Raw genomic sequence first — 57,671 nt, 5'->3', positions numbered from 1 at the left:
CGTGCTTTAGCTCATCATATCAGTGATCTGATTTATGAAAAATTAACGGGTGTTAAAGGTGTTTTTTCGACACATATCGCTTATGTGTTAGTGACTCGTCAGGATAATCATCGTGTTTATAGTCTGCAAGTGGCTGATATGGATGGCCATAATGCCAAACCTTTATTAACCTCGACACAACCTATCATGTCTCCGGCTTGGTCGCATGATGGTAAACGTATTGCCTATGTTTCTTTCGAAAAAATCATGCCGCGAATTTATATTCAAACGATTGCTAACGGGCAGCGCCAATTAATCAGTGATTATCCGGGTATTAATGGTGCTCCCGCGTGGTCACCCGATGATAAACTCTTAGCTTTAGCCTTATCTAAAAATTCGGCTGCGCCAAAAATTTATTTAATGGATTTAGCCAATAAAGATTTACGTCAAGTGACCTTTGGATTTTCTATTGATACAGAACCGACTTGGTCAAAAGATGGTCGATCATTGCTGTTTACTTCAGATAGAGGAGGTGGACCACAAATTTATCAAATGAAACTAAGCAATAAGCGGTTACAACGTATTACATTTTATGGTAGTTATAATGCACGCGCATCTTTTTCTCCGGATGGAAAAATGATAGTGGTACTCAATCGCGAACAAGGAATGTATAATATAGCGGTGCAAGATTTAGACGACGATACTTTATTGAGCGTTACGCATTCAGGTTTTAATGCTTCACCCAGTTTTGCACCCAATGGACAAATGGTTTTATTTGAATCAAAACCCGGTGAACATGGCTTGTTAGGTATGGCTTCAGTCGATGGAAGAATTAATTGTCGTTTGCCAACACCTGAAGGTGATGTACAAGATCCAGTTTGGTCACCTTTTTTATCGAGTTAACTATTTTTGAGGTAGTTTATGTTAATAAAAAGATTGTTAAGAGTGAGTGTTATGGCTGCTGTGTTTTTCAGTTTAGGCGCTTGTTCCACTGCGGATAATAATGAATTAGGCGAAGCGAGTGCTATTCCGACACATGTCGATAACGCATTGACACACGGAGCCGGTGATATCGGTAGTTTTTACGGCGATGAAAGCACGCATCCACTGCAAGTGGGTGATCAAACCTATTACTTTGGTTTTGATAAAAGTCTCGTCCGTGAAGAAGATAAACCTTCTCTGCAAGTCCAAGCACATTACCTAATTAGCCATCCACAAGCTAAAATATTGATAGCGGGTAATACTGACGAAAGAGGTAGCCGTGAATATAATATCGGTTTGGGTCAACGCCGTGCCTTAAGTGTACAACAATTTTTAATTGCGAATGGCGTCAGTCGAAAGCAGATCCTAACCGTCAGTTATGGCGCAGAAAAGCCAGTGGCGTTTGGTCATAGTGAAGCAGATTATGCGAAAAATCGTCGTGTTGACTTACAGTATCAAACTCCGGTTATCACCGATAAGATGTAATACTAGGAATTAACTATGCGATCGAATTTACCTTTGAATAGAGCGTTTACCTTTGCTAAGAGAGACATCTTATTCGTTCAAAGGATAAATTCGAGGCTAGTTAAGTTGGTTAAGATTAGCTTATGTTGTGCGAGCTTATTAGTAAGTTCACTCGCTTATGCATTAGCACCGGTTGTTGATGCCTATGACGATGATGAGGATGCTCCGGCAACGACAACTTCTTCAAACCCAGCAAGTCCAGCGCATGAGTCAAGCAATTCAACTTCTAGCCCAGCACCATCGAGTGTCACATCCATTCCGAGTAATTCAGCCTCTTTTTCTTTAGAACAGCGGGTTACGATTTTAGAACGTCAAATCGCTAATCTCAATCCTCTGTTGGTACAAGTCGACGATTTACAACAACAATTACAAAATTTACAAGGTAAACTTGAATCACAACAACATGCTGTCAAAGTATTAGAGGAGCAAGTACGTAATCAATATTTAGCAATCGATAAGCGTTTTGGCCAGCGGACTAACAATAACACTGCTAATTCTGCCAAACCAGCCAATGTTCCTATGAACGTTAACAGTGCGATGAGTCCGCGTCCATTGGTAGATCTCAGTAGTAGCACGAAAAAAGAGGATTCAAATAATCGCAAGTCGCTGCTACCAAACTCGGCACCAACGGCGGCGGCAGAGCGTGCTTATCAAGCGGCTTTTCAATTACTAAAAACTAAACAATATAATGAAGCGATAGCCGCTTTTGAAGTTTTCAATAAAAAATTTCCGAATGATCTGAATGTTGCGAATGCAGATTATTTTTTAGGGCAGTTGTATTTATTACAGGGGCAAGCTGATCTAGCAATTAACTTTTTTAAACGTTTTATTACCCGTTATAGCCAAGATGCACGAGTACCCGATGCCATGTTGCAATGTGGTTTAGCGTATTTTGCCAAAGGTGATAAAAAAATGGCGATGGAATTGTTTGAAAAAATAATCCAACAATATCCTGATTCTAAAGCGGCACAAGCGGCTCAAGCCCGTTTACAACAATTTAAAGCCATGATTTCTGCAGCGGCAAATCCCGCTAAAAATAAGGTTTAAACTTCAGCAATGAGCGTGTATATAATAACCGTATGGATTTCGAATGGAACGGTAACACCGAATGAAATTCAGGTGCAAAGAGTTTATTTAAGCAATAATAATTAATCATAGAAAATTATCGTATGAGAATAGCATTGAGCATTTCTTATCAAGGTAGTGCTTACCATGGTTGGCAATCGCAAGCAGGATTGGCCTGTATACAAACTTGCTTAGAGCGGGCGATTAGCCAAGTTGCGGATCATCCGATAATCTTAACTTGTGCAGGTCGCACCGATAAGGGTGTACATGCCTTAGATCAAGTGGTGCATTTTGATACCGGCGTACAGCGGTCCCAACGGGCTTGGTTGTTAGGGTCTAATAGCCATTTACCGGCGGATATTCGCGTCAACTGGGTGCAAGCAGTGGAGAGTACTTTTCATGCTCGATTTTCCGCTGTAGCACGTCGTTATCGCTATATTATTTATAATCGACGTTTAAGTAATGCCTTATGGAACGCTTATACCAGCCATTTTTATTATCCTTTAAATGAAAGCGATATGCAGTCTGCTGCGCAGTATCTCCTGGGTGAGCATGATTTTAGTTCATTTCGTGCGGCAAGTTGCCAAGCGAACAATGCACGACGCGAGGTACAAGATATTCAAGTCAAGCGCGAAGGATGCTATGTGACTATTGATATTCAGGCGAATGCTTTTTTACATCATATGGTGCGCAATATCAGCGCGGTCTTAATGACGATAGGTGCGGGTAAAAAACCCATCGCATGGGCTAAAGAAGTTTTATTGGCGCAAGATCGTAAAGTAGCTGATGTGACCGCTTCACCGAATGGTCTATATTTATACCAAGTAATTTATCCAGAAAACTTTATGTTACCTCAATCAGAAAATAATTTTTTATTTTTTATTTAATAAATAGGTTGAGATAGTAACGAGTTCCTTCACAGATTAGAAAAAGAAGCTTAATAAAAATTAATTTAGAAAAAAATTTAATCTAAAATTTAGGAATATTGAAAAAAAAAACCGATTTAAAAAATTATCCACTTATTGAGTAAGATAGATGGCAATCCAGGAGCGCCAGTGATATATTACGTTTAGCCATTTTGCTTAAAGAACCTAGTTTTTACTTCGATCTGGATATCATGCCAAAAAAGACTCTACCAGATCGTATAAGCTGTAAAAAAGGAGTTTTATTTAATATCTTTATAGAAAATAGAAGAATCCTATTTCACTTTGATATTATAGCCGCAGCCTTATCATTTCAAAGAAAAATCAGCGGTTGATTATCTATTTGCGAGTCATTGTACAGGCCAGTTCTGCGATGGCACTCTTTCATTATTATAGTTTACCTAAAAATATTACTGTTGTAGACGATCTGACATTTCCCTATATATATTTATTCGAAGAGCTCCCTATACAGAAATTGGTGAAATATTTTCGATGGAGTGAAAAATATAAAGGCCTTAAAGAGAAAGTAGCTAATTTTAATAAAAAGTATTTTGAAATCTATGATCAAGTATCTCAAGGAAAAGAAATTGAAGGGAAAGAAATTGAACCGAATAGCCTAATTACTCGATTAAATAAATTTTGTACTGCTTCAGGTTTTTATTTTTTTCATCTGTTTTGAGCAACAATGATGTTTATGCATCAGCTAAACTTGAAAATGATAATTAAAAACAGCAAGCAGTGGCATTAAAGCAAGGTATGAATGATGGTTTTTCTATCCAATTTGGGGAAAATAATTTTTTTATCCTGCCTAAATTAAACTCAGAAGAAGTAAGCATTAAGTTGAAAAATTTTTTTAACTCAGTCTAACTAGCTCGGTGAGCTTGACAGATTTTAAACAAAAGTTTTTTTATATTTTTTATGAATAAGCCGCGATCTATTTATTTTTTATGTCAAGCATAGAATAAAATACTTGGTTTTACCGAAGCTCTATTGCATAATCCCTTTCAATTTTACTATTCCATCATGAAAGTGAGGTTATCTGTGTAATGAATGGGAATGTCCTTGAACTCAAAGGAGTCACTAAACGTTTTGATGGCGAAGACGTATTAGAAGATATTAACTTCGAGGTAAGGCATGGTGAATTTTTGACCTTACTTGGACCTAGTGGTTGTGGCAAGACGACTTTATTGCGTTTAATTTCAGGTTTTGAGCAACCCGATAGTGGAGTCATTCGCATTAACAGTGTTGATGTCAAAGGCTTGTCACCACAAGCACGTCATGTGAATACCGTTTTTCAAAGCTATGCTTTATTCCCGCATCTGAATGTCTTTGACAATATTGCTTTTGGTTTACGTTGTAAAGGGGGCTTGTCGAAAGCAGAGATTACACAGCAGGTTAATGATGCATTAAATATGGTGAAGTTGATGCATTTAAGTGAGCGTAAACCTTATCAATTAAGCGGTGGCCAGCAACAACGGGTGGCGATTGCCAGAGCCGTGGTGAATAAACCCAGCATCCTGTTATTGGATGAACCATTAAGTTCTTTAGATTATCGCTTACGTAAAACCATGCAGCTTGAATTAAAGCAGTTGCAAACCAAATTGGGTATTACGTTTATTTTTGTGACACATGATCAGGAAGAAGCTTTATCGATGTCAGATCGGGTTGTGGTGATGCATGAAGGACGTATTGAGCAAATCGGTACTCCGCGCGAAGTGTACGAAGAACCGCGTAGCTTACGGGTTGCGCGTTTCATAGGCGAAGTAAATATTTTCGAAACACAAATTATTTCTTCTGACGAACATGTGTTTCACGCGATGATTGAGGGTAAAGAGTTTACGTTAAAAAATCGGCGGCATTTTTCTAAGAATCAAAAGGTCTATATTTTAGTCAGGCCCGAAGATCTTGAAGTTTGGTCTCCAGTCGAGGTGACAGATACTTCGCAGATGTTTCCTGGAGTGGTTGAGCAAGTTATTTACAAAGGTTCTACTGTCGATCTGATGGTGCGTTTGGAAAGTCAAAATTTGTTGGCCGCTACGCAATTTTTCAATGAGGATGATGAAAAATTAGATTTCCATAGCGGGGAGTCTGTTTGGGTACATTGGATTCCAGGATGGGAGGTTATTTTGCCCGATGAAAGTTGATCGCCTCTTTAAAGGAAGCACCATCAGTATCGTTTGGCTGTGGCTATCTGTATTTGCTTTATTACCGACGCTATTGGTACTGATAATAAGTTTGCTAGAAAATGATCCGGTCAATCTTATCCGTTGGAAATTTTCACTAGAAAATTACCAAGCCTTATTAAATCCTATTTATTTTAAAATATTTTGGCATTCTTTTTGTATGGCTGGACTGTGTAGTTTAATTTGTTTAGTACTGAGTTATCCTTTTGCTTATTTATTGGCGCGACTCGATTCTAAATATAAGAGTTTATTATTATTTTTAGTGATTATCCCTTTCTGGACCAGTTCATTGATTCGTACTTATGCGATCATCTCTATACTGAAAGCGAAAGGTTTATTAAATACACTGTTATTATCACTCGGTATTATTCACCACCCGTTAACCATTTTGTATACCAGTACCGCAGTCATTATTGGTTTAGTCTATAGTTTACTTCCTTTCATGATTTTACCTTTATACGCCAATATTGAGAAATTAGAGACGCAATTTATTGATGCGGCGCGCGATTTAGGTGCGAATAGCTTAACTATTTTAATACGCGTTATTTTACCGTTAACACTGCCTGGTATTATGGGCGGAATCATTTTGGTCTTCTTGCCAGCGATGAGTATGTTTTATATTCCGGATATTTTGGGCGGTGCTAAATCACTGTTGGTTGGAAATCTCATTCAAAATGAATTTTTAGCGGCACATAACTGGCCTTTGGGTTCAGCGGTGAGTATGGTACTGACTCTAGCAATGGGAATATTGCTGTTACTGTATCGACGTGCCAATAAAATAGGACAATATCACGATGAACCGATTGGCGAGATTTAGCTATTTGGCAGTGATCTACTGCTTTTTTTACTTTCCAATTATTTTATTAATTATTTATTCGTTTAATAATTCAACGTACTCATTGCTTTGGCATGGCTTTACTTTAGATTGGTATAAACAATTAGGTGATGATAGCAATTTGGCCATTGTCGCCTTGCATTCACTCGAAGTGGGTGTATTAGCGGCCAGTTTTGCGACGTTAATAGGGACTATTGCAGCGACTTGTCTGTATCGTTATCGGTTTTTTGGTAAACATTTACTCCATGGTTTATTGTTTGTATTGATAGTCTCGCCTGATATTGTCATGGGAATTTCATTACTTATCTTATTTTTTTTACTGAATATGCGTTTAGGTTTTTGGTCATTATTATTATCACATATTACTTTTTGTATTCCTTTTGTGGCGGTCACGGTTTATAGTCGATTGACTGGTTTGGATAAAAATATTTTTGAAGCAGCGCGTGATTTAGGCGCAAATGACTTTATGAGTTTTCGTCGCATTATTATTCCTATGTTATGGCCCGCTATTTTAGCGGGCTGGCTATTAAGTTTTACTTTGTCACTCGATGATGTAATCATTAGCTTTTTTGTTACCGGCCCTGATTTTCAAATTTTGCCGTTGTATATTTACTCATTGGTTCGCATCGGATTAAAGCCGGAATTGAATGCGCTCTGTTCGGTGATGTTTGCTATTACGCTATTTATCGTCGTTGCCTTCCAATGGGTATTACCTAAAAAGGTTAAAAAATAATCATGCGTTTAGTTTGTTTTTTTATCCTATTATGGGTTATTTTCACTCGATCAGCGTATGCAGAACAAAATATTGTTAATATTTACAATTGGTCGAGCTATATTTCCAACGATGTATTAAAAGAGTTCACACAAGAAACTGGGATTAAAGTTAATTATGCGACTTATGATAGTAATGAGACCTTATATGCGAAACTGAAAGCCAATCCGCATACTGGCTATGATGTGATTGTACCATCGACTTATTTTATCGATCGTATGCGTCAACAAGGCATGTTGCAAGCACTGGATAAATCTCGTTTACCGAATTTCAAAAATCTTAATCCTGCGTTACTTAACAAATCTTATGATCCAGGTAATCATTATAGTATTCCGTATTTTTGGTCCACAACTGGTATTGTTGTTAATAGTAAGAACCATCCCGTGCAGCAATTACAAGCTTGGGTAGATTTTTGGAACCCACGCTATCGTAACCAATTACTCCTATTAGATGATGTCCATGAAGTCTTCTCTATGGCATTGATGGTATTAGGTTATTCACCGAATGACACCAATCCTGAACATATCCGCTTGGCCTATATTAGATTAAAGGAGTTAATGCCAAATGTACGTTTGTTTAATAATGATGGGGTAAAATCACTTTTCATTGATGAAGATTTAAGTGTCGGTATGGCTTGGAATGGTGATATCTATCAAGCCGCACAAGAAAATCCCGCATTACGTTTTATTTACCCTAAAGAAGGTTTTGTGATCTCTATCGATAGCATGGCCATACCGATAGGGGCATCACATGTGAATAATGCCTACACTTTTATCAATTTTATACTCAGACCGGATATTGCCAAAAAAATAAGTTTAGCGACGGGCTTTGCGACACCTAATCTTACTGCCTATAAACTGATGCCAAAAGCCATTTTGAATAATTCCATGATCTATCCCGATAAAAAAACGTTACAACGCAGTTTCGTTCAAGTTGATGTGGGAGCCGCTGAAAGTATTTACCAACATTATTGGGAATTATTGAAAATTGGTGGTTAATTTAGGCACGTGCAGATAGCTATCGCTTTCGCTGAAGGCGCGAATGATCACGTTGAAGTAGAATGGGTATATACTAATCAGAGTTGAGAAAAAAGTTTTAATTGAGTGGGTGAGAGGTTAAATAGGAAAATTATGAGTTGGTTAAAAAAAGTCATTAAAGGAATTCGGACCGTGGTTAGAAATACCACGGGAGTTCCTGAAAATAGTTGGACTAAATGTGAGTCCTGTGGAGCAGTACTCTATCGCGCGGAATTTGAACGTAATCTAATGGTTTGTCCAACTTGTAACCACCATCATCGGATTAAAGCGCGTAAACGTTTAGCACAGCTTTTAGATCCTGAAACCGGCCAAGAAATAGGCAATCAAATAGAAGCGGTGGATAGGCTTAAATTTAAAGATCAATTTAAATATAAAGATCGGCTACATTCAGCCATAAAAAAAACCGGTGAAAAGGAAGCGTTGATTGTTATGCAAGGAAAATTAGAGGGTAGGGCAGTAGTGTGCGCAGCATTTGAGTTCAATTTTATGGGTGGGTCGATGGGCGCTGCGGTAGGAGAGCGTTTTGTACAAGGTGTGTTAAAGGCCATTGAGGAAGATATTCCTTTTATTTGTGTTTCAGCAAGTGGCGGAGCCCGGATGCAAGAAGGTTTATTCTCATTAATGCAAATGGCAAAAACAAGTGCTGTCTTGGGTGAACTTAAACAAAAAGGACTCCCTTTTATTTCTGTATTAACCGATCCGACTATGGGTGGTGTATCAGCAAGTTTTGCTAATCTTGGCGATATTATTATTGCAGAGCCTAAAGCTTTAATTGGTTTTGCTGGTCCACGTGTCATTGAACAAACTGTACGCCAAGTTTTACCCGAAGGATTTCAACGCAGTGAATTTTTATTAGCACATGGTGCTATCGATATGATCGTCGATAGGAGGGAATTAAAGGGAAAAATGGTTTCGCTTTTAAATAAACTGATGGCAGCGAATCAAGGACGTTATTCACTAACAGCCATTGTCAATGACGATATCTAATGAATTAAACTTAAATTCGCGATCATTATCCGATTGGTTAGCTTATATTGAGACCTTGTACCCTAACCGCATTGAATTAGGTCTTAAGCGTATTACACAAGTCGCACAGCGATTGCAAGTAGTCAACTTTAATTGTCCAGTGGTGATGGTTGCTGGAACAAATGGAAAAGGTTCTACTGTTGCCTTGACGGCCGCTATTTTAAGTGCCGCGGGTTATCGGGTGGGCACGTATACTTCACCCCATCTTATTCGTTATCAAGAACGTATTCAAATATCAGGACACTGCATTAGTGAGCAAGATTTGTGTCGTGCCTTTATGCAGATTGAAAAAAATCGCGCAGATATTTCATTGACTTATTTTGAATTTGGGACTTTAGCGGCTTTATGGTATTTCAAACAAGCGGCATTAGATACGATTATTTTAGAAATAGGTTTAGGTGGTCGTTTGGATGCTGTCAATTGTGTGGATGCTGATTTATCCATTATCAGTATGATAGATATCGATCATACTGATTGGTTGGGAGATACGCGTGAAAAAATTGGCTTAGAAAAAGCCGCTATTATGCGTCCCAATCGATCGTGCGTTTGTGGAGATTTTTCACCGCCGGAATCGATACTTCATACTGCAAAAACTTTAGCTTGTCCCTTGTATCGGCAAGGCATAGAGTTTGATTATAAAATGCAGGGGCAATCCTGGTCATGGAATAGTCAACAACTTTCACTGCAAGATTTACCTTTACCCAATATTGATTTACAGAATGCAGCGACCGTGTTACAGGCTGTCGAATTACTCGGTGATCATTTCATCATTACTCCGCTTGCCATACAAGAAGGCTTAAAGCAGGTTTTTGTACCCGGTCGATTTCACCTTATCGAAAAAAATGCACGCCAGATTATTATCGATGTCGCACATAATCCCGCTGGCGGAGAATGTTTATCAAAACGCTTAGCGAATACTCCCTGTTTAGGGAGTACTTATGCGTTAGCAGGCATGTTGGCTGATAAAGATATTCTTAATACTTTACGTCCTTTGAAACATCATGTTGATCATTGGTATCTCTGTGATTTAGCGGAACAACGGAGTGCTAAAGCAGCACAATTAAAACAATCGCTCCTGGACCTTGAAGTGAGTCAAACCATTTTAGAGTTTTCTTCTCCGGATCTCGCTTTTCAACGCGCTTTCAGTCAGTTGAAAAAAAATGACCGGCTGTTGGTTTTTGGTTCTTTTCACACTGCTGCGGCTATATATCGATATTTAGAGGGTTAAATGATTAAACTTCTTTCTGAGAGGTAAAATGATAAACCCAAAGAATCCAAAGAAAAGCGTATTAAATAATTACTTTAAAATCAGTGAACGTGCGAGCAGTTTCCGACAAGAAGTGCTAGCTGGCCTTACCACCTTTTTAGCGATGTTATATTCGGTGATTGTGATCCCTAATATGCTGAAACTAGCGGGATTTCCATCTATACCAACCTTTGTTACCACGTGCTTAGTCGCCAGTTTTGGCTCTCTATTAATGGGATTATGGGCTAATTTACCCATGGCGATAGGCTGTGCCGTTTCACTCACCGCTTTTACCACATTTGGTATTGTATTAACCCAGCATATCAGTATTTCAGTTGCTCTAGGGGCAGTATTTTGGGTCGGTGTATTATTTACGATTATATCGGTTACTGGAATTCGTTCTTGGGTTTTGCGTAATTTACCATTGGGTGTAGCTTGTGGTATCGGTATTGGTATCGGTTTATTTCTATTATTGATTGCTGCATCCAGCGTAGGTTTAGTGATTAAAAATCCTATGCAAGGCTTACCGATGCGCTTAGGTGTTTTTAATTCTTTTCCAGTACTAATGACATTATTAGGTTTAGCGATGATCTTTGGTTTGGAAAGAAGAGGTGTTCCTGGTGGTGTGTTATGGGTCATTGTGTTTATTTCACTCCTCGGTTTACTGTTTGATCCAAAGGTTAAATATCAGGGATTATTCGCCTTCCCACATCTATTCAATCCACAGACTCACTCGCTATTTTTGCATTTGGATATTATCGGAGCGTTGCAGCCGATGGTCTTACCGAGTGTCTTGGCGTTGGTGTTAACGGCGATATTCGATGCCACTGGAACGATTCATGCCGTGGCCACTCAAGCCAATTTATTGAAAAAAAATCAACCGATGAAGAATGAATCGAAAGCCTTAATTGCTGATTCTGTCAGCAGTATTTTTGCGAGTTTAATCGGTGCATCACCTGCTGCAGTGTATATTGAATCAGCCGCGGGTGCTGCGGTAGGAGGGAAAACTGGTTTAACCGCAACGGTAGTAGGATTATTATTTCTCCTAACATTATTTATTTCACCACTTTCTTATTTAGTTCCTGCGTATGCGACTGCACCTGCGTTGATGTATGTTGGCTTGTTGATGTTAAGTAATGTGACCAAATTAAATTTTGCTGACTTTATCGATGCGTTATCAGGGTTATTATGTGCGGTCTTTGTTGTATTAACCTGCAATATTGTTACCGGTATTATGTTAGGATTTAGTTCTTTAGTGATAGGGCGGGTCTGTGCTGGAGAATGGCGACAATTAACTCCAGGAACTGTGGCGATAGCACTCATTCTCGTTTTATTTTATGTCAGTGGCTGGGCTATTTAGGCTTAAGCAATCCAAAAATTTAGCCAATAGTTGATGATTATACCCGCTTGATTAGTATGGGTCATAGGCTTGATTTAGATCAATTTCTAAGCGCTATTGACTTTAACCTTAAGGTTAAGTTTAATATTTTTTACCTTTCTTACCCATAAAGCGCTACATGAATCGTATTATTCAACTGATTTATAGTTTTACTCTCACCCTAGCACTACTATTTGTGAATCAAGCGGAAGCTAAAACCCAGCTTATTAATTTAACTGTGGCGTATAAACAGGTCAATTTTACCGGAACGCCTACTCAGGCTATTGCAGTAAATAATCAAATTCCTGGCCCTATTTTACACTTAAAAGAAGGGCAACCAGTGATCATTAATGTTTATAACCGACTCAATAAAGGTACTAGTGTTCATTGGCATGGTTTGATTGTTCCTTGGCAAATGGATGGTGTAAGTGGTGTGAGTCAAAAACCGATACCGCCCGGAGGTGTTTTTCATTATCGTTTTACACCACATCAATCGGGTACCTATTGGTATCATGCACACGACGGCTTCCAAGAACAGCAAGGTTTGTATGGTGGCATTATTATCGATCCTAACACTCCTTTACCTTATCACTATAATAAAGACTTTGTCGTGGTTTTGTCTGATTGGAGTAACACATCCCCAGGACAAATTTATAACAATCTTAAAAAAATGGATGGCTATTATGATTCTCGATTTCCCTTACAACCTTCTTTATTAAAATTTCTTCATGACTATGGAAATGCGACACCTTTAAACCGTCAGCGATTACTGCATAGCTATAAAATGATGCAAACGAGTCGGATGAATATTTATGATTTTAGCGATGTTGCCTACGATGCTTATTTATTGAATGGACAAGTAGGGCAACGACCTTGGATACGATACGTTAAGGTAGGTGATAAAGTTCGGTTACGTTTTATTGGTGCAGGGACAAGTACTAATTATAATGTCAAACTTGATCACGGTAAAATGGAGCTTGTTCAAGTCGATGGTAATAATATTAAACCTTATTATGTCAACCGTTTTAAGATTGAGCCCGGTGAAACCTATGATGTTTTAGTCTCCATTAAACATCCGGGCGCCACGATTATTTATGCTGAGTCGCTAGATACCTTAGGGCGAGCGATAGGTGTACTGACTACGACACCAGGTACATCGGTCAATATTCAAAATATTAAACCTTTTCCTGAACCTCCTCCTATCATGATGATGAAGCGTAACGGTATGCAATCATCCATGCCAATGCCTGCAATGAATTTAGCTAAAAATAGCTCAGATATGGGTATGAACAATAGACAGACTATGTCTCGCATGAAAAATTTAACCGTGGGTACTAAATATCAAAAAATGATTGCAGCGGTTAAAACCAATAATCCGAACAAACCGATAGAAAAAACCATACACATGGATTTATCGGGTTATATGAACCGTTATATTTGGTTTATTAACGGTGTGACAATGAATAAAGCAAAACCGATTTTACTAAAACCCGGAAAACGCTATCGAATTATATTTACCAATCATTCGATGATGGATCACCCTATGCACATTCATGGTCATTGGTTTATTTTACGTAATGGGCATGGCGCTTACGATCCTTTATTACACACTATCGTTGTTCCACCTATGTCGACTGTAGTGGCGGATCTTGATTCGGATGCGAGCGGGCAGTGGTTTTTCCATTGCCATCAGCTTTATCACATGGCAGCCGGTATGGCGCGTGTCTTTCAATACACCACGTTAATCGACGTGACACCCGCCCATCGGTATCAAAATACAATAAAACTTTTACCTTATACTAACCGGGCGATAGTTCGTGTTCAGCAGTTACCTGTCGATCAGAGCCTAGTGGATTATCCTTCGGATCATGCGCCGCGATTTTTTAGCGTAAATTTATTTGATATTAATCAGAATTTAATTAATAACGATCAAGAAATTACCTATAAAGGTATGTTTGGTGGTGATAATAACAAACTGCAACTCTATTTGGAAAAAGCAGAAATTAAGCAGGGTATTATCGAAAATGCCAATTTGGATATGTTTTATTGGCATGCTATCAGCCAATTCTGGGCGGTTAAAGGGGGTGTGAATTATGTGTATCGCCCAACAATGACACCTTATTTTCAACCCGGTATCGGTATTGAAGGCTTAACCCCGTATTTTATCCAAACCGATATCCGTGCTTATTATCATAACGGAAGTAGCAAGGTGGATATAGATTTAACGCGTGATACACAAATTGCACACAATTTTTTTGTACAAACGGAAGTAGAAGGTCTATTTGCAAGTAAAACTGTCACGCATGATTTAGTGGGTAGTGGACTCAATGAGTTGCAATTAACATTAAGGCCGTATTATCAAATCAATCCCGTGCTTGCTGTGTATGCACAATATCAACATACCGGTAATTACGGTAACACTAAGTCGTTGTTTCAAGAAAATAATCTTTCTACGAATGATAATACCTATAGTTTAGGTGTGTCGTTAGTGTTTTAACGAGGTAATCATCCTGCAATTTTAAAAACAGAGAATGTGAAAATGAACTATTATACGATCGGAAAATTGGCTAAATTAGTCCAGCAAACACCCGTCACTATTCGCTATTATGAAAAAATTGGTTTAATTCCTGCGTCAAAACGTAGTGAAGGAGGTTTTCGTCTCTATCCGAAAACGATTATTCGACGGTTTTACTTTATTCAGAATGCAAAGCTAATTGGTTTTGATTTAAGCGAAATTAAAAACTTACTTAATTTAGAAACGAATCAATCACCCAGTCAGCAGATAAAATCATGCATGCAACAAAAAATTTCTCACATCGAAACTAAAATAAGGAGTTTACAGTGCATAAAACAGGTGCTGATGCGCTGGGAAGAAGCCTGTGATGGCAACATTTCAATCGCTGAATGTCCCATACTCGAAGCATTGTATCATTGCCCTGATGACATTCGCGAGTATTTAAAAACCGATCAATGAATTTTGCTTTATTATAAAATAATGTGGGTAAGGTTTTAAAAACTTCTTCAGAAAAAATGGTTGTTTCAATTCGAAAATTCCTGTGTAATAGGTAGATTCATCAATAAAATGGTTGAGATAACTTGTGGATTTTTCAATTAAACGTACTAGTTTTATTGCTATTATTGTTATTGCCGCCTTGTTGGTTATTTTTTTTCCGTTATGGATGAAAGATTATCATACGGATACCTTGCTCTCGTTTACCATTCCCACCTTGCCGACGCCACCGAGTGCAGCATTATTACCCATCACTTCCGGTAAAGCGAGTATGAAAAATTTACTGAGTTTTCCTTTAACACCAGCAAAAGCGTGGGTAATTGAATTACCCGATATTAAAGATCCTGCACAGGCTAAAAATTTAGTGCTAAGCTTACGTCGTAAAGGTTTTAATGCCTATAGCCGGCAGTACAAAAGTTTATTGGGTGTATTGACGAGGGTTTTTGTGGGTCCAGAAATAAAACCTGAACGAATGAAACAAGTGGCTGAACAACTCCATACCCAGATGCATCTCACTACTCAGGTTGTCCCCTTTGATCCTTTACTTAACCAATAAATGCCAAAAAAAATTAAAAAATTAAGTTTTGTCGAGCGCGCTTCTTTTTGCCTAAATGCAAGTGCGCGACGTTTGTGTCAACTCATAGCAGATAAGCAAACCAATCTTTGTTTATCCGCTGATGTGACTCGTGCGTCTGAATTACTGAATTTGACTGATAAAGTAGGAACGGAAATTTGCCTGTTAAAAACTCATGTCGATATCCTGAGTGATTTTACACCTGATTTAATTCACCAACTCAAGTATTTAGCTCAGAAACATCAGTTTTTAATCTTTGAAGATCGTAAATTTGCGGATATAGGTTATACCGTTAAACAACAATATGCAGGGGGTATTTACCATATTGCGGACTGGGCGGATATCGTTAACGCGCATACCGTTCCGGGTCCAGGCGTTATTCAAGGTTTGCGAGAAATAGGCTTAGCTAAAAAACACGGTTTATTATTGCTGGCCGAAATGAGTTCGGTTGGTTCTTTAGCTAAAGGATCTTATACGGAAGCGAGTCTTGCTATGGCTAAAGAATATCCTGATTTTGTTATGGGCTTTATTGCTCAGCATCAATTAACAGAAAATCCGGGCCTGATACATATGACACCTGGCATCCAATCGGATTCGAGTGGCGTAGATAGGCTCGGTCAGCAGTACATTTCGCCCGAGCGTGCGATTACGCAAAACGGCACCGACATCATTATTGTGGGGCGCGGCATTTATCAAGCAGATAAGCCCACCGTAAAGGCTCAGCATTACCGAGAATTAGCTTGGAAGGCTTATTTATCATGCTGTTAACCACAGAAAAAAAATCTATCATTCCAGTGATTACACTGGATGGTCCGAGTGGTTCAGGTAAGGGTACGATTAGTTACTTATTAGCCCAGGATCTCGCTTGGCATTTTCTCGATAGTGGAGCTATTTATCGCGCTGCGGCCTGGGTCGCGCTATCGACGCAGACGCCTTTTGAAGAGGAGAAGCTCCTTCCTTTAGTAGCCGATTTAGATCTGAATATCAGCGTCCAGACCTCCGATCAGCCGCTTAGAATTTTTTGGCAGCAGCAAGAGATTACCGATAGCTTACGTACCGAAGAAATAGGTCAATTAGCCTCACAATTAGGGGCTTATCCTAAGGTTCGGCAGGCCTTATTAGCCTATCAACGCTCATTTCGCCGTGCTCCCGGTTTGGTAGCAGACGGCCGAGATATGGGTAGCGTTGTTTTCCCTGATGCGGAGCTTAAAATCTTCTTGGAAGCAAGCTTGGAAGAACGAGCTAAACGACGTTATTTACAGTTGAAGGCAAAGGGGAAGCATGTTAGCCTTGACGTTGTGCGAGCAGAGCTTGAGCAGCGTGATCGTCAAGATAGACAACGGCCCGTTGCGCCACTTATAGCGCCTAAAGGGGCGATAACTATCGACACAACCTACTTAAGTATTCGAGAGGTGTTACAACTTATTAAAAGTAAGTTGCCATAGGCTCAAACAAAGAAGTAACAAAGGGGCATTAGACGAGAAATTTCCAGAAAGTTCTCATAATGACTAACTATTAACCGCGCATATTGCGCCTTAACCATGGTTCTCTAAAAAAGAACAAGTGATATAACTATATGAGTGAGAGTTTTGCACAGTTACTGGAGGAAAATTTCTCCGAACGTATTTTTTATACCGGGATGATTATTACCGGAACCGTAGTCCGCATCGAAAAAGACCGTGTCGTTGTCAATGCGAATTTAAAATCAGAAGGCTTGATTCCCATCGAGCAATTTTACAATGAAGCCGGCGAATTAGAAGTCAAAGTCGGTGACCAAATTGACGTCAGCATTGAATCTTTAGAAGATGGTTTTGGTGAAACTCGTTTATCGCGTGAAAAAGCCAAGCGGGCAGAAATGTGGACTGCATTACAGCGTGCACACGATGCGGATACGGTGGTGACGGGGAAAGTAACAGGAAAAGTAAAAGGTGGTTTTACGGTAGAAGTTGGTAATCTGCGCGCTTTCTTACCTGGTTCATTAGTGGATGTACGTCCAGTACGTGATTCTAGCATTATCGAAGGTAAAGACCTGGAATTTAAGGTCATTAAGCTCGATCCTAAGCGTAACAATATTGTTTTATCACGACGTGCGGTACTTGAGTCTGAAGGTCAAGCCGGACGAGAGCAGTTATTAACTGAATTAGAAGAAGGGCAAGTTATTAAAGGTATCGTAAAAAACTTAGCCGATTACGGTGCATTTATCGATTTAGGTGGCATTGATGGTTTATTACACGTCACCGATATTTCGTGGAAACGCGTCAAGCAACCCAGTGAAGTGTTAACCATAGGCGATGAAATTGAAGTCGTGGTGTTAAAGATCGAAAGAGATAGAGGCCGTGTTTCATTAGGACTTAAACAATTAGTCGGCGACCCTTGGGAAGACTTAGTGAAACGTTATCCTGTCGGTACCCGTTTGAAAGGTAAAGTAACTAATGTGACTGATTATGGTTGCTTTGTTGAAATAGAAGAAGGTGTTGAAGGTTTAGTCCACGTTTCAGAAATGGATTGGACGAATAAAAACATTAACCCAAACAAAATCGTTCAAGCAGGTATGGAAATCGAGGTTATTGTATTAGATATTGATTCGGATCGACGCCGTATTTCTTTAGGTATTAAACAGTGTAAGTCTAATCCTTGGGAAGACTTCGCAAATAGGCATGCTAAAGGGGAACGTATTACCGGTAAAATAAAATCTATTACTGATTTTGGTCTCTTTATTGGTTTACCCGGTAATATCGATGGCTTAGTCCATTTATCAGATATTGCATGGAATATCTCCGGCGAAGAAGCCGTACGTAAATACAAAAAAGGGGATGAATTAGAAACGATCATCTTATCGATCGATCCTGAGCGAGAACGTATTTCGCTGGGCATCAAACAATTGGATACTGAATCATCGCACCCTTTTGATAAATACAGTAAAGATCAGATGGTCAAAGGAAAAATAACTGAAATCAACGATGAAGGAATGAAAGTTGATTTAGGTAATAATATAGAAGCTCAGCTTAAAATAACTGAGTACGGTGAAGAAGGTGAAACTTTTGAAGTGGGACAAGAAATAGAAGCAAGAATTTTAAATCTTGATCGAAAAAATCGTCATATTTCACTTTCTTTCCTTCCTTTAGAAGAAAAAGTAGTCACTAAGTAACGGCTGTTTTCTTAATTCTTAAGGAAATCAGCATGGGCTTAAAATTAAAATAAAGGATGATTTTGTTGCTAAGCTAAAGCGCTGGCTACACCAAGCGAGAGCTTTAGTTTTATGAAAAAACTAGGATGTGTTGTCTCCACACTCAATGACAACACATCCTAATTTAGCATAAGTTCCCATTGAGTAGGTAAGTCTATGCGATGTATAACATATTTGTTTCTGATAGTATTATTCATCTTGGGGCTGATTTTTGCTGGTCTCAATGCCGATCTAGTCAGTGTTAATTATTATTTGGGTACTAAGCGATTACCGCTTTCTTTATTAACCATACTCAGCTTTATTTTAGGCGGCTTATTAGGTTTGCTAACCGCATTTATTACTTATATTAAACTTAAGTATATCAATCGACGTTTACGACATCGTTTAAATCTCGTTGAAAAAGAATTAACCAATTTAAGAGCATTGCCATTTAAAGATCAACATTAATGATTTACAATAGCCGCTTAATATTAAGTGGAGTATAATTTATCTTAACGCTTGATAAATCTCCGGTATTTACTTGATAACGAGCCTGATTATGCTGGAGTTATTGTTTCTATTGCTTCCTCTTGCCGCCGCTTCTGGTTGGTATATTGCTTATTGTCAGTTTTCCAATTCAAATACGCGTAAAAAACATGCGTGTAACCGCGAATATTTACGTGGTTTAAATTATTTACTTAATGAACAGTCTGATAAAGCGGTGGATACGTTTATTAAGATACTTGAGGTGGATACAGAAACCGTCGAAACGCATTTAGCTTTGGGTGTGTTGTTTCGTCGTCGCGGAGAAATCGATCGTGCCATTCGACTCCATCAAAATTTGATTGCCAGGCCCAATCTTGCATCTGCACAGAAATTACAAGCTTTGCTTGCTTTAGGAAGAGATTATTACTGTGCTGGCTTATTAGATAGGGCAGAGCGTTTATTTTTTGAAGTCATTCATCATGATGATAGCGAGTATGCGCGTATCGCAGTACGTTATCTATTAGAAATCTATCAACAACAAAAACGTTGGGAAATCGCTATCAAACAAGCGAAAAAAATTTCAAAATGGGATAACAAAATTTTTAAAAATATTGCTCATTATCATTGTGAATTGGCACAGAATTTATTAAATGCGCGTGGAAGCCAAAAAGAAGCCATCAGACTTCTAGAGCTTGCCTTAAAATATGATGCTCAATGTGTTCGAGCAAATCTGATTAAAGGAAAGTTAGCCGTTATTGGTGAAAAATGGGAACAAGCCATTGCAATCTACCAAGCGATAAAAAAACAAGACCCCGATTATATTACTGAAACTTTAGAGCCACTTAACCAATGTTATTTACAACATCAATCAGGATCAATGGGGTTGCTAAGTTATTTACATGAAACACTGAGCGAACATGCGCAGACTCCGATTTCGTTAGCGATCGTTAAGTTGATCCAAGAAAAAGATAACGATAAAGCACTGCAATTTTTGACTCAGCAATTACAATCTAAGCCTTCACTGCCTGGTTTATATCAATTAGTGGATTTACATTTGGCCCAAGAAAATTCTTCTATGACGGATAAAAGTAATTTAATCAGTTTAAAAGATCTGATTAAAAAATTGATGGAAAATAAACCGGTGTATCGCTGTTTAACCTGTGGTTTTAATAGCAAGATTCTCGATTGGTTGTGTCCTGCTTGCCGTAATTGGAGCACGATAAAGCCCTTATAAAAAAATTAATCTAAATTAACTGCATCTAATCGTTTAACATCTTGCAGCTTCTTTTCGCGCGAAATAAATAAAATGCGATCAGCAATTTTGTTGATGAAATGCCGATCATGACTCACAAAGAGTAATGTCCCTGGATAAATCCGTAAGGCAGTTACCAGCGCTTCTGTTGCTTCAATATCTAAATGATTAGTCGGCTCATCCAGAATCAAGACATTTGCTGATTCCAAGACCATTTTAGCCAATAATAAGCGCGCGGCTTCACCGCCGCTTAAAGCTAAAATATCTTTAAGTACATCTTCTTTATTAAATAATACTTGTGCCAAAGTTTTACGTATCGATTGTTCACTGATGCCTGAGGCATAATGCTCTAACCAGGCTAAAACCGTAGCATGTTGATTCAGTAAATCGTGATGGTCCTGCGAAAAGTAACTGATATGTGTTTCATACCCCCATTCCACACTACCTTGGTCAGATTGAATCGTGTTGAGTAATAGTTTAATCAGTGTTGATTTACCAATACCATTTTCACCCATAATAGCTACTTTTTCGCCACGCTTTATCTCAAAATTGAGTTGTTGGAAAAGTTTTTTCTCTTGAAAGTTTTTGGATAAATCTTTAACTCGCACAACCATTTTCCCCGAGGGACGCATCGATTTAAATTGAAATAGAGGGGATAATCGCGACGATTGCTTAATATCCGGGATTTCCATTTTAGCGATCATTTTTACGCGTGACTGAGCCATTTTTGCTCGGTTGGCACTGGCACGAAACCTATCCACAAAACTTTGCATGCTCGCTATTTTAAGTTCCACGCTACGTTTTTCTTGGAGTTTTTGTTCGATAATTAATTGTTTTTCAGCAAGAAATTTTTCATAGTGGCCACTGTATTGACGGATTTCACCATAATCTATATCGAGTATCTGATCGGCCAAGCGATTGATGAATTCAACATCATGAGAAATAAAAAGTAATAAACCAGAAAATTCATTTTTTAAATATTTTTCCAACCAGATAATGGAGATAAAATCTAAGTGATTGGTCGGTTCATCTAATAATAAAATGTCAGGCTCTTGAAATAAGGCTTGAGCAAGCAAGACACGTAATTTAAAACCACCCGATAGCGTGCTTAAGGGTTTTTCATGATAGGGTAGTTGTATTCCTAAGCCCATTAAAAGCTTCGCCGCTAAGGCGTAAGCACTGTATCCATTAAGCCTCGCAATTTCTTCTTCCAGTTTTCCGAGACGGTTAATATTTTTTTCATTTTGTAAATCACTGTGTAGCAGATTTTCTTTCTCTTGCATGGCTTGCCACAAGGCAGGCTTTCCTTGTAAAACGATATCGATAATCAGTGTATTTTCATAACGAAATTGATCTTGTTTTAGCCATCCAACGGTAGCGGTTTTAGGAATGGATAAATTGCCCGCGACAGGCTTTTCTACGCCGGTGAGTAATTTTAGAAAAGTAGATTTTCCAGCACCATTAGCACCCACTAAAGCATAACGACTGTGTGTGGATAGAATAAGATTAACATCATAAAATAACAGTTTTTCGCCATATGCCATGCTGAGTTGATTAATTGAGATCATATTTTTTACTCGAAAATTTAATTTTTTTGCCGATAGTATACCGGTCTAAGCTAAAAGGCTAATTTTCGATGACAATTTGAATGATTATTTTCCAGTAAATAGAGAGAAGATAGTAATTGACGATAATAACTGTTCCTAATCATTCTAAAAATTTAAGATTTAAAGATTATTTAATAAAAAACAGATTGGAAGAATTAAAAAGTTATGCTAAATTTATTTTATATAATCTATAATATGTACCTCTATAAAGTTATACATATTAAATGAATAACTTTATTAACTAATTAAACTTTTCACCTAATACTATAAATAAATAGGGAAATTATTTTATACATTACTATCTAATTAATTTCACTTTTCAAAAAAAATGTATTGTTTTAGCTTTTACGCTGTTATTTTTTTACGATAAATAAAAAACGTCTCAATAAAATATAAAAAATAATCTTAAAAGGAGATGCCTATGCCACTGTCAATTAACCATTCTGAATTTGAAACACCAACTAATAATAATCAGGATCCTTGCTTCATTGATATAGATAAAGATGTTAAGAAAGAAACTCTTGTATTGAACCAGGAATTGACTGAAGTCGCTGACAACGCATTAAACACAGTTATCAAATATTATTTAGATGGAAAAGGGCATACAAGTTTACCAAAACTCATTCGAGATCAAGTTATATTATTAATTGTGGCTATCACAGGGGCCGGCTTATATGCAACAGCAGCCGATGATTATGCGCAATCTATCGGTGAAAAGTTAGCGGGTCGTATCAACTATATGGTATGTACCTGTTTGCCTGCATTAGTCGTACTATATAATTCAACCGAACTTTTTTTAATCATGCGCAGATCGGAGATTATTCCTGCACAGCTAAACCAGTATTTAACTAATCCTAGCACACACTTACAAAAAAACTTAGAGGATATTGCGATTACTATAGGAGCCGCAATTTCTGCATTACCTTTGGCGGCAGTTAGCTATATGTATCCTATTCCAGGGTTATCAAAATCATTGCTTCTATTTCAAGGAATTATCGTTTTAATTGACAATACGATACTTCATCTTTTTCCGTTTAAGCTAGCATTTTCAGAACCTTTATATCGTCTCCCCAGTTTGCCATTTGAATGTATCGTTCGACAAATGATGAATTGTCGACTGAACCAAGAAGTAAAGGATAAGAAAAAGTTACAGATGCAAATAAATCAATCGATACAGGCGATTAAACAACGTCTCATCAATCATTTGGAATGCGGACAAAAACTTTTAAGCATTTACGGATTTAAATTCCTAGGCTGCAATTACGCCAACGAAGTAAAAAAACAAATTGATGATGAATACAGTCGACAAAATTTACCCACCGGATTACTCATTGCTTTACTAAATTGTTTACATGATATGGCTCCCCATCAATCTATTTCACCACTCAGTAGACTAAGAAAATTTTTTAGAATACTGAGTTATGTTCCCGGTGCATTGTGGGTTATGTCCAGCTGCGCAGGTTTTTTAGCCGCACCCGTTAATGAAATGACAGAATTAACGGGTAGTCCGGCGTTAGGCGCCACGTTTTCGACACCACCAATTTATTTTTTAGGCGTATTATTATCCTTTTTTGGTGGTAATGCGTTACAAAATACGTTTGATTATTTCACTGATTGGAAAGAGGATGCGGTTAAAGTACCGATGGCTTTTAAACTTTACCCAAAAACTTCGGTGCTGCTCATTTTCATTTCGATGTATTTGTCTGCATTTTCTTATGCGGCAGGGGCGCAATTAATTAACGATAACTTTAAAGGGGATTTAGCATTTTTACGTCCTTATTTACTTTATTTAGCCAAAACAGGTTTAACCTTTTTAGGTTTTACTGCCATGATCGATTTTTTTAATAATATGTTAAGCAAGTTTGGACAATATGGTCGCAATGAGGATGCTCAAACAGTCATTAAACTTTCTGAGGCTTTCGGCCAAATGAGTAATAGTTTTCAACGAATGAAACCGGTTCCCTTGTTAGAATCTTTAGCGTGTATGAATGAAGGTTGTTTAAATAGTATTTTAAATGTAAAGGATAAAACCGATCAACAAAGTTTCAGTGAAATACTTATTCAGCTAGCCGAAAAGTTAAAAGTAAAGTTGCTTAAAGAATTTGAATCGATAGATTTAGCAGATATAGACGAAGCTAAGTTCATTAAGCTATTATCTCAGCTAAAAAATGATTTGTGTTACACCGTCGATAAGATTGAGTCGCTATTAATTTTTTTCGATACGGATCAAAAATCGGATGCGTTGCCTGTAAACTTAAAAGAAGTTTGCCAGGAATATAAAGCCGTTTGTAAACTCATCGCAACACTAGATGGTGTAAGCTTAGCTTATGAAAGAGAACTCGATACTTTTCCTCGTGATGATCGTTACGCAGGTCCTTCTTCAGAAACAACCCCTTTACTTATAACACCAGGAGGTTCTATCCAAACCAGGTTTTTTCATCATTATGCGAGTACTAGCCATAGATCGAGTCTTTCGCCAATAGATTTAACAATCGCATCGTCGCAAATAGGAAGGTAAAAATCTAATCTGAGGTATTCCAATAACGAACTTGAGCTTATCTTTAGATAAGCTCAAGTCCAACTAACATTTTTTTATTAGAAAAAATTTCACCTAACCAAAAAGATAGCGCGCTGTAAAAATAATATTATGGGCATGTAAGTTTCCAATATCAACAGATTGAAAACCTGAATTTAGACCGCCATCAGGAGTAAAGTTAAGCTGACCTAACTGAAGTTGACCAAAGTGATCATAGGAATAGCCTAAGCTAAGCCAAAAATTAGTGCCTACTATAAAATCCAATCCTACACCTATATTATAATTCCAATCTGTATTCGTTTTGGAGCTCGTATTTATTAAACCGGTGACGTCCGTTATAGTCTCTTTCTGACTTGTATGATTCCAAGAAGCACCTAATCCAAGGTTCAGATAAGGCATCAGTCTATTAAACCACTGATAAAAATCAATTTTCCAGGTGAGCAAAGCACTATTTTGCTCTATTCTATACGGGATATCTAGATCTACTGGGGTAGTAAAAGCCAGTATCACGGATGTATCTATCGTGACCGGCGTAGTATAGCGATATTGTACGCCCAAGCTCATAAAAGGAAAGAAGCGGTTGTTCAGATCGGAAGTAAAAGGATGATTCCAAATATAACCTAGTTCACCTTGAAAATAGATAGGTGAAGAATTATAGTTAGGAGAAAAGCTTGTTGGTATTGGAACTAGAAGAATTGGACTGTATTGACCAGTTCCTGCTCGGTAATCAACAGAGTCTCCAATACCTATGGAAGCATACCAATGAGGTTGGCATTCTTCTTTGACCTCAGTCAAATTACAACAAGCCCATGCTAAACTATCAGTAGCAAATGATAATAAAATTGCGAACATCCCTAAACGCAAATACGACATATAAATTAACCTCAACCATCCATGAAAGAGTAACACAATTGTAATGCATAGAAATTATTTGTAAAGTTATACCAATACCAACTAGAGGCATTACTTCCGATAACTTTTATTATCGGATGTACTAGCTTAACTGTAACTTTTTAAATATATAATTTCTCAGTTGCTTATTGCTATCTAGTTTTATTTCACTTTTTCGATTTTCTGCCAACTTCCGTTCCATAAGAAACGGTATATAGCCTAATCGATTACTACATAGATCAAGCGGTTCTTAAATATAGATTGGTCTAATTAAGTTAGCATCCTGATTTTAAATAAAATTTTTATGCATAAAATACTAGCCAATAAATAAAAAATAAAATATAATTTTACAACTAGGAAAGTAAAAATAATTACAAGGAGATATTATGCCCACTCCACCCCATCTTTCAAACATCCGATCGTACCTGCCTTCAATTCGTGACGAGTAGTTGGATTATATCTGTTTGCATTTGCCTATACGAGGTTGGTTGGGTACTGCTAGATAACTAAGAACTCTAAACAATAATGTAAATATTATAAGGAAACTATCATGTTACTCTCAGACGATAAAAATAAAATAATTCCAGAATTTCCAGTGGGAACAATAGTCATGTTTACAGGAAAAGAAATACCTATTGGATGGCTTTTGTGTGATGGAACCAATGGAGCCATAGATCTTCGCGATAAATTTATTCTTGGAGCTAATGATCTATCATCAGTTGGATCTAAAAACCCTCTTCGCATTCAAGGAAATGCAGACAATAAATCATGTATTGTAGAAACCTCATCAGAAACTATAAATATTGGTATTAATGCGCAAGCTACAATATTAACTATTGATCAAATACCAGAACATACACATCATGTTGGGTTAAGATTATCCGAATCAGCTGTGTCAAGTTACGACAATGAACAAACAATGGAAGGTAAAGATATTTGGCAGATAAATTGTCAAAAGATGAATGGTAGAGTTTGGGAGTCAAGCACTTCATCAGTGGGTAATAGTAATACTAAAGAGCATAATCATAATATTGCTGTCGATCAAGTTCCACATAAACATCATGTAAATATTATACCCAGTTATTATATTTTAGCTTTTATTCAATATGTTGGGTAAAAAATATAGAGAATTACTTCAGGGTCTAAAATTAAATAGGATATAGAATTATGAAAGAAGAAAAAAGTCTATCCTTGAGAGCCAAGGCAGGTGGCGTAGTATCAAGCATGCTTCCAGTTAATGCTTCTGAGTGTATTATGTCTTCATATAAACAATTTAATCAAAATAACTACGCTAAAAATTCATTTATAAGTAGCGCTACATTTTCATCATTGTTGTCTTCAGCCTTTTCTAGCATAGCGTCTATTCCTGGACTAACAACATATACAGATGAAGGTTTTTTTAATTATACGCTACAAGTTCAAAATGATTCTGAATGTATTATACTTTTATATGATATATATTTACTTCAGAATGAAAATAATAACATAGGAGATATAGTTTATATATCAAGCTCTATTAGCTATTTACTAAAAGGAGAAAAAGGGACGATAGATATAAAATATAAATCAATTAGGGACGTCGATATTTATCTAAAATTCGTTGTCGTCTCTATAGATCCAGAAATAATGCACCCAATAAAACCTGGTGATATAACATCAGTAAAAGACGAAAATCTGCCAGATTTTATTATTCATATCAAGTTATCTGAAAGTGTTACAGACAAAATCATAATGCAAGATGTAACAAACAATAATATTAATACAGAAGTAAAACAATCGGATTTAATATACGATAATATGATTTGTAGTCTTAATTTTGCATTATTTTCAGGATATGAAGGCAGTTTTGCTCCGTCATTTGGTGTTGCAATGAATACGAGTTTTAGCGCTCAAAATTCAGGAGAGGCGCAAGGAACAGTATTGTTATTCACCCCCCAAAAGGAAAGAGATCGTCAAGATCGTTATAGCATGAAAAGCGGTAATAATAACCCAGCGGACGAAGCTAAACTCGTGAAAGCAAGACATGCATTACGGAGTTTATATACTATTTTTTCTGGTGATTTTGCAAAAGCTAGAATGTTGACGCCTGTTGAAATAGCAAGTGTTTTATCGGCTGCAATGGGTATGGCTAGCGCTCTTAACTCAAGTAGACAGAGTAAGCATAAAAATGTTAATAATTATAATTTAATTATTAATAATCAAACAAATTCTTTTATTTCAATGTATAGGGTTAATAACATTACATCTAATGAGGCTGTATGCCCTATAATAAAACCTAATCAATTAGTTAATATACCTTATTCTAAATCAACAACACTTGATGATGAATTGAACTTTAAATTATTGGTGAGTAGCGACATTGACGAAGAATTTTCTGAAATCGAATTTGAAATTAACAACTATGGAAAAGGCAATAAGTTAGGCGTATCAAACATCATGTTGAATAGAAATCAAGAATCTAGAGAATCCTTTAAAAATATGCTAAAGGGTAACAATAATATTGAAACACAATTTTATGAGTTTCGCGATGGTAAGCAGAATTATAAATTTTTCATTATGATGACAGAGCAAAGTTTCGTGGAAAAAGGCACCATTAAATTAGATATACTTTCTGTGAAAAATAGCATGGAAGATGAATTCAAGACGGGCTGATTATCGGTTCTGTAGCATAAGGATCACGCGGGACACAGGCATAATATGACATCCAATAAGCGGAATTATCGGCAAATCAGGAAGTCGGGTAGGTGACGACGTTCCTGTTTAAATCGTTGTTCGGGCGTTTCTTTTAAACGTTCGGTTAACGCTTGATATTCTTGGTTCAGCACTCTGAGACCGAAGCACTGGAAAAATATAGGCGTTTGGTAATTATTCTTTGCTAATGCAAGTAAACCGGAGCAATTCGCATCATTCAGCGCGGTGTTTTCGAAGTTCGCCTGTTTTAATACAGGGTGCTCCGCGAGTTTTAACCCTAAATTTTCCCAGTCAAGAAGTTTTCCTGCGACGAGCCTCGATAGATTGAAAGACACTGAGTAATTCTTTTGCAAGTTCATTTCGAGAGAGTGTCAGTTTAGTTTCGACTTGCTTCGCTGCAATCCGCTGGGCAAAATGAGAAGAACCATTGGTGCTTTCAGCGCTACTGGAGCTGTCAGACCGTCTTATACAAATAGAATTTTTTTTTAATACGGAATGCTGCCGATCGGCGGTAGGGATCAAGTCTCACATTATTTAAATGAATCGATAGGTGACACCCGAATCGAGTTCTTCAAAACTTGCTTTCAGTTTTTTAAAGCTGTTTACCCGTTAAGTAGTTGCCTTGATAAATAAAAAAACCATCTCTTTTAAATTGTTTTAACGCGTCACCAAATGCGTTCATTTCTATGGGTTCCATTATTTTAATTATGTGCCGTCAATTTTATTACACATTTAACAAAAAGTTAAATGTATTTTTTTAGCCTATCGACGACACATTATTTTTAATTTTAAAAAAGTAAACGTCAGCAAAAACATTTCTAAATTATTTTTCGATCTATTGGATGTCTTTATACATTATAATAGTAAGCGTTTCTTTTTTTACACTGGAGTAGGAAAATCGATGCAAAAAAAAATAGTTATATTTATTTCACTTTCTTGTTTGGCAGCGTCTACTTTAGCAATGGCTACAGAGAAAGCGAAAACTTACATTCTCCAAGGCCTCATTGAGAACATACATTTTGCAGCTGATAAAAACGGTAATAATAATCGCTGCTATATCGCGATTAGCGACCCGAATAATAATTATTACTCGAACGGTTATCATTTTGCTGCAAGAGATATCTGTTTAATGGCGCAAAAGGCATTTATATTGGGTTTAGAGGTTAGAGCAAAAGCGCAAGGTGAAGTGGGATGGGGTCCAAATTATATTGTGGATATACATTATGCAAATAGAAATGCCTGTTGGCCCCAAGCCCACTACGGTCAAGAATGTAAAAATGAAAGTGAAACAATGAGCCAATCAATTAAATAGCATCATTGATGTATTAATTTATGTAATGAAGCAGAGAAAAAGAACGATGTTTTACACTTTACAATTTTTAAGCTTTGCCCTGCTATTTTTTTATAGTTCTTTTTCACTGGCTATCACGTATTCAGTTGATTTTAGTTCTCCTAAATCCTATGTGGATTCATTAAATAAAATAAGAGAGCGTATTGGCATACGACTTCCAAATTTAACTACTTCTCAAGGAAATATGAGCATCAGTGTTTTCGTTTTATCGCCCAGCGTCTCCAACATCGGTATCATTGTAACCTTACAAGGGATTGATTATGATGATCCGAATACAAGCGTTCCAATAAGATTAGTTTTATCGCCTGAGAATCTTTACCTCGCAGGTTTTATTCAAGGTAATACTTTTTATAGATTTCGAGATAGACAAAATACGGTTCTGCCGAGTGACATCCATCTACAAATCGTTGATCTCACTACAAGTTCAGATTATACGGAACTTGAACGAGTCGGCAACGTTCGTCGCGATAGATTGCAAATAAATAGGCATAGCTTGGTAACGAGTTATCGCGATTTAAATCAGTTCTCAGGAAATGCACTAAACCAAGCTTCCGCGCGAGCGATGCTACGGTTTATAACCGTACTTCCAGAGGCCCTAAGATTTAGGCAAATACAAAGAAATTTTAGATCTGTCCTGAGTCAAACCACCAGTGATTCACATTATATCCTGAGTCCTTCTAACATCAGTCTAACACTCAATTGGGGAGGATTAAGTGCGACTTTACCGAGCTATAGCCCTGATTCAACCCAGGTGCAAGTAGGAAATATTCGATTAAATGGACTCACAGAAATTTTGTACGCAGTAGCATTATTACTTGACTGCTATCATCAACCTAAAACAAATGTCTATGCACAATGTTCTATGGCGGATCCAATCGTTATCAATAAAGTAATCTGGGATAAAAAAACCTTATCCACTATTCTTAGTGAGTAAGGCCTTTATTCACTATGGCTTAAAAAATTCACATTTCAACACATTACTTATTTTTGATAGACCAGTGCCCTGCACTCAAAGCCAGAAAATGACATAAACTCGGTAGAGATTATGATTTCATTAGAAAGGTCAAAGACTACGCTGATAGGTGCATAACCAGAAAATTTTCCAGCAACAATTTCCATGACATTAACCTCCTTCTTTCTAAAAAAATTAGTTAATGTAAACATATCTCCTTGTGGATTTTCTAGTACGATTCCTAAAGTATATTCGTCTCCCGTAAGATAATGGACAAGCCTAATTTTTTTATTCTGAACTGCATAGATTATATCTTTTTCTTCTAGCATTACAGAATTATAGTTTGAATCTCTCGCTATAAAAAAAATATAAAATTTATTACTATAAGGACAGATTGATCCAAAAGTATTTAAACACTCTCCAATCAGCTCGATTCTACTGAATTCTTTAATATCACTAAACAATGAACGGTTCATTTAATTATCTCTAGCTAATCAATTTTTTTAGATTATTCACACTCCATTTATCCATTCATATAGAAATTTTCAGCTAAACCACATTTTTTATAAGTGGTTTTATTATTCATTTCAATGGGGAAAATATCAAATTTAAGCGAATGACCTTCGAAATCCCAAGCACGTGAACGCATCTGACCTTCGATACCTTGAATAATCGCGTGCACCGTAAACCCCCCTAAAATCCAAAATATCCAAACGCTGGGATCGACGTGAGAATCAACAAGCAAAGAGGGTTTAGACGTATAACTTAGACGAACTGTAGGAATGTTATTATCCTGATGTAAATAAACGGAATAGATCCCTGAAAGGGAGAAAGTAACATAACTACTCTTTTTAACGACATCACATCGACCTGTGGTATTAATAATTACAATTTTGTTATCTAAAATTTTTATCGTCGCATTATCGAAATAAGGTCTATATCCGGTGGAAACTTTTTCCAAAGGGATAAGCCCATTGTTTCCGATAGTATGCATTTCATTTATTTTAAAATTAGAAATACTCGATCCCTTAAATAACCCGGGTAAACCCGGTAAAATTACTCGCTCAACAAATGCCCATTTTGCGATAGCGAAACCTACTGACGATCCTTCTGCAATTAAAAAAGGATCAAATTGAAGTTGTAGATCGGCTATCTTAGGTGGTTTTTTATTAATTTCCAAAATAGCAAGAATACCTAATGAACCTAATTTACCATTGATAGATTCGTTATATGAATACTGAATTATACAGGGTTTCATCCAACTAATTTCACTACCGCTTGGAAGATTTACGAGATAAGAAAAAACAAATTTGAGTTTTTCTTGATTGTCTACAATCATCTCTGCCATGCGTTGACTGAAAATTGCTGAAGAAAATTTTTCATTACTTGGAAAAAGATCATTGATATCATCCTCTAAAATGACAATATTACCCTCCCCAGACCGTAATAACGACCGCTTGGTAATGACGTTTTTGCAGTTGAATCGAAGCTGTGTCTCAGTATTTATATCAGTTCCTACAAAGGTAAGTTCAATTTCGAGCTTAGGACAAATCCCGTCAACAATAATGTCTATTTTCTTTCCGGCAATTGTCGTTGACAGTTTTCCTTTTTTTATAGGTGTGATAAAATTAATGCGTTGTGAGCTACCTCCGGGTACAATCTGCCAGTTACCAAACACGCCCGTTATATAATCACCACTATCGTGTGTATAAGAAAAGTCGCTAATCATTAAATTTCGAGATTGTTCAAGTTCGCAATTAACCGCTTCACATGAAGTTGCACAGACAATGTCCCAGTTATACATATCCATTTTTTACTCCTTTTATTATTAGGTAATATTCAGTCCGATGACAAAACTATCCGCTAACGTTGCTGATTTTAGTTCCATATTGTCTACTCTAGGCCATTGAATGGCGCCTGTTAGATTATCAGCAAAGACACGGAAAGAGGGTACATCATTATACTTATCCTTATAAATCGCATTTGCTAAAGTAATTGCACCAAAGGTAATACCGGTTGTTGCCGCAGTAATTGTGACTCCCAGTTTAACCGCATTAAAAACGGTAGGATTTCTAGCAATACCGTTTTGGATATCGATGGCTATTGGGGCCAATTTTTCTAAATTTATTGGCATACCCAATAATTTAAAACTAAAACTGGCTGTTCTCGTTGCTTCACTACCAATGAGAGTCGCTTGAGCACCTTTGGAAATCGCTCCTGCTACCCCTATACCTAAGGCAAATACTGAGGCTATCGAAGTGATAATTCCTGTTACTAGACTTAACCAATTTAACCACTTATCTAATTCTACATGACAATATACATGAGCTTCCCCCATGTCTTTTTCATCGGGAACAAAAATAGGTTCTCCTTTTTTGTTTTTTTCAACTTTATATTTAAAATTTTGTTCAAGACTCATATAGACGGTAACGCCAGCACGCGGACGATAATGTGCATTAGAAATGTTGATATGAATATGATCAGATTGAAGTGTTAAAATAAAAGAATTTTTAGGTATAAGGGGTGACCATATTCCATCCTCACCTTCGAAATCTTGCCAAACCATCTCTTTTTTGTTTGAAAGTGATAAGCCGGTTTCGCTAATTTCGAAGTCTTCTTCGGTCGTATTTTTAATAAGATTGACTGCTGCCTTAAGTAGAATATGTTTAACAAACATGGTCTTACTGATAATGAGTGCAGCATTTGCACCGAAGGGCTTAACAATCTGCAAAGCACCTACATCGATTGTCTGTTGTCGCTCATTAATATCTGTTTTTCCATCAATTAATGCCAATGTTCCAAAAGCTGCTGTTTTACCATCAATAGAATTATTTGCAGCATAGCTATACGCAGAAGGTTTAAGCCATTGAAAATCTCCCTGACTTGCTTCCAAGCCGATAAGTACTATTGAAAATATTTGTCCAAAAGCTTCAATATTATTATTAAACCAAAGTTGGAAAGCGCTTTCACAAAGTAAAGCTAAATTGTTATTAACAATTTGTTCATTTGTAAACGTTGAAGAAGTAACAATTATTTTCTCTTTTTGTGTAATCATTAATTTGAAACACTGCGTTGTAGCCATAAGAATCGATGTCTTATCATTTTCAATCCATTTTTTGGGGTCATCCACTATTCCATCTAAAGCCACCTCTATATCTAGGTAGGATAATGTTCCATTTGCATTCATTTCATAGTGTTTGTTATAAAATTCAACGTCACCATCTTTTATACGACATCTAAAAGAAATTTTTTTTCCACTTGCTTCATGTAACATCTCCCATGTATCCCATTTTCCAACTATTTTTAAATCATAATTTACAATCGTAATACTTTCTTCAAATTCTGATGGATAAAGTTCTTTACCTTCTAAATTAATTATTTTATTCATCGTATCAATATCTGTGACACTGACAACATCCCAACCACTTGTCGATATAGAAGCCATTTTTTTTCTCCATATAATTTTTTTATAAATTCTTATTTTTTATTTTTACAATGATGACAATTAATTTATTATTTATATCTCAATTATCGACAGATAAAATCTAATACATTAGATTTAGATAAATGTAAGTAAATTTTACTCCTTGTTAAATAATACTTTATACTATTTTATTTAATTTCAAATAAAAAACAAATACGTAATATCCTATTCTTTATATGTTTTTTTCTTAATAACTGGGTAAGAATCAACAATATTTCACAAGATAATTTGAGAGAGGAAATCTAAAAGTGATTTTTTATAAAATTTAATTTCTGTAAAACAACCCGCGATACTTTACGAAAATCCAATGCTTATTTATTTGCTTTTCGAAAGGGAAAATCGGAAATCGATTGACTGCTTGGAGTATTACTTTCAGCGCTTTTTTCTTTATTTTTAGAGAAAAAACCAGGTCGAGTCTCTTCATGGTCCTGTTGGATTCCGGAGGCAACGGCCTCCTCGTGTATTGTTGAAATTTCAAGGTTCCGAAATGCAGTCGATAAGGAACCCGGATAATTCGCTTTTCTTCTATTTTTTTTCTTTTTTACAACGGGATTTCTCATTAAACTCGAGACCGTTTCTATGGGCTTTCCACTTCGTGATCGCTGATTTTTTTTTTGCTGTTTTTGGACTGGCGCTAATTGATCGTAAGAGTCAAGTTGATACTTTGTTTCTAATTTTTTTTGGTTTATGAAGGAAGGATTCAGTGCAAATAAATGTTGATTAGATGGCGTTAAATCAAGCTCAGTATAATATACTTTATCTGTTTTTGGAATCATTGCTGATTTTTTTGTTTGCTTTTTTTGTGTGTTTATAGGATCAACACAGGAAGGTGAAGCATCCTTTCTCGATGAACTCGCTTCTAGAGATTCATGTCCAATTTTCTTTTTAGGAATAACCATACAATTTTTTTCAGGATCAAGATAAATACGCACATCATTCGTTTCATCAACCAATAAAAGATTCGCATATTCAGACTTTTCTGAATCAACGGATTGTCGCTCAGGATAATATTCACTGGGTTGAGAATCGTCATAGGGACTGTATCCGGGTTGTTTTTTAGGCAGTGTTAAAGAAAATCCTTCTGGATCGATATAAGCGCACGTATCATCCGTAACCTCTTGAAGCAAAAGATTTTCATATTCAGACTTTTCTGAACCAACATAAGATGCGTTAGAATAATAGTCTTGTGTTGAGTCATCATAGGGATGGTGGCTCTTATAAAGCGAATAAGCTCCCGCCTCTGCTTTGCTTAAAGGAACATTAGTATATTCTGTTTGTTCAGCCGGTAAAAATTTTTTTGTTCGTCTCGGTTTTGGCGTAGGCGCACCCGCTACTTGAGCTTTCTTTTTCTTCTCTTGTTCTTGGGTTTCCAATAAATTTTCAGGAGAATGAACGGGAAATTTAGTTTCCTTATTTTCGAATGTTTTAATTCTACCTGCCGTGTTTTTTTTCATTGTGTTGATTTCCGTAATATTTTTTCCGTTAGCTATTTTTATAATTTATAGTTTACAATATTTAATAAAATTATAAAATTATAAAATTATAAAATGGAAAAATTCACAATCAATAAAAATACGTTTATTTAATTCGGCGTAATAATATTAAACATAGGCGGAAAATTATCAAATAAATCCATAAATGCATCAAGCTTTTGTTGGTTACCTTCTAATTTAATATCACCAGTTGATATATCGTGCATCATATTTTCTTGTTTTAAGGTGAGCTTATCAAACGTACTTCTTTTAAGATTTAAGCTCACATCGGCATCTTTAAAGTGTTTATTGGGCGTATAAATCAATACTGAATGGTCTATTTCAAGTGCATAGGATTTGTTTTTATCCGTTAAATTGAGATTAATTTTAAATTTTTTACCTTCTGCTTTATGGCTATTCAATCGAATACCCATAAAATCAAGATACATTTCTATGGGCATCGCACGTATTGTATCGGGGCTCGCTGTTTCAGTTCCCGCCACTTGAGGGACACCATGACGGAGTTCGTAAGCCCCCATCAAATATTCATTTCGCCAGGTTGCATTTTCGGATTGATAACCCAGTTGTTCAAAAGCATCTGCTTCTAAGTAACGTGCCGCTTTGTTATTAGGATTGGCAAAAACAACGTGATTCAGGACTTCAGCCACCCACCGATATTCCCCTTTTTGGTAGTATTCCCGTGCTTTGTGGATAACGGCTTCTTCTCCTCCCATAAATTCAACATAGCGTTTTCCGGCTTCTGCGGGGGATAAAGGATTGAGATGGGCCGGATTGGAATCATACCAACCGATATAACGTTGATAAACTGCTTTCGCATTATGACTCACGGAACCATAGTAGCCTCGATTATACCATTCACTCGCTAACGATGGGGGTAATGTAAGCCGATTACCCACTTCTGTTAGGGTATACCCTTGATTTATCATATGAAGTGTTTGATCGTGGATATATTTGTAAAGATCTCTTTGTTTTTTTAAATAATTCACAATGTTTTCCGTACCCCACATGGGCCAATGATGTTGAGCAAATACCACATCAGATTGGTTCCCCCACCGTTCAATTGCTTCATTGATTGTTTTCCACCAACTCACGGGATCTCTAACTTGTGCTCCTCGCAAGGTATAAAGATTGTGTAAGGTATGAGTCGCATCTTCTGCCATGCATAATGCCCGCTGTTTTGGGAAATAAATAAGCATTTCAGCCGGAGCTTCAGTATGGGGCGCCATTTGAAATACCATCTCGACGCCGTCAATCATTCGTTTTTCACCTGTTTTACGAATAACATCAGTAGGCGGAATTAAGCTGATATTTCCCAGTGATATTGTTTTTCCTAAACCAGCATCAATCTGGCCTGTTTCGCTTTTGGGCAATAATGCACCATACATATAGGTTGCGCGCCGGCTCATTGCATTTCCTGCATAAACATTTTCACTTACAGCGGCGCTTAAAAAGCCTTCTGGGGCTATTATTTTTACTTTTCCGTTTGCAACCGATTCAGGGGTTACGATCCCCTTCACACCGCCATAATGATCCGCGTGACTATGCGTATAAATAACCGCAATAACCGGCTTTTTAGGCCGGTGCTGATAATATAACGCAAGTGCTGCATTTGCAGTTTCTTCAGTGAGTAATGGATCGATGATAATAAGGCCTTCTTTTCCCTCAATAATATCCATGTTAGAAAGATCATAACCCCGTACTTGATAAATATTATCCTTAACGTGATAAAGACCATAATTCATGTTGAGTCTTGCTTGATGCCAAAGACTTGGATTCACGGTCGAAGGAGCTTGGAAAGAGGCTGGGATAAACGCATAGTTTTTCATCGACCAAATCACCTGACCGTGTTTATTTTTAATCTCTAAATCGGGAGCATTTCCTATAAAATGAGCTTTTGCATCGTCAAAAGCTTTTTTATTATGGAAGGGAAGTTTATTGAGGAAGGATTGGTTGGCTGATTTGGTAAATTGAGATGCTGCTTTTGGCGTTAAATCGTCTGCATAGACATTCAAGCCCAACACTAATAAAAAAAAGGGAATCATTTTCAAAAACATAACTGCAATCCTATAAGTAAAATAAAAAAGCATGACTCTTTATTATTAGGATCAAATAAATTGTAAGTTGAGTGCAGCATAAATTTGCGTTAAAGGCTGCCCTGCTCCCTTATGAGAAATTGAAAATTGTGCTTCAATAAAGAGATTATAGATAGTTTTCCCAATTTTGCTGACTTTTCCAAGACCAATGCTCAATGGAATAACATGGCTATTGGGAAAAAAATTGAATATCCAAGTCGGTGCTGTCCTTAAATAATAACCTTGACCTAATTGATAGAATGCAAACGGCTGTAGAGTAAGCAGACTGGTATGTTCTCTGTTTTTGTTACCTGTAAAATCGGCCTGATACGTCATTAATCCGCCAAATTGAATTTTTTTTGATCTCCCATTGAATACACGATTGCAAGCCCTCCTTGCCATTGGTTATTTCCTAAAACACTGGGGCTTGCTGTGGGTGCGACAAGCAAAGGACCGACGCCAAGCTTACTGATGGATTTCCTGTATTCAATAAATAGGCAGCGAAAATATTAAAATCACCACTTCCCGTTTTATGCGATGATTCGGTAGGAAAGTTTTGGATTGTGGACATCTAATCGTTATGAGTGGAAACAGCTAAGCCATGTATTTATCGAACATTCGAATTTGAAATACTTAGCTTTTGGAACGACACCACTTGATACAGAGGCTTATTCTGCTTTATCAGACAGAGCCTGTGGATAATTGGGCATTGATGGAAATTTATAATCAGATCAATCAGCGCTTATCGGAGCCTTGCTGGATACGATTTAAAAAAGAACAATTACCACAAGAGAGGTTACTGGATGTAGCACTCGAAGCTTTAGCCGAGGTCAATGAAGTTAGAGTTATACAACAAAAAAGAAACTTAGATTATGGGGAAGAAGGGCATAAATCGAGATTTAATACATGTTTTGAATTTTTGTTAAGCAGTCAAAGAGAGTTGGCACTATTAAATTGTGAAAAAGAAATGTGGCTAGAGGAAATCTATGTATTCCCGAAGGTCTATGGAGATTATAGTGCTTACGTGAAAGAATATTCTGCCTTATTTCAATTGCATTTGGATACATTCATTTCAACGCAAGGAAAAACAGTGGGTTATCTTTTACTTGAAAAGGCATTGGAAACAAAAAATGCAAAAGCCATAGAGGCTTTACTTAAAGCTAACGTGAACTTATTTGAAATACCCCCTAATAAAGAACCTTTTTTAAAGAGAGCGCTACAAGGGAGGAGACGCTGCGCTATAAAGAAACTATTGCTTGGTCACATTAGAAAAAATTCGAGTTTGATGGAGTTAGTCGTAGGGCATTTCAGTGAACACCTGCAATAAGCTATTTAACCTATTTTCTTATCCGAATCTTACCAACAAATGCTGCTTTTGGTTCTAAACCAAAGAACCGCAGAATGCAAAGAATTCAATCAACTCTCAGAGAATTCACGGAAAACGCTGATAGAAGGTTGATTTTTTTGTTGGGTCCATTGAGATGCCTCTTTAAAAGCCATTTCATTGGCATAGACATTAAAAGCTAAACATAATAGAACAGATGAAATGAGGCTTTGTATCATATAAAAAAATTATAGATGATTTTTTACCATTTTGCCGATTTTTCCAAGACCAAAGCTCAGCGGATAAAAATTAAATTGAAATTAGCCATACTCATAATTAATTAAAAATTATAGATAAAAGATAAAATATGATTGATCTGATTTTGTTTTAATGGAGTTTGGGATTGATATTGATTAATATAGCCTATTTCTAAAAATTGGGTAGTGGATAGGTGAAAATTAATACCAAGAAATAACCTATTTTCTCTCAATAAACTATTCGATGTATAATTTGTTCTATTGAGACGAAAAAAAAGCTCATCATAAAAGTAAGGATTTATTATTCTTACGAAGCGATATTTCATTTCAAATGAAATTCTTTCTCGAAGTTGAAGAGCTATTTGACTTTGATTCCCACGCATTATCTCTTCTAATCGTGATCGTGAAACAAAACCAACGGATTCATTTGGGTGAATAGGCCAAATAAATTGCTGAAACAAACGATTTTCTTGATAAAATTGATGATAAGGTTCGTGACCTGACCATCGATAACCAAACCAGATACGTGTATTAAATAAAATTTTTCGACCCAAACCGCCCTCGAGATAGGCCGTTTGCCAGGGATAATTTTTATGAATAAATCTTAATTCGGATGAAATTAAATAAAGCCACGGACTCTCTTCAGAAAAACTTTTCTGTGTATTTATCCCTAACCAAAGTTTTTCATTTTGCTCCAACGCAAAACATGTTGTGGTAAAAAGCAGTAAAAATAAGCCAAAAATATAGTTGAATTTCATCATTATATAAAATGCTATCTCTATTAATTTAATTTAAGTAATAGACATCAATTCGTAAAAATAATTAAATAATAAATTTTCCCTGAAAATGGCCAGGGTCACAGCAAGCATCAGAGTACAGCATGGTTTGCCACATCGGATAATAAGCATAGGTATCCAATGACTCTTTTGAGCTTATTCACCTTATCCATAATAATCTAGAGTATATCATCCTATGGGATAAGACTATTATATATCATGTTTTATTATCAATTAAACAAATTTACGACAATTAAATTTTAAAAAATTACTTAATTTAATGTTAATAATATTAATTTATAATAAATTTTAAAAGAAAAAATAGTCTTTCTTATAAGGGTGGTTGTTATTATGTTTTTTCTCAAGCCTAAATTTAATATTAAAGATTTGACAAAAAATAGTCCTGAATTAAGCGAAGTTTTTCATCATAAAAACCAAGGTATTCCTAAAAAAGATTTACTTGCTTTATTAAAACGAGTTCAAGAAAAAAATATTGTTTTACTTATTCGACCCGTTGAAGTACTGACTAAGGCCTTACATGAACAAGGGAGATTTCCAACTAAAAATTTTAATATTAAAGGAAAATCATCTTCATGGGGTGCATGGGCGGGTTTTATTCCTATCGATCAAGCATATAGTAAATTAAATAGCAGTAATCCTGAGAAAATAAAAAAAGCCAATAAAGAGGTTCAAGCTTGTATAATAAACAAATTTGCGCAGGCTATCCACTTAACAATCTCTGAAAAACGTTTTCAAGAATTACAGAATAAAAAATTTATTTTTCTGCAAGGCCAAGAAGATGAATATTTGAGAATTAATTGTCCTCGTCCCCCTTTTACAAGTAATAAATCTGAATTATGTTATGCAAAAAAAATTAATGCCATGGAATATGCTCTCTATACGGCTGAAAAGAAATCATTTCAAGTTTTAGCAGACATGCATTTAAATAGGCCGCTGATTGCTGATTATGACTTATTAGCTATTTTTCGTACCTGGAAGGATTTTAGTCAAGATAATATTAGACCTAACCCTGATGTAACTTTAAGGGAACGTCATCGGAGACTTTCTCCTATCGAACAGCGTCGTTCTATGGAAAATGAAAAAAACTTCTATGGCCGAGAAATCCCAAATTTAGGTAATATTGCTCCTGAAACAATAAAAATACTTAGTGAATTGAATCAAGTCTTAAATAAGGGAGATTATTTAGAGTGCATTCATCATAATGATGATGCTGGTTCACCTGCTAGTGATCCGACAGCAAATTATCCAATAACGGCTTTGCTACCTAAACTTAAGGGACTACCTGAAATAGTATTAATTGATTCTGCAAAAGAGTTTGTTGATTTTATCGAAGCTATTAAACAGCATGAATTTCGCGTTGAAGCGAACCCTTTATGGGAACAAGCGGTTCAATTAGCAGCTAAAGAAGATTTCTATCAGAAAATAATTCGTTTAGAGCATTTAAAAAATAATCCAGAAATTTTGAAAAATTCCTTAAGAGATATATTTACAGCCATCGGTATAACTGATTCAACCTTAATAAAAGAAATAACTTATGTAGTATTACTCACTATGAAGCATAATATTCATATTCAATTTAAAGATTTTTTCAAAAGTATCAAATCATGTTTATTGACTAATTCAGTGTTAGTAAGCCAATGGTGTAACGTATTAGATAAACTATTAAGTAAAGGCTTGTTAACAGATGACGTTTTTTTCCAAATTCAGTGGCTTGTAACACAACTCAAAGAAGATATACCGGGTTTTTCTGAACTTTCCGCAACAATAATTAACTTTGAAAATTTTGAGAGTTTACAGCAACATCAAACTAAAGAAAGGCTGAATGAATTATTGAGTTTGGCTGAAACATGCATCCATGATAATAAATTAGATAAAATCAAATTTAAAGCCGGTATAAATGAAGGTTTGCTGAAGTTATCATTAGAAACCATAGAAGAATTAACAGCCTCGATGCTATTTAAACTATAAAAAAGTTATTTTTAAATATTAATGTTATAATAAATAAAAATACTTTTCCTAAAAAATCAAAGGAAAGTTTATGCTACAAGAAGAAAGCCCTTATGTGTGCCCTATTTCTAAAAAGTTTTTTTTTGATCCCGTTTATTTGCTATGCAATGATAAAAAACATATTTTCGAAAAAGAAGCTTTGCAAGATAAGTTAGCTGAAAATTTAAACTGCCCAAAGTGTAAAATTCCTCTTGACAGTAAAAACCAAATTCTAGAAGCTAATGACATGAAAAAAAGCATCTATGAAGCGATACAAAAAAATCAGCTTTTGGTTTGTAATCAATACCTTCCTCGTGAGGTCATTTTTAGTTTACTTTGTGAAGGTAAGCTAAAAATGCCATTAACAACCATAGAGAAAATACTAAACTATAACTATACTCATCAAAAATTAGAGCTAAAAGAAAACTTGAGTTTTATATTTTTAGATAATTTCACAACAAAAAAACAAAAATTAATTTTATATGCACTAAAAATCCAGCCACAACTTATGGCCTATTTTTTACGGAATTCCATACAAACTTCCCAATTAAAGCTGATCGTTAAAAAGTTAACGGACATAAAGGGTGCCTTTAATGAAATAACTATCAACCAGTTCATTACACACACTACGGCTAATCAGCAAGAATTTAATTCGGTGAGTTACTTGTTGCTCTCTAATGTTGAAGGAAGAGAAATCTTAAAAGAAAATAGTGCCCTATGCACTCTTATTGGGGAAAGATTATCGGAAGATAGCCTCAAACAATTCGTAAATCAAACTACGCATAAAGGTACATTATACTATTTATTAACTGATGAAGAGGTTGGCCAGAAAATATTAAAAAACCATACAAATTTGAGAGATAAAATGAGTTACATTGGAAAAACACTATTATCTAAACAAATTATCGATGGACCTGATAAAGGTCAAACCTTGCAGAACTTGTATAATCAAGTCATTAATTCGACATCTCTAACTAAGAGATTGACACATTAATAATCAATATCCCATAAATTTAATTTAAACTTATGGGATATTTTCCATTCTGGATCTTTTTTGGTGTTTCAATCAACGGATCTTGTTGATCAACCTGATCTCGAGTGATTAAATTAAAAAATCCTACTAGCGGTTTGGTTACACGTGATAATCGCTGTTGCCCTTGTTCAACGCGTCGTTTTGCCTCGACTAATGCCCTTTCTTGTTCTATTAAACGATCTTGATCCGGTTTAATAGATCAGTGAGTCCTTGTAAGGTAATGGGATGTCATTTGCGTTTATGGATGTTCGCAATCTTATTACTATCAGTTAATCGTTTAGCATGGGCTAACAATTTGATTGATATCAAGGAACAACCGCATTGGTATGCTGCCTTAGGGGTTGGAGATTCTCTTGATTACCGAGCAAGCACAGGTTCGTAGCACATAATATTATTTTTACAGCGCGTTATCTTTTTGCTTAGATAAAGACGTAAGATTAATATTATAAAATATTGACGAGTCCGATTTAATATCAATCTTTAATATCAATCCGAAACTAATTTTATCTTTATGCGGTGATTAATTCATAAGCTTGACTAAAATCAAACGGTTTTAGCATCTCTTCAGGCGTTAACCTCTTAAGCACTTTAGATTCCAAATAGCTATTTATAGAGGAAATTGTTTTAGGAACAAAATAAGGAAAAAATTCTAAATTCGGTAAATGCCCTAAAAAACTACGTTGATAATGAGGATGCGGTGTTGCAATATCACTTTCTAAACAAACTACTTTTTTATTTAAAAAAACCGCTTCCATTAATGTAGAAGACACATGATTGCTAATAACGATATCGAAACACTTTATAATTTCTATAGAATTCCAGTGAGCTTCACATACTTGGGCAACACTATTTTTTTTAAAATAAGCTTCTACCTCTTTATGATTGTCCCATAACGGAAATTTAATAGCGGTATCTTCATCCAGTAAAGGTTCAAAATATTGAAATAATCCTTTTAATCCATAAAAATCTTGTAAATGTTCAAAAATAGAAACAAAAATTATTTTTTTTCTCGGTACAAAATCAGAAGGTAAGGTTTTTATGCTAGGCGCATATTTAATCCATCCCATTTCTTTAATTTCGGTTAAACCTGAATAAACAGAAAAAAAGGAAATAGGATTAAAAAATAAATCAAATTGATCGATAAATTTCCATTCGTAGCAACCGAGTGGTGTTGTTAAATCATGAGGAATGTAAATAGATTTAATCGGCTTTAGGATATCTAATAATTCAAGTGGAGGTAAAATATCAGATATATATCTACTAGCAGCTGACTTCGAAAGAAGTTGGATGCGTTCGTTCCCTCTTTCTAAATGAGAGCTTGTTATAAATATAATCTCTCGTTTTGCAAGGCGTTTCCAATCTGACAAGGAAAAAGCTATTGACATTAAATCGATTCCTATACATTCACACTGTCGAGATCTTAAAAAATCGACTAATGGGCTCAAAACATATTCACAACCTAAGCCCATAAAAACATATAATCTAGTTTTCATTTGAAAGTTTTTCTAAGTAATTGAAAAAAGTTTTTGTACTAGCCCTGTAAATAGAGATACCTTTAAATGTAGGATGTATTTTTTTATCGGAAGTAATAGCATAGTGTCCATTTTCTGCAATTAAGCGGCTTCGTATACAATGTTCTCTAGGATAGGTGGTAGTAAAAGGCCCTAATACTTCAAAGAATCCTATATTATGCAAAAACCACCTTATATAATGATCGGTATAATATAACTCATCTTTTTCAACATAAAAGGTCTTAACATAATTTTTTCTTTTAAAATTTCCGAGGCTAACTATTTTTTTACCTGGAATATAAATCTTTATCGCAATAATTAATTCATCTTGGCAGTTCATTCTTAGTTTAGTTAAATAAGGAATATCTCTAAAAAGAAAAAGAGAAAAACTTGGATCCAGTAAATAAATTGTTGAAACTTTTGATAATTTCAGTAAAAAAAGATTAAAATCTTTGCAGAGCGCAATAGGTTTTAAATTCAGATGATTAATTATCGTTGTTAAATATCCATTCAATGAAGAGTTTCTGGAAATAATTATGTTATTATTATTAATGGAAAAAGAATTTTTTACTTTTAAAAAAATATTTAACAAATCTCTTCCCTCTTCAGGTGAATAATGATTATCAAGAATAATATCTAGTTTGTTTCTTCTAAAAATACGCTTACAGGCTAAATCATTATCAAGATCTTGATCTTTAACAGGAAGTATAAGCTTTTTTAAAATTTTTATAGGTAATATAAAATAATAGCCAATTTTTTTGAACAGTTGAGTTACAGGAAAAATCATAAAACTCATTTTTCTAGTACAAAGGCATAAAAATGGGTATTTTCCCAAGGATTAAGATGAGCAGGGTAAATATCTACGACTAAATGTTTTTGGAAAAATTCTGACATTAAATTACGATCATTAATAAGAGAACGATACAAAGCATGATAATGCTGACCTAATGTTTCAGAATAATCATCTACAAGTACATTTTGGTTGATACCGCATGTATGCTTAATTAATAACTTACCTTTTTCTTTTAGAAGGTCATAGCAGATTTTGTAAAGCTGAGAAACCTCTCTATCATTTAAATAATTTAGAACACCAAAAAGTAATATCAAATCATATTGATTATTATCAGAATAATTAGGAAGATCAGCTGTTTTTTTTATTATTTTTGGTGAATCAATACAAAATTCCAGAAAATAAGCACTTTTGTCTACTGCAATTATTTTACTTACATGCGGTTCTAATGCGTTAGTGATAGCACCTGTGCCGCAACCTAGATCTAATACCTGGTCCTGCGAACAGGTATATTTTAAAATAAAATTTAAATCATAGTGAAGTGCATCATCGTGTTTAAAGTGAGTAGCCAATCTTGGATCTTTTAATTCAGATCGACTCTGCCAAAATTTTTCGATTTTCTCCTTGCTCAACATAGTTTTCCTCGTTGTTTTTTGGGTAAACAGTTCTTAACCAATGTATTGCTCTGTTATAATCCGATAAAGTATCAATCTCTTGTGATTTAATTCTTACTGCGGGCAAAGGTAAGTAAGGGGTAAGCATTTTGTAGATATGTGAATTAGTCGGTTTTATTTTTGAAGCGTGTATTTGCACTAATCCAGTCCATTCATAGGATTTTTTTTTCGTCGTAAATTGAGTGATATATTCTTTATTATTTTTATTTTCAAGTTCGATATAACAAGGTTGATCGGTATTAATTTCAGTATAAGCTAAACATTCCTCGTCAAGTGACAAAAAATACTTAAAATCTTCAGGGTGAACTAATAAATCTCCGTCTAATGAAATGACAAAATTATCAGTATATGCGGCCGCTAAAGCCAAGCTAAAGCCTGTTTTGGTTGAATAATAATCATGATTAAAAACAAATAAGACATCACTTCGTATCGCTAAAACAGTATTTATAACTTCTTGAGCCTCAAAGCCAATGACAATACGCACATCTTTTACCTCTTTAAGCAAGTCTAATTGCCAATGAATTAAAGGTCTCCCTTCTAGGTAAAGCAATGCCTTCGTTCTACCAAGACCTAAACGGCTTCCAAGACCTGCACAATTTAAGACAGCTGTTTTAGAAAATTGCATAAAATTTCCTCGTCAAAAATGACATGCGAAGCCGTCGCCATAACAGAATTTGCCGGTGGATGCACACAACCATAGGCGATGGCTACATCGGCTAAACCCATCATTTCAGCATCATTATGCCCTTCTCCAATAGCGACAAATCGCCTATTGGAAAAATATTTTCTCAATTTTTCAATAACCTGTTTTTTATTTAAAACAGATTTCACACCCTGAATAAAGTCATTTTTATGAATAGCTATGGAAGTATACGAAGAGATTTTCAATTTATCACATAAGGGCTTTACCAACACATCAAGGTTTCCCGTGACAACATAACACCTATCTGCATTGTTTTGCATAAAGCTAACTAGACTTTCGTTAAGTGATACGCTTTCTATAATTTCTTGTATATGGCTGATAGGGATAGATTTTAGTATCTCAACTCTTCGCAAAAAACCTTCTACAAAAGGAATTTCTCCTCGTATACACTGGTAGGTTAACTCTTTGATAGTTTCTTCTAGGTTGAACTTTTTAGCAATAAGTGGCAAAAGTTCACGTCGAGTTAAGGTGCCATCTAAATCGACTAGAAAAATACATCCTGTCATTTATAATCCGATCAAAAAAATAAATACTTTTAATAGCAATTCAATTGCTTAAAATTGTCGATTATATTAAACAACTCGTAATTAACCTGTCAACTAGTAATTGAGGGCAATATTATTTCAAAATTTTAACTAGAGCAAATTGGATTAATTCTTTTACTAGTTAGTTAGAACAGATATACCACTTCTGTAATTAAGCGGTTCATCTGGATTAAAATCTTCTTTTTTTTGCGTTTCCCAAAAACTAGAATTCATAGTAGCGGTAAACTCACTCTCAGATTTAGTTGGACTAGGAAGGCTACTATTGTTCGGATAGAGAGGATTAGAACTGGATTTGAGTTGTTTTGCTTCTAGATTATTAGAATTATCAGCTAACTCAGATTCATCCTCTTTGCGAGTATTAAAATTTTCTATTTCATTAATCAACGCCTTTGTGGCTGTTTTTCTTTTCTGCTGATTCGTATCAGGTTTAAGCATGTTTCCGCTAAAAGAATTAACTCCACAGGCTACGGCTCCTGCAACTGACACAGAAGAACCATCATAAACTAATACAGAATTACCCAGCGCATTGATAGAAAGACCGAGTGTATACCAAATATTAGAGAAAAAAGATTTTGCTCGGCTTAATAAGCTTTTAGAAAGGGGTATACCCATTGCTTGCTGAGTTGCAGTGGATGAAAAAGGTTTTATTAAGGCATTTTTTAATTTGTTAATGGATAAACATATAAAAGCCATTTGCGCAATATAGGCCACAATTCCCATAACGATAGCACCGGTTATTCCAATAAAGATTGATAAATCAACACCAGCAGTGTAACGATAATAGGCTAAACCCGCTAATCCCACCGGGAGCAACACTAACATAATAACTAAACCGACTTTTTCATGGGTCTTTAAATTCTTTAAATTTTTGAACCATTCTATGCAGTTCTTATAGGTATAGTGACTTAATTCTTTTAAATTCATGTTTAAAGCGGCAACTTTTTTTAATAATTCTAGCGAGGCGGTTAGTGTCGCAACCGTCAAAGCAATGCCCACCGCAACCGCTAAAACACCGACAATAATTAATGGCAGAGGCGGCCAGATGATGGCGAGTATGGGTAATAATTTCCCAATTAACCCTAAAATAGTGATATAGGTAAGTGCTGTAGTTCCTGCGCCTACGGTGAGTGAAGCTAATGTCAGTAAGGGTGTTAATAGATATTTGTAAGTTCTAGAAAATTGCTTACGATTCCCATCAATATCAATATATTCACTAATACCTCCTTTTTTTACTAGGTTTAGTATAAAGTCAGGAAAATTCTTAGAAAAAAAGCCAAAATTTGCTGTAAACCCAAATAGCGTAATTAATCCTCCTAAGATGAATGCAGTTATTGACAAGGTGGGAAACAATAAAATAATAGCCGCACCGATTGAGATACCGCACGCTAATGCGGCAATGAATGCCAGCAGGATTCCAGCATATTTGAGGAACTTTTTCTTTTTATTGGATGTTTGAAAAGCGGCAATAGCTTCACCCATTTTTTCTATTTCTTGTCGGTTTAAAGGCGACTCTTCGTTGATACTAAGGCTTCGATAAGCTGCAAATTTATTGAGTTTCTTAATATGAATGGAAATATATTGAATTAATTTTTGTTTATTGTTTAATCTTTTAAAGAAGTTAATACTATTTTTCCATTCAAAATCGATAGCATGAATCTCTTTAGTTTTTTCTTCCTGTTTTATAAAGTTGTTACTTTGCTGACAAAGAATAAATGCCATGGTTTGAAGAGCGATATTGATTGCATAGCGATCGTCTTTATCGAGAGATGATTTATACTTTATCAGTTGACGTAGCTTTTTTCTCTCTTTTTTTTCAGTTTTTGATAAGTTTGACTGTTCTATTTCAAACTCTTCTGAAAGATACGGATCGTCTTTCCATATCATTAAAAAAAGTGCTAGATCCGATAATTTGCTTTTAAGCTCATTAATATAAGTTGGCTCAGTTTTTGTGTTAGACTTTCCGTCGATCACCGTGACCAAAAATTCTTTAAATACAGGATTTGAAGTAAATTTATATTTTTCAGCAGTCTTATTCTTTTCTTGATAAAGTTTAGCATCCCATTCCTTTTTAATCAGACGACCTATACGACGTGAATTACTGAGAAATTGGTGAAAGTTTCTATCCTGTAAATTTCTTAGTGCTGATGCGACATGCGTTTCAAACATAAGACCCCCATTGCATTGATCGATTTAAATTTCCTTCAGCCAAGCACGCTACTTGACTCTTAATTAAGTGTAGCTTCTTGAGCTTAAGATAAAATTAAACCTTTATTAGGAAAGCTTAAGCCTAGAGTATGGATTTAGGTGTTAGAATAAGGAGATAAGCTAGAGTAACTTATATCTCCAACTTTTTTATTAAGGTCTTGTACAATAAGAGGAGGATCGACAGATTTTTGGTGTGGGCAAGTTGATATGGGCAGCTTCGTTTTTGTTATGCGGTAATTGTTTTTCGATTTTACGTTGCTTACCGACAAGCTTTTTTCTCGACTTTGCCTCATCTTTTAACATAATATTCCCTCAAGTTTTTTAAAATTTGTATTCAGATGACGACTTATTTTTTAATAAAAAAATAAAGTCAATAAAATTTAAGCATGTTGCAGAATAAACTACAACCTATTATGTATTTAATTAATAATTGGGTGACTTGATATTTAATTTATAATTAATTAATCACTTCTTTTTTATATCGATACACACTGATCGACGGTAAAAAAGCAACCGATTCGATTTGCTTATCTACACGCATCTTACGATCTTCTACACGCGGCTTACTAAAACAGACGATAGGATTCGGCAATTGCTGATCATGTAAATAAAATAAAGGTAAAGCGGTGCGAATATCTTCATACACAGAGTAATTGTTCTCTTTAAATGCACCAATATTTACTACCCAACCAGGTTTAATAGCGCGATGTTTAATGAGTTTAGTTTGATGAGATAAGGCACTTAATTTTGCTTTTTGTATTTCAATATGTAAGCCCTGCCCTGCTTTGTCGAGTAATTTTTCTGAAGCTTGTTTTGATAATTGTTTACTGGTGGTGTGTTTTCCTTTAGCCCAAGCAATGCGTCGCGGATGATAGTTAATATAAATAATATGCCGAAAAACTTGTTTCAGTTTAATACCTGGATAACCGGCATGCGCCAAGGTGTCACGGACAAATTTAGTGATATCATGTTGCATCGTTTGGTGGCATGTACGTACGAGTTGTTTAAAAGTACTTTTAGCCTGATTAACCTCATCAATAAGCCCTAAAGTTTCTTTCGTGCCGGCGACAACACCTGGACATTTAAAAGTTTCTTGGGGAGATAAACCCTGGGTCGGACTAAAGTTTCCTAGGGCGAAGATAACTTTATCGCGATGGTTAACAAATTCATCGGCGCCATTATCCACCCATAGTGGTAATTCAATGAGCTTGGTTTGAATATGTGACTTACAGCTATCGAGAGTTTGTAATAACGATTTAAAACAGCTAATGAATTGGGGTGCAAAATCTATTAACACATTCCCTCCTTTAAAAAGATTTAGCTAATTAATTATCCCATAACCAAGAAACATATTTTAACTCTAATAATATAATCTAAAATAAACCACTTAACACAATTATTTTTAATCTACTTAAATTGGTTATGGGATAAACTATAGAAACCTTTAATTATCTGATTTTTAAGCTTGATGCTAATTAATTCGAGCCAATTCTTCGATCCGAGAATGACAAAAATCAATAGCTCTAGCCAAGGTTTGTTTGTTAAAGGGTTTAATAAACACCACGTCAGCGCCTAAATATAGGCACTTTTGCTGCATAGGGCCATCAGCATGGGCTGTGGCTACGATAAGTGGTGTTTGTTGGTTGGTGGCGAACTCACGTGTAGCCCGAATGACTAATTCACCGGATTGATCGGGTAAGCCTAAATCTAATATAATAAGATGATAAACATAATGCTCGACACGATCAATTGCTGTTTTTGCATCGCCTGCAATTTCGACTGTGTATCCTAACTCACTGAGACAATGGCTTTGCACCTTTTGACAAAAAATATCATCCTCTATCAATAGAGCGGAACGTTCTTCTAAGGTGGGTTGTTTTTCAAGACTATTCATAAAATCATCCATTAATTTTTAAATTTTATTTTTTTAATGCATACATTACTATCTACCATCAACGAGAATTATAATAAAAAATTAATTTTAATTAATCTTATACTATCGTTGTGAGTCATACTTATTTATTATTTCTAAGCTAATTTACAGTGAATTTATCTTCTTAGGATATATGCTATGTACTTTAAAGATTAGTGTCAAGTCATTCAAACTTTAAAAAAAAATTTTTATTTCGAACTTTAGTTTTTATTATAAAAAATGATAGATAGTTAAGTCTTATCGATATAGACCCACATTTAATTTTTCTGCGCTACCCTCTAGACTTAGCTTTAGGAATCAAGCCACGTTGATTTAACGAATAAAACTGAATTAAGATAGCCACGCAAAATCTGCAAAATAAGTATGAGAAAATTCTTGTTACATTCTTTAACTAAGCACCAATAACACTTTTAAACCAAGCTTTCTAAGCTGAAATGGATAACCTAAAAGATGATAAAACTTATTAATATCACGAAAATTTATAATAGTTTAGGCCCCACTCACCATGCCCTACGCAACATTAATCTGACGATTCGCCAAGGAGAAATATTGGGTATTGTAGGTCAAAGTGGTGCCGGCAAAAGCACACTGGTACGTTGTATCAATCTGTTAGAAAGGCCTAGCCAAGGACAGGTATGGATTAATAATCAAGAATTAACCACACTGCACCCCTCTGATTTACGTTTAGTGCGACGACAGATAGGCATGATATTTCAACAATTCAATTTGCTTGCCGCCAAAACGGTGTATGAAAATATTGCTTTACCGTTAAAATTTGCCCATTGTTCTCAATCAAAAATTCAAGCCGCGATTGAGCCTTTATTAAAACTCACTCGCTTAAGCGACAAGCAAGAGGCTTATCCTGCACAACTTAGCGGCGGACAAAAACAGCGTGTGGCTATTGCACGTGCATTAGCCAGTCAGCCCAAGCTATTACTCTGTGATGAGGCGACATCCGCGCTGGATCCACATACTACGCAAACTATTCTCCAATTATTAAAAGCTATTAATCAGCGTTTAGGAATTACTATCGTATTAATTACTCATCAAATCGATGTCGTAAAAAGTATTTGCGACCGTGTTGCCTTGTTGGATCAAGGATCGATCGTTGAAGTCACCGATATCGTCAGTTTTTTTACAGCACCAAAAACTAACTTAGCCAAAAAATTGGTGAGTTTGTCCTTAAAACATGAGCTCCCTCCTCTATTGCAAAAGCGACTCAATGCGCAAAAAAAACTGGATAGCCATGCCGTACTTAGAATCATATTTCAAGGACAAGCCGCAGCGGAACCTTTAATTGCCCATGTTATGCGTGAAATGGGTATTCATCTGAATATTTTACAAGCTAATATCGAATGTCTAAAAGAAACTATCTTAGGTATTATGGTAGTCGAAGTCATAGGTGATCAGAGTTCTTTACCTCAAGGTATACAATTTTTAATGAATAAAGGACTTTTTGTAGAAGTTATGGGCTATATCAATGAATCTATTGTTTGAGTTACTCACATCCACTGGGGAAACACTCTATATGGTGTTTTTCTCCGGTCTATTGGCTATGCTATTGGGTTTACCTTTAGGCGTATTATTATTTAGTACGCGACAAACTAATTTATTACCCATGCCGTTACTGAACAAAAGTTTATCTTTAATTATTAATATGGCGCGTTCTATTCCGTTTATCATTTTAATGCTAGCCATCATTCCCTTCACGCGCTTATTAGTCGGGACGTCAATAGGGACTAGTGCTACTATCGTACCCTTAACGTTAGCAACCGTACCATTTTTTGCACGCATGATAGAAAATAATCTCAACCAATTACCTTCCGGTTTAATCGAGACAGGAATCGCCATGGGCGCAACCACTTGGCAATTAATCCCAGCTATTTTACTAGCAGAAGCCCTACCGGGGATGGTGGGCACATTAACGACGACCTTCATTACTTTGATTGGCTATTCCGCTATGGCGGGAGCAGTCGGTGGTGGCGGTCTAGGTGATTTGGCCATACGCTATGGTTATCAACGTTTTGATGCCGGAGTGATGATCATGACGATAGTGATCCTCATTGCTCTAGTGCAAGGCATACAGCATCTGGGTGATTATTGGACTAAACGATTAAACCATCGCTAAGTAAAGTCTAAATTACCGTGATCAGCGCCGTAATGTGATGGAGTTAATGCCTTCATTTTCTATGCAGCCCTGCTAAGCTTTTAGCAGCCTATAAACTTTTGAAGTTGTCTCGGAATTATTTAAGATGATAAATAAAATTATTCATTTCACATTAACATGCCTACTGATAAGTAGCTTCTTAAGCTTAAGTGCTTGCCATCATCGTGAAAACCCTAATCAAATTCGTTTAGGGACGATTAGCGGACCAGAAACCGAACTCATGCAAGTTGCTAAACAAGTGGCACAACGAGATTATGGCTTAAAAATAAAACTAATTGAATTCTCTGATTATTCGCTACCCAATCGAGCTTTGAACGACGGCAGTCTCGATGCGAATATGTTTCAACACCAAGCTTATTTAACTAACGAAATTCACAATCGACATTATCCTTTAGTAGTCATCGCTAAATTATTTATTTATCCTATGGCTATCTATTCAGTGAAAATTCAACATTTAAGTGATCTAAAACAACATGCAATAGTCGCTATTCCCAATGATCCAAGTAATGAAGCTCGTGCATTATTGCTACTTAGTCAAGCCGGCTTATTGACACTTGACACACATAAAGACACACTCATGACAGTGGCAGATATCCGACATAATCCTAAACATTTAGAGATCAAAGAACTGGATGCCGCGCAATTACCGCGCGTACTCGCTGATGTAGATTTAGCAGTGATTAATGCTAACTATGCTGCGCTAGCCCATCTCTATCCACAGCAAAATGCGTTGTTCAGTGAAAATAGAAACTCTATTTATGCTAATCTATTGGTGGTCAAAGCAAACAATAAAAACAATCCAAAATTTATTTATTTAATTAAGGCAATCCATTCCTCTGAGGTAATGGCCGCCGCAAATAGATTATTTCATGGTGCAGCCATTCCAGCCTGGAAATAGATGACTCATTAAATTAAACAAGAAAATATAAATGCCGATGGAAAAACACATTAAAGCTATTTTAACTGCACTCGGAGAAGATACGGAACGCGAAGGGTTAAAAAACACACCTTTACGCGTATCTAAATCCTTACGCTATTTAACTAGTGGTTCGCGCGAATCATTAGATGATATTTTAAATGGCGCGGTGTTTCGCTCAACAATGGAAGAAATGATCTTAGTCAAAGATATCGAATTATATTCGCTATGTGAACATCATTTATTGCCTTTTATTGGTGCCTGTCATATTGCCTATATTCCGAACGGGAAAATCATTGGCCTATCAAAAATATCACGTATTATTAATTTTTATGCACGACGTTTACAAATTCAAGAAAATTTAACCCGTCAAATCGCTGATACATTAATGAAAGTACTCGATGCAAAAGGCGTCGCTATTATCATTGAAGCCAAACATCTGTGTATGATGATGCGCGGTGTTGAAAAACAAAAAGCTTCCATGAAAACATCGGTCATGCTGGGTTTATTCCGACAAGATCTACGAACTCGATCTGAATTTTTAAGCTTAATCGGATAAGCTTAACTTTCTCGCTTAATTATTAAAATATTTTAAATAAAAAAAACTGGGGGCATGAGGTAAATAGGGTGGGTCGATCCAATAGGTATCATTAATGCTTTTCAATATTTTTTGTCGATACACAGGATAATTAAACTTGGTTCCGATCAAATAATAAAAAGGGGCTTGTTGGTAATAAAAAGTATGTAATTCCACGCGTTGAAAATAAGGCTTGTAATCATTATAGGCTAGCGGTGTACGTGAAAAAATTAAAAAGTTTTGCTTGTTGAAAGTTTTGAAATTAGTAATTAAATCATCTTCTCGACCGTGATAAGAACCCTTTAAAAATACCGATGCATAACAATGGGTATCATAAAAAAATAAACTCGCATCGGCATAATTAGGACTGGCATAAATAACAGGTTGTGGATATTTTTCTTTCAGAAAGTCATTGATAGGCTTATGATGAAAAAAATAGACGATCTTGTTATAGCTTAAAGCCAGAACATTATGATGTTGTATAGATTTAAGCGGAGTAAACAGTAAACTCGCAATCAATATAAGCTGTATACTGCTCCAATAAATTGTAAATTTTAATAATTTTCTCAGATTTTCAGTACTTAAATACAAACCAGCCCAAACATAAATGAAAGGAATAAAGGCAAGCGGCCAATGTAATCCTATGGGTTTGAAACTACTCAGTACAAAAAAGAATAGCAACGGTATAAAAAAGAAATAAAATATAGCCTGTTGTTTTAATTCCTGTTTAGGAAATTGAGTTACAGCAAATACTAATGGCGGTGTGATAAGATACAGTAAAATTAACAGATATCCGAATAATGTTTTAAGACTAAAACCCATATCATTATTTCGATTGTAAATATTAAATAAAATATTCGACCAATCGTGTTGATAATTCCAATAGATATTCTGTAATACAAAAGGCAATGCGAATAAGACCAATAAACCTAAACCGATGAGACGAGCCCGGTTCGGCGCAATAAAAAGAAAGTACACGACATACGCTAAACCTAATAAACAAGCAAAATATTTTGAAAAAAAAGCCAGACCTAAAAACAAACCACCGAGAGCGAACCAACAACCCTCATCATTCTTCCGTAAAGCTTGTAATACACACATAACGGATAAAAAGGAAAATATAAATAACGGAGTGTCGGTAGTAATGATAATATTGAATAGACTAATCGGTGCAATCATTAATAAGATGCTAGCCATAGCCGCGCGCTCTGGATCTTCTTTTTTTAGATAGAGATAAGTGACGAGACCCAGTATGAGACTCGTAAAGATGGCCGGTAAGCGTAACGTTAAACCATGATGACCGAATTGTAACAATGGATATAAAACAAATCCTATCATCGGTGGATGATCATAACCCCCACCACTGAGGTAAGTACCCCATATGGCATAATAGGCTTCATCTGCGGTAATGGGGATGAACCAGGCTAATAGGAATTTAACCGCAAGTACAGAAAAAAGCGCGAATATAACGCGTGCAACAGGAGAAAAAGAATGTTTCACTATTGTTATTTTTAGTAGATTTTTTAAATAAAAGAAACTGCGCTAATAGTAACCTTAGAGCCGAATAAAAACAAGCGCTGCTTGCTCAAGGGAAAGCACTATAGTAATTAAAAATTTTCCTTTTTAATTTGAGTTGACGGCTTTAAATTTAAAGTCTCAAAATTTTTGTCATGTTTTGGAGAAGACATTTTAATGAAATATATCCTACTGATTTTGTTTGTCGGGTGTGTCGTCTATATTCATCGACGCGGAACAAAACGTTATCCTTTTTGGCGCCAACTTTCTGATCATTCAACTTTTTTTGCGCCGTTGAATGTTTTTATGTACCTGTTTTCAGCGGTGCCCAGCACACCCTATCTGAAGTTGAAAAATTTTCCTGAATTAGAAGTTTTACGTCAAAATTGGCAACTAATTCGTGAAGAAGGCATGACTCTTTTGGCTGCGCAACAAATTAAGGCTTCCGCTGATTACAATGACGCGGGATTTAATTCTTTTTTCAGAACCGGCTGGAAGCGTTTTTATCTGAAATGGTATAACAGCCATCATCCTTCGGCCGGGATTCACTGCCCGAAAACCACTGCGCTATTAAAAACACTGCCTTCAGTTAAAGCGGCTATCTTTGCTGAATTACCTGATAAAAGCCGTTTACCCCGTCATCGCGACCCTTATGCTGGTTCTTTACGCTATCATTTAGGTCTAATGACACCGAATGATGATCGCTGTTATATCAATGTCGACGGCACGCTGTATAGTTGGCGTGATGGTGAAGGTGTCATTTTTGATGAAACCTATATTCATTACGCTGAAAACACCAGCGGTCAAAATCGTTTGATCCTATTTTGCGATATTGAACGACCCCTAAAATATCGTTGGGCACAACAATTTAATTATTTAATGGGGCGTTATTTAATGAGTGCTGCCGCTGCACCGAATGATGAAACCGATGATACCGGCGGCGTGAATCGCATCTTTAAATATGTTTATTTTATTCGTCGCATCGGTAAACGCATTAAAAAATGGAATAAACCCACTTATTATTTGATTAAATGGACTTTATTTGGTGGCATCGCTTCCGCCATCTTTTTTTCATTCTAAGCCGCACTCAATGGTAATGCGGCTTTATAAAGGGTTGTTCAAATTGTAAAAATTGCTGCTCCAATTTCCATTGACTATCTGCTTTTTGACTAGTAGCCAAGAAACGTTGACAACTGAGAAATAACTTATTGGTGCTTAAACTA

The 57,671-nt window shown here is 35.9% G+C and carries 54 protein-coding genes and 1 pseudogene (2 of these 55 running past the window's edge); 36 read left to right on the top strand and 19 right to left on the bottom strand.

Annotated elements, in window-relative coordinates; translation table 11 throughout:
• From tolB to lapB, 21 genes and pseudogenes are all read left to right on the top strand, one after another.
• Positions 1-882 carry the 3' portion of a Tol-Pal system beta propeller repeat protein TolB gene (tolB, locus tag ACICP9_RS03355; protein ID WP_395498856.1) on the top strand. The gene continues 468 nt to the left of window position 1, outside the view, so the window shows 882 of its 1,350 coding nt (coding positions 469-1,350); its start codon lies beyond the left edge, outside the window; it ends in the stop codon at positions 880-882.
• 18 nt (positions 883-900) lie between these two features.
• Positions 901-1,446, top strand: coding sequence for a peptidoglycan-associated lipoprotein Pal (pal, locus tag ACICP9_RS03350; protein WP_395498854.1), 546 nt, complete (start codon positions 901-903; stop codon positions 1,444-1,446).
• 105 nt (positions 1,447-1,551) lie between these two features.
• A complete protein-coding gene (ybgF, locus tag ACICP9_RS03345) occupies positions 1,552-2,532 on the top strand; it encodes a tol-pal system protein YbgF (RefSeq protein ID WP_395498852.1) in 981 nt (326 codons plus the stop codon).
• Between the two features lie 122 nt (positions 2,533-2,654).
• The gene (truA, locus tag ACICP9_RS03340; RefSeq protein WP_395498850.1) at positions 2,655-3,437 is read left to right on the top strand and encodes a tRNA pseudouridine(38-40) synthase TruA; all 783 of its coding nucleotides are present in this window, start codon (positions 2,655-2,657) and stop codon (positions 3,435-3,437) included.
• A gap of 191 nt (positions 3,438-3,628) precedes the next feature.
• Positions 3,629-3,808: a hypothetical protein gene (locus tag ACICP9_RS03335; protein ID WP_395498848.1), complete on the top strand. Its 180-nt coding sequence runs from the start codon at positions 3,629-3,631 to the stop codon at positions 3,806-3,808.
• Complete coding sequence (locus ACICP9_RS03330) at positions 3,805-4,152, top strand: hypothetical protein (protein WP_395498846.1); 348 nt, start codon at positions 3,805-3,807, stop codon at positions 4,150-4,152. The genes ACICP9_RS03335 and ACICP9_RS03330 overlap by 4 nt, the downstream gene beginning before the upstream one ends.
• Before the next feature lie 367 nt (positions 4,153-4,519).
• On the top strand, positions 4,520-5,617 hold the full coding sequence (gene potA / locus ACICP9_RS03325; protein ID WP_395498844.1) for a spermidine/putrescine ABC transporter ATP-binding protein PotA: 1,098 nt from the start codon (positions 4,520-4,522) through the stop codon (positions 5,615-5,617).
• On the top strand, positions 5,607-6,473 hold the full coding sequence (gene potB, locus ACICP9_RS03320) for a spermidine/putrescine ABC transporter permease PotB (RefSeq protein ID WP_395498842.1): 867 nt from the start codon (positions 5,607-5,609) through the stop codon (positions 6,471-6,473). Before potA ends, potB begins: the two co-directional genes overlap by 11 nt.
• Complete coding sequence (potC, locus tag ACICP9_RS03315; RefSeq protein WP_071662235.1) at positions 6,451-7,224, top strand: spermidine/putrescine ABC transporter permease PotC; 774 nt, start codon at positions 6,451-6,453, stop codon at positions 7,222-7,224. The genes potB and potC overlap by 23 nt, the downstream gene beginning before the upstream one ends.
• 2 nt (positions 7,225-7,226) lie before the next feature.
• A complete protein-coding gene (locus tag ACICP9_RS03310; RefSeq protein ID WP_395498840.1) occupies positions 7,227-8,261 on the top strand; it encodes a PotD/PotF family extracellular solute-binding protein in 1,035 nt (344 codons plus the stop codon).
• 132 nt (positions 8,262-8,393) lie between these two features.
• Positions 8,394-9,287, top strand: a complete 894-nt coding sequence (accD, locus tag ACICP9_RS03305; RefSeq protein WP_395498838.1) for an acetyl-CoA carboxylase, carboxyltransferase subunit beta — start codon at positions 8,394-8,396, stop codon at positions 9,285-9,287.
• Positions 9,274-10,554, top strand: a complete 1,281-nt coding sequence (gene folC, locus ACICP9_RS03300) for a bifunctional tetrahydrofolate synthase/dihydrofolate synthase (RefSeq protein ID WP_395498836.1) — start codon at positions 9,274-9,276, stop codon at positions 10,552-10,554. Before accD ends, folC begins: the two co-directional genes overlap by 14 nt.
• Before the next feature lie 28 nt (positions 10,555-10,582).
• Entirely contained in the window at positions 10,583-11,932 is a 1,350-nt protein-coding gene (locus ACICP9_RS03295; protein ID WP_395498834.1) for an NCS2 family permease, read from the top strand.
• A gap of 157 nt (positions 11,933-12,089) precedes the next feature.
• Positions 12,090-14,447 carry a multicopper oxidase domain-containing protein gene (locus tag ACICP9_RS03290; protein WP_395498832.1) on the top strand — a complete coding sequence of 786 codons (2,358 nt, stop codon included), beginning with the start codon at positions 12,090-12,092 and terminating at the stop codon, positions 14,445-14,447.
• A 42-nt stretch (positions 14,448-14,489) separates the two neighbouring features.
• Complete coding sequence (locus ACICP9_RS03285) at positions 14,490-14,924, top strand: heavy metal-responsive transcriptional regulator (protein WP_395498830.1); 435 nt, start codon at positions 14,490-14,492, stop codon at positions 14,922-14,924.
• A 124-nt stretch (positions 14,925-15,048) separates the two neighbouring features.
• Positions 15,049-15,516, top strand: a complete 468-nt coding sequence (locus ACICP9_RS03280) for an SPOR domain-containing protein (protein WP_395498828.1) — start codon at positions 15,049-15,051, stop codon at positions 15,514-15,516.
• Positions 15,517-16,302 carry an orotidine-5'-phosphate decarboxylase gene (gene pyrF / locus ACICP9_RS03275; RefSeq protein ID WP_395498826.1) on the top strand — a complete coding sequence of 262 codons (786 nt, stop codon included), beginning with the start codon at positions 15,517-15,519 and terminating at the stop codon, positions 16,300-16,302.
• Complete coding sequence (gene cmk, locus ACICP9_RS03270; RefSeq protein WP_395498824.1) at positions 16,293-16,979, top strand: (d)CMP kinase; 687 nt, start codon at positions 16,293-16,295, stop codon at positions 16,977-16,979. The genes pyrF and cmk overlap by 10 nt, the downstream gene beginning before the upstream one ends.
• A 131-nt stretch (positions 16,980-17,110) precedes the next feature.
• Positions 17,111-18,646 (top strand): annotated as a pseudogene (gene rpsA, locus ACICP9_RS03265) (30S ribosomal protein S1); the annotation flags it as partial.
• 231 nt (positions 18,647-18,877) lie between these two features.
• Positions 18,878-19,168, top strand: a complete 291-nt coding sequence (locus ACICP9_RS03260; protein WP_395498822.1) for a lipopolysaccharide assembly LapA domain-containing protein — start codon at positions 18,878-18,880, stop codon at positions 19,166-19,168.
• A 91-nt stretch (positions 19,169-19,259) separates the two neighbouring features.
• Entirely contained in the window at positions 19,260-20,420 is a 1,161-nt protein-coding gene (lapB, locus tag ACICP9_RS03255) for a lipopolysaccharide assembly protein LapB (RefSeq protein ID WP_395498820.1), read from the top strand.
• Between the two features lie 5 nt (positions 20,421-20,425).
• Here the strand turns inward: lapB and ACICP9_RS03250 are convergent, their stop codons facing one another.
• Positions 20,426-22,006, bottom strand: coding sequence for an ABC-F family ATP-binding cassette domain-containing protein (locus tag ACICP9_RS03250; protein ID WP_395498818.1), 1,581 nt, complete (start codon positions 22,004-22,006; stop codon positions 20,426-20,428).
• A 460-nt stretch (positions 22,007-22,466) separates the two neighbouring features.
• On the opposite strand from ACICP9_RS03250, the gene ACICP9_RS03245 reads away from it, so the two are divergent.
• Entirely contained in the window at positions 22,467-24,563 is a 2,097-nt protein-coding gene (locus ACICP9_RS03245) for a hypothetical protein (RefSeq protein WP_395498816.1), read from the top strand.
• A gap of 93 nt (positions 24,564-24,656) precedes the next feature.
• Here the strand turns inward: ACICP9_RS03245 and ACICP9_RS03240 are convergent, their stop codons facing one another.
• The gene (locus ACICP9_RS03240) at positions 24,657-25,454 is read right to left on the bottom strand and encodes an outer membrane protein (RefSeq protein WP_395498814.1); all 798 of its coding nucleotides are present in this window, start codon (positions 25,452-25,454) and stop codon (positions 24,657-24,659) included.
• A 568-nt stretch (positions 25,455-26,022) separates the two neighbouring features.
• Here ACICP9_RS03240 and ACICP9_RS03235 point away from each other — a divergent pair.
• The 4 genes from ACICP9_RS03235 to ACICP9_RS03220 all read left to right on the top strand — a co-directional run bounded on the left by ACICP9_RS03235 (position 26,023) and on the right by ACICP9_RS03220 (position 30,448).
• Positions 26,023-26,589, top strand: a complete 567-nt coding sequence (locus tag ACICP9_RS03235; protein ID WP_395498812.1) for a hypothetical protein — start codon at positions 26,023-26,025, stop codon at positions 26,587-26,589.
• Between the two features lie 50 nt (positions 26,590-26,639).
• Positions 26,640-28,124: a hypothetical protein gene (locus tag ACICP9_RS03230; RefSeq protein ID WP_395498810.1), complete on the top strand. Its 1,485-nt coding sequence runs from the start codon at positions 26,640-26,642 to the stop codon at positions 28,122-28,124.
• 940 nt (positions 28,125-29,064) lie between these two features.
• The gene (locus ACICP9_RS03225; RefSeq protein WP_395498808.1) at positions 29,065-29,475 is read left to right on the top strand and encodes a hypothetical protein; all 411 of its coding nucleotides are present in this window, start codon (positions 29,065-29,067) and stop codon (positions 29,473-29,475) included.
• A 46-nt stretch (positions 29,476-29,521) separates the two neighbouring features.
• Positions 29,522-30,448, top strand: coding sequence for a ribosome-inactivating family protein (locus ACICP9_RS03220; protein ID WP_395498806.1), 927 nt, complete (start codon positions 29,522-29,524; stop codon positions 30,446-30,448).
• Between the two features lie 47 nt (positions 30,449-30,495).
• Here ACICP9_RS03220 and ACICP9_RS03215 read toward each other — a convergent pair whose 3' ends face one another.
• From ACICP9_RS03215 to ACICP9_RS03190, 6 genes are all read right to left on the bottom strand, one after another.
• Positions 30,496-30,942 (bottom strand): hypothetical protein, encoded by a 447-nt coding sequence (locus ACICP9_RS03215; RefSeq protein WP_395498804.1) that lies wholly within the window; start codon positions 30,940-30,942, stop codon positions 30,496-30,498.
• 47 nt (positions 30,943-30,989) lie between these two features.
• Positions 30,990-32,270, bottom strand: coding sequence for a TULIP family P47-like protein (locus ACICP9_RS03210; protein WP_395498802.1), 1,281 nt, complete (start codon positions 32,268-32,270; stop codon positions 30,990-30,992).
• 24 nt (positions 32,271-32,294) lie between these two features.
• The gene (locus tag ACICP9_RS03205; RefSeq protein ID WP_395498800.1) at positions 32,295-33,911 is read right to left on the bottom strand and encodes a TULIP family P47-like protein; all 1,617 of its coding nucleotides are present in this window, start codon (positions 33,909-33,911) and stop codon (positions 32,295-32,297) included.
• A gap of 350 nt (positions 33,912-34,261) precedes the next feature.
• On the bottom strand, positions 34,262-35,404 hold the full coding sequence (locus tag ACICP9_RS03200; protein ID WP_395498798.1) for a hypothetical protein: 1,143 nt from the start codon (positions 35,402-35,404) through the stop codon (positions 34,262-34,264).
• Positions 35,405-35,532: 128 nt separating this feature from the next.
• Positions 35,533-37,497: an alkyl/aryl-sulfatase gene (locus ACICP9_RS03195; RefSeq protein ID WP_395498796.1), complete on the bottom strand. Its 1,965-nt coding sequence runs from the start codon at positions 37,495-37,497 to the stop codon at positions 35,533-35,535.
• A 51-nt stretch (positions 37,498-37,548) separates the two neighbouring features.
• On the bottom strand, positions 37,549-37,917 hold the full coding sequence (locus ACICP9_RS03190; RefSeq protein ID WP_395498794.1) for a hypothetical protein: 369 nt from the start codon (positions 37,915-37,917) through the stop codon (positions 37,549-37,551).
• A gap of 159 nt (positions 37,918-38,076) precedes the next feature.
• Between ACICP9_RS03190 and ACICP9_RS03185 the strand changes: the two genes are divergently transcribed.
• A complete protein-coding gene (locus tag ACICP9_RS03185) occupies positions 38,077-38,217 on the top strand; it encodes a hypothetical protein (protein ID WP_395498792.1) in 141 nt (46 codons plus the stop codon).
• A gap of 10 nt (positions 38,218-38,227) precedes the next feature.
• Positions 38,228-38,842, top strand: coding sequence for a hypothetical protein (locus tag ACICP9_RS03180; protein ID WP_395498790.1), 615 nt, complete (start codon positions 38,228-38,230; stop codon positions 38,840-38,842).
• Positions 38,843-39,179: 337 nt separating this feature from the next.
• Here ACICP9_RS03180 and ACICP9_RS03175 read toward each other — a convergent pair whose 3' ends face one another.
• Positions 39,180-39,857, bottom strand: a complete 678-nt coding sequence (locus ACICP9_RS03175) for a DUF2490 domain-containing protein (protein ID WP_395498788.1) — start codon at positions 39,855-39,857, stop codon at positions 39,180-39,182.
• A 366-nt stretch (positions 39,858-40,223) separates the two neighbouring features.
• Here ACICP9_RS03175 and ACICP9_RS03170 point away from each other — a divergent pair, with 366 nt between their 5' ends.
• From ACICP9_RS03170 to ACICP9_RS03160, 3 genes are all read left to right on the top strand, one after another.
• Complete coding sequence (locus ACICP9_RS03170) at positions 40,224-41,861, top strand: anthrax toxin-like adenylyl cyclase domain-containing protein (protein ID WP_395498786.1); 1,638 nt, start codon at positions 40,224-40,226, stop codon at positions 41,859-41,861.
• A 70-nt stretch (positions 41,862-41,931) separates the two neighbouring features.
• On the top strand, positions 41,932-42,873 hold the full coding sequence (locus ACICP9_RS03165; protein ID WP_395498784.1) for a hypothetical protein: 942 nt from the start codon (positions 41,932-41,934) through the stop codon (positions 42,871-42,873).
• A 259-nt stretch (positions 42,874-43,132) separates the two neighbouring features.
• Entirely contained in the window at positions 43,133-43,294 is a 162-nt protein-coding gene (locus ACICP9_RS03160; RefSeq protein WP_395498782.1) for a hypothetical protein, read from the top strand.
• A gap of 127 nt (positions 43,295-43,421) precedes the next feature.
• On the opposite strand, the gene ACICP9_RS03155 is transcribed toward ACICP9_RS03160, so the two are convergent.
• From ACICP9_RS03155 to ACICP9_RS03120, 8 genes are all read right to left on the bottom strand, one after another.
• A complete protein-coding gene (locus tag ACICP9_RS03155) occupies positions 43,422-44,405 on the bottom strand; it encodes a hypothetical protein (RefSeq protein ID WP_395498780.1) in 984 nt (327 codons plus the stop codon).
• Entirely contained in the window at positions 44,395-45,210 is an 816-nt protein-coding gene (locus ACICP9_RS03150; protein ID WP_395498778.1) for a hypothetical protein, read from the bottom strand. Before ACICP9_RS03150 ends, ACICP9_RS03155 begins: the two co-directional genes overlap by 11 nt.
• 5 nt (positions 45,211-45,215) lie before the next feature.
• Positions 45,216-45,848 (bottom strand): class I SAM-dependent methyltransferase, encoded by a 633-nt coding sequence (locus tag ACICP9_RS03145; protein ID WP_395498776.1) that lies wholly within the window; start codon positions 45,846-45,848, stop codon positions 45,216-45,218.
• Positions 45,802-46,512 (bottom strand): NTP transferase domain-containing protein, encoded by a 711-nt coding sequence (locus ACICP9_RS03140; protein ID WP_395498774.1) that lies wholly within the window; start codon positions 46,510-46,512, stop codon positions 45,802-45,804. Before ACICP9_RS03140 ends, ACICP9_RS03145 begins: the two co-directional genes overlap by 47 nt.
• A complete protein-coding gene (locus ACICP9_RS03135; protein WP_395498772.1) occupies positions 46,485-47,096 on the bottom strand; it encodes an HAD-IB family phosphatase in 612 nt (203 codons plus the stop codon). Before ACICP9_RS03135 ends, ACICP9_RS03140 begins: the two co-directional genes overlap by 28 nt.
• A 156-nt stretch (positions 47,097-47,252) precedes the next feature.
• The gene (locus tag ACICP9_RS03130) at positions 47,253-49,301 is read right to left on the bottom strand and encodes a hypothetical protein (protein ID WP_395498770.1); all 2,049 of its coding nucleotides are present in this window, start codon (positions 49,299-49,301) and stop codon (positions 47,253-47,255) included.
• 496 nt (positions 49,302-49,797) lie between these two features.
• A complete protein-coding gene (locus ACICP9_RS03125; protein ID WP_395498768.1) occupies positions 49,798-50,637 on the bottom strand; it encodes a DNA replication terminus site-binding protein in 840 nt (279 codons plus the stop codon).
• A gap of 174 nt (positions 50,638-50,811) precedes the next feature.
• Positions 50,812-51,234: a response regulator gene (locus ACICP9_RS03120; protein ID WP_395498766.1), complete on the bottom strand. Its 423-nt coding sequence runs from the start codon at positions 51,232-51,234 to the stop codon at positions 50,812-50,814.
• 489 nt (positions 51,235-51,723) lie between these two features.
• Here ACICP9_RS03120 and ACICP9_RS03115 point away from each other — a divergent pair, with 489 nt between their 5' ends.
• The 4 genes from ACICP9_RS03115 (at position 51,724) to folE (ending at position 54,915) form a co-directional block, all read left to right on the top strand.
• Positions 51,724-52,770, top strand: a complete 1,047-nt coding sequence (locus tag ACICP9_RS03115) for a methionine ABC transporter ATP-binding protein (protein WP_395498764.1) — start codon at positions 51,724-51,726, stop codon at positions 52,768-52,770.
• Entirely contained in the window at positions 52,754-53,401 is a 648-nt protein-coding gene (locus ACICP9_RS03110; protein WP_395498762.1) for a methionine ABC transporter permease, read from the top strand. Before ACICP9_RS03115 ends, ACICP9_RS03110 begins: the two co-directional genes overlap by 17 nt.
• Before the next feature lie 124 nt (positions 53,402-53,525).
• Positions 53,526-54,338 carry a MetQ/NlpA family ABC transporter substrate-binding protein gene (locus ACICP9_RS03105; RefSeq protein WP_395498760.1) on the top strand — a complete coding sequence of 271 codons (813 nt, stop codon included), beginning with the start codon at positions 53,526-53,528 and terminating at the stop codon, positions 54,336-54,338.
• 37 nt (positions 54,339-54,375) lie between these two features.
• Positions 54,376-54,915 carry a GTP cyclohydrolase I FolE gene (gene folE / locus ACICP9_RS03100; RefSeq protein ID WP_071662510.1) on the top strand — a complete coding sequence of 180 codons (540 nt, stop codon included), beginning with the start codon at positions 54,376-54,378 and terminating at the stop codon, positions 54,913-54,915.
• A 15-nt stretch (positions 54,916-54,930) separates the two neighbouring features.
• Here the strand turns inward: folE and ACICP9_RS03095 are convergent, their stop codons facing one another.
• Positions 54,931-56,433, bottom strand: coding sequence for an ArnT family glycosyltransferase (locus ACICP9_RS03095; protein ID WP_395498758.1), 1,503 nt, complete (start codon positions 56,431-56,433; stop codon positions 54,931-54,933).
• Positions 56,434-56,625: 192 nt separating this feature from the next.
• Between ACICP9_RS03095 and lpxO the strand changes: the two genes are divergently transcribed.
• Positions 56,626-57,528 (top strand): lipid A hydroxylase LpxO, encoded by a 903-nt coding sequence (gene lpxO, locus ACICP9_RS03090; RefSeq protein ID WP_395498756.1) that lies wholly within the window; start codon positions 56,626-56,628, stop codon positions 57,526-57,528.
• A gap of 7 nt (positions 57,529-57,535) precedes the next feature.
• Here lpxO and ACICP9_RS03085 read toward each other — a convergent pair whose 3' ends face one another.
• A protein-coding gene (locus ACICP9_RS03085; RefSeq protein WP_395498754.1) for an adenosine deaminase crosses the window boundary here: on the bottom strand, positions 57,536-57,671 show its 3' portion. The gene runs 1,373 nt beyond the window's last position; 136 of the gene's 1,509 nt are visible here — the last part of the coding sequence; the start codon falls outside the window, past its right edge; its stop codon occupies positions 57,536-57,538.

The sequence above is a fragment of the Rickettsiella endosymbiont of Litargus connexus genome (assembly GCF_964277335.1).
Classification (GTDB): domain Bacteria; phylum Pseudomonadota; class Gammaproteobacteria; order Diplorickettsiales; family Diplorickettsiaceae; genus Aquirickettsiella; species Aquirickettsiella isopodorum.
This window is presented reverse-complemented; position numbering and strand designations above follow the sequence as displayed.

What these genes read in the sequence shown, in the direction of transcription:
- ACICP9_RS03180 (WP_395498790.1), top strand. Translation starts at nt 38,228, where the DNA reads ATGGAAATTTATAATCAGATCAATCAGCGCTTATCGGAGCCTTGCTGG.
- ACICP9_RS03175 (WP_395498788.1), bottom strand. Translation starts at nt 39,857, where the DNA reads ATGATGAAATTCAACTATATTTTTGGCTTATTTTTACTGCTTTTTACC.
- ACICP9_RS03295 (WP_395498834.1), top strand. Translation starts at nt 10,583, where the DNA reads ATGATAAACCCAAAGAATCCAAAGAAAAGCGTATTAAATAATTACTTT.
- potA (WP_395498844.1), top strand. Translation starts at nt 4,520, where the DNA reads ATGAATGGGAATGTCCTTGAACTCAAAGGAGTCACTAAACGTTTTGAT.
- ACICP9_RS03205 (WP_395498800.1), bottom strand. Translation starts at nt 33,911, where the DNA reads ATGGCTTCTATATCGACAAGTGGTTGGGATGTTGTCAGTGTCACAGAT.
- ACICP9_RS03160 (WP_395498782.1), top strand. Translation starts at nt 43,133, where the DNA reads ATGGGATGTCATTTGCGTTTATGGATGTTCGCAATCTTATTACTATCA.
- ACICP9_RS03200 (WP_395498798.1), bottom strand. Translation starts at nt 35,404, where the DNA reads ATGAAAAAAAACACGGCAGGTAGAATTAAAACATTCGAAAATAAGGAA.
- ACICP9_RS03290 (WP_395498832.1), top strand. Translation starts at nt 12,090, where the DNA reads ATGAATCGTATTATTCAACTGATTTATAGTTTTACTCTCACCCTAGCA.
- ACICP9_RS03240 (WP_395498814.1), bottom strand. Translation starts at nt 25,454, where the DNA reads ATGTCGTATTTGCGTTTAGGGATGTTCGCAATTTTATTATCATTTGCT.
- ACICP9_RS03215 (WP_395498804.1), bottom strand. Translation starts at nt 30,942, where the DNA reads ATGAACCGTTCATTGTTTAGTGATATTAAAGAATTCAGTAGAATCGAG.
- ACICP9_RS03115 (WP_395498764.1), top strand. Translation starts at nt 51,724, where the DNA reads ATGATAAAACTTATTAATATCACGAAAATTTATAATAGTTTAGGCCCC.
- ACICP9_RS03155 (WP_395498780.1), bottom strand. Translation starts at nt 44,405, where the DNA reads ATGAAAACTAGATTATATGTTTTTATGGGCTTAGGTTGTGAATATGTT.
- folC (WP_395498836.1), top strand. Translation starts at nt 9,274, where the DNA reads ATGACGATATCTAATGAATTAAACTTAAATTCGCGATCATTATCCGAT.
- cmk (WP_395498824.1), top strand. Translation starts at nt 16,293, where the DNA reads ATGCTGTTAACCACAGAAAAAAAATCTATCATTCCAGTGATTACACTG.
- potC (WP_071662235.1), top strand. Translation starts at nt 6,451, where the DNA reads ATGAACCGATTGGCGAGATTTAGCTATTTGGCAGTGATCTACTGCTTT.
- potB (WP_395498842.1), top strand. Translation starts at nt 5,607, where the DNA reads ATGAAAGTTGATCGCCTCTTTAAAGGAAGCACCATCAGTATCGTTTGG.
- truA (WP_395498850.1), top strand. Translation starts at nt 2,655, where the DNA reads ATGAGAATAGCATTGAGCATTTCTTATCAAGGTAGTGCTTACCATGGT.
- lapB (WP_395498820.1), top strand. Translation starts at nt 19,260, where the DNA reads ATGCTGGAGTTATTGTTTCTATTGCTTCCTCTTGCCGCCGCTTCTGGT.
- ACICP9_RS03225 (WP_395498808.1), top strand. Translation starts at nt 29,065, where the DNA reads ATGCAAAAAAAAATAGTTATATTTATTTCACTTTCTTGTTTGGCAGCG.
- ACICP9_RS03230 (WP_395498810.1), top strand. Translation starts at nt 26,640, where the DNA reads ATGAAAGAAGAAAAAAGTCTATCCTTGAGAGCCAAGGCAGGTGGCGTA.
- ACICP9_RS03140 (WP_395498774.1), bottom strand. Translation starts at nt 46,512, where the DNA reads ATGCAATTTTCTAAAACAGCTGTCTTAAATTGTGCAGGTCTTGGAAGC.
- ACICP9_RS03235 (WP_395498812.1), top strand. Translation starts at nt 26,023, where the DNA reads ATGTTACTCTCAGACGATAAAAATAAAATAATTCCAGAATTTCCAGTG.
- ACICP9_RS03170 (WP_395498786.1), top strand. Translation starts at nt 40,224, where the DNA reads ATGTTTTTTCTCAAGCCTAAATTTAATATTAAAGATTTGACAAAAAAT.
- pyrF (WP_395498826.1), top strand. Translation starts at nt 15,517, where the DNA reads ATGCCAAAAAAAATTAAAAAATTAAGTTTTGTCGAGCGCGCTTCTTTT.
- ACICP9_RS03210 (WP_395498802.1), bottom strand. Translation starts at nt 32,270, where the DNA reads ATGTATAACTGGGACATTGTCTGTGCAACTTCATGTGAAGCGGTTAAT.
- accD (WP_395498838.1), top strand. Translation starts at nt 8,394, where the DNA reads ATGAGTTGGTTAAAAAAAGTCATTAAAGGAATTCGGACCGTGGTTAGA.
- lpxO (WP_395498756.1), top strand. Translation starts at nt 56,626, where the DNA reads ATGAAATATATCCTACTGATTTTGTTTGTCGGGTGTGTCGTCTATATT.
- ACICP9_RS03145 (WP_395498776.1), bottom strand. Translation starts at nt 45,848, where the DNA reads ATGTTGAGCAAGGAGAAAATCGAAAAATTTTGGCAGAGTCGATCTGAA.
- ACICP9_RS03190 (WP_395498794.1), bottom strand. Translation starts at nt 37,917, where the DNA reads ATGGCAAGGAGGGCTTGCAATCGTGTATTCAATGGGAGATCAAAAAAA.
- ACICP9_RS03245 (WP_395498816.1), top strand. Translation starts at nt 22,467, where the DNA reads ATGCCACTGTCAATTAACCATTCTGAATTTGAAACACCAACTAATAAT.
- ACICP9_RS03130 (WP_395498770.1), bottom strand. Translation starts at nt 49,301, where the DNA reads ATGTTTGAAACGCATGTCGCATCAGCACTAAGAAATTTACAGGATAGA.
- ACICP9_RS03120 (WP_395498766.1), bottom strand. Translation starts at nt 51,234, where the DNA reads ATGAATAGTCTTGAAAAACAACCCACCTTAGAAGAACGTTCCGCTCTA.
- pal (WP_395498854.1), top strand. Translation starts at nt 901, where the DNA reads ATGTTAATAAAAAGATTGTTAAGAGTGAGTGTTATGGCTGCTGTGTTT.
- ACICP9_RS03195 (WP_395498796.1), bottom strand. Translation starts at nt 37,497, where the DNA reads ATGTTTTTGAAAATGATTCCCTTTTTTTTATTAGTGTTGGGCTTGAAT.
- ACICP9_RS03285 (WP_395498830.1), top strand. Translation starts at nt 14,490, where the DNA reads ATGAACTATTATACGATCGGAAAATTGGCTAAATTAGTCCAGCAAACA.
- ACICP9_RS03220 (WP_395498806.1), top strand. Translation starts at nt 29,522, where the DNA reads ATGTTTTACACTTTACAATTTTTAAGCTTTGCCCTGCTATTTTTTTAT.
- ACICP9_RS03260 (WP_395498822.1), top strand. Translation starts at nt 18,878, where the DNA reads ATGCGATGTATAACATATTTGTTTCTGATAGTATTATTCATCTTGGGG.
- ACICP9_RS03135 (WP_395498772.1), bottom strand. Translation starts at nt 47,096, where the DNA reads ATGACAGGATGTATTTTTCTAGTCGATTTAGATGGCACCTTAACTCGA.
- ACICP9_RS03105 (WP_395498760.1), top strand. Translation starts at nt 53,526, where the DNA reads ATGATAAATAAAATTATTCATTTCACATTAACATGCCTACTGATAAGT.
- ACICP9_RS03165 (WP_395498784.1), top strand. Translation starts at nt 41,932, where the DNA reads ATGCTACAAGAAGAAAGCCCTTATGTGTGCCCTATTTCTAAAAAGTTT.
- ACICP9_RS03310 (WP_395498840.1), top strand. Translation starts at nt 7,227, where the DNA reads ATGCGTTTAGTTTGTTTTTTTATCCTATTATGGGTTATTTTCACTCGA.
- ACICP9_RS03150 (WP_395498778.1), bottom strand. Translation starts at nt 45,210, where the DNA reads ATGATTTTTCCTGTAACTCAACTGTTCAAAAAAATTGGCTATTATTTT.
- ACICP9_RS03250 (WP_395498818.1), bottom strand. Translation starts at nt 22,006, where the DNA reads ATGATCTCAATTAATCAACTCAGCATGGCATATGGCGAAAAACTGTTA.
- folE (WP_071662510.1), top strand. Translation starts at nt 54,376, where the DNA reads ATGGAAAAACACATTAAAGCTATTTTAACTGCACTCGGAGAAGATACG.
- ACICP9_RS03110 (WP_395498762.1), top strand. Translation starts at nt 52,754, where the DNA reads ATGAATCTATTGTTTGAGTTACTCACATCCACTGGGGAAACACTCTAT.